The organism is Streptomyces sp. NPDC029014, from assembly GCF_055564695.1.
The window spans coordinates 1-56199 of the sequence record NZ_JBVHVT010000045.1 but is presented as its reverse complement, the minus strand read 5'-3'; the positions used below and the strand labels follow the sequence as shown (position 1 = coordinate 56199).

Below are 56199 nucleotides of genomic sequence, written 5' to 3'. Positions count from 1 at the left end.
GTCGAGCAGCGCGTCGACGAGCAGCTCGGACTCCAGGCGGGCGAGCATGGCCCCGGGGCAGAAGTGGGGGCCGTACCCGAAGGAGACGTGCGGGTTGGGGCTGCGGTCCAGCTGCAGCTCGTGGGGGTCGGGGAAGACGTCCGGGTCGCGGTTGGCTGCCAGGTAGGAGACGTAGACGGCCTCGCCGGCCCGGATGCGGTGGCCGGCGACGGTGACGTCCTCCAGGGCGATCCGGGAGAGCCCCACCGCGTTGCGGTGGGGGATGTAGCGCAACAGCTCGTTCAGGCCGGCGGGGCGCAGGGAGGGGTCGTCGCGGAGCTTCTGCATCAGGTCCGGCCGGGTGAGCAGGATGTAGACCATGTTGCCCACGTTGTTGGTGACGGCCTCGCCGCCGATCTGGATGAGCAGGCCCAGGCCGGTGGCCTCCTCCAGCGTGACCTCGCCGTCGCGGACGGCCTTGTCGAGGAGTCCGATGACGCTGTCGTCGTGCGGCACCTCCCCGGAGCCCAACCGGGCGGCCAGGTAGGCCAGCGCCTCGTCCTTCGCCCGCTCGCTGCGCTCGGCGCCCTGGGCGGAGGAGAGGATGAGCGTGGTCCATTCGTGGACCATGGGCCGGTCCTCCTCGGGGACGCCCATCAGCTCGCACACGACGGCGAGCGGGAAGGGGGCGAGGAGGCGCTCGGTGAGGTCGGCGGGCGGCCCGTCGGCCAGGATCCGCCCGACGATGACGTCGAGCATCTCCTGGGCGCGGCGGCGGAGCCGCTCGACCCCGGTGGTGGTGAACGCGGCCGCGACGGTGCGCCGCAGTCGGGTGTGGTCGGGCGGGTCCTCGAAGCCGACCGCGCCCGGTGCGGGGATGAAGTGGGGGGCCAGCCGGGTGACGTCGTGCTCGGCGACCAGCTTGCGGCTGAACCGGGGATCGTTGGCCACCATCCGCACGTCGTCGTACCGGCAGACGAGCCAGGCCCAGCCGGACCCGTTGGGGAGGCGGATCCGGGTGACCGGCCCCGCCTCCATCAGGCCGGCGAGGACGGGGTCGAAGTCGACCCCGTCCAGGGCCGGGGTGGGCCAGTGCGTGATGGGTGGCCGTGCGGTTGCGGGGCCGTCCTTCAGCATGCTTCGGATTCCTCCCTCACCCGGTTCCTCATTGCGAGGTCCAGCTGCCCAGTGAGATCTCTGCGGTGATGCCCGGGCCGAATCCGGCCAGCAGGCCCTTCGCGGCGTCGGCCGTGCGGTTCTCGTCGAAGAGTCGACGCAGTGCGTCGAGGACGACGGCGCTGGCGATGTTGCCGTACTCGGTCAGTGTGGCCCGACTGAAGCGGAATGCTTCGGGTGCCACACCGAGGTACTTGCTGAGGTCGTCCAGGATGCGCGGACCGCCCGCGTGGATGATGTAGAAGTCCAGGGCGGCGGCGTCCCAGCCATGGGCTTTGGCCAGCTCCTTGAGGGACGGGGCGAGCGGTTCCATGGTGCCGGGAACTCGCCGGTCCAGCTTGAAGTGGAACCCGGTGGACTTGACGTCGTACATGATCCAGTCCTCGGTCCTGGGGATGATGTACGAGCTGTTGCGGTGGATCTCCATGCCCGTTCCGCCGCGGCCGCGGACCACTGCGGCGCCCACGCCGTCGCCGAACAGGCCGTTGGAGAGCAGGTTGCCGACCTCCAGGTCACTCGGCTGGTAGCACAGCGAGCAGAGCTCGCAGGAGACGATCAGGGCGTTCGCCTCGGGGTACGCGGTGCAGAAGTCGTGGGCCCGGTTGACCGCCGCCCCGCCCGCCGCGCAGCCCAGCTGGGCGATGGGCAGCTGCCGCGTGTCCGTCCGGAAACCCATCTCGTTGATCATCCACGCGGTGAGCGAGGGCATCATGAAGCCCGTGCACGACACGTAGATGATCATGTCGATGTCCTTGGCGCGCAGCTGCGCGTCCTCCAGCGCCTGCCGCACCACCGCGGGAACCCGGGCCTTGGCCTCGGATTCGTACACGGCGTTGCGCGATTCGAAGCCGGGGTGCTTGAGGGTCTCCTCGATGGGCTGCACGATGTGCCGCTTCGCTACGCCGGTGTTCCGGATCAGACGCAGCGCCAGTTCGAGCTGAGGATGGTCCGCGTGGACGGACCGGCACAGGTCGAGGGTCTGCTCCATCGTGATCACGTGCTCGGGTACGGACACCGTTGGCCTGCACAGAGTCGCCATGGGTGGCTCTCCTTTCGTGTCTGACACAGCCTCACGGACCCCGGGCCGATGCGCGCGCGGGACTACGGCGTTGGGGGACATGGGCCAATCCGGTGACGCTGCCGGAGGAAGGCAGCGGTGCGCGGGGCGAGCGGGAAGGGATGGGCTGGTCGATATGTCCGCGGAAGTTCCTTTTCCGCGGGATCGAGCCGCGGGGGGTGCCATCCACGCAGGGAGATGTGAACGATGACGTCAGACCCGCACACGGCCGTGGAGCCCGGCAAGGACCCGGCCACGGACGAGACGGTGCACTGCTGGAGCCTGGACGACTTCGAGGCCCTCGAGTTCGACCCGTTCCTGCACGACCGCCTGAAGGAGAAACGGGCCGCCCGGATCCAGCTGCCGTTCGGCCAGGGCAGCGCGTGGCTGATGTCCCGCTACAGCGACGTCAAGGCGGCCACGACCGACCCCCGCTTCAGCAGGGAGGAACTGGTCGGCCGTTCGGTGACGGCCTCCTCCCCGCACGCGATCGCCTCGCAGAAGGCGTCGCTCAACTACGCGGACCCGCCCCGTCTGAACAACATGCGCCGGGTGGTGGCGCGGGCCTTCACCGGCAAGGCGATGAACCGGCTGCGCCCGACGGTGCAGCAGACCCTCGACGGCCTCCTGGACGCGATGGAGCGGCACGGATCGCCCGCGGACCTGGTCGAGCACCTGCACGGTCCGCTCCCGCTCGCGGCCGTGGCCGACCTGCTGGGCATGCCGCAGGAGATGCGGGCGGACATGACCTCCTGGGCGAACGTGGCCATGACGCCGGGCCCGGCCCCCGCCCAGAGCGTCGACGCCCTGAAGACGGTCCGCGAGACGATCGTGGCCCTGCTCGACATGCGCCGCAAGAAGCACGGCGACGACCTGGCCGGAGTGCTCACCGCCGCCGCCGCGGCCGGCGAGATCACCGACGACGAAGCCGTCTCCCTGGCCACCGCCATCCTGGTGAGCGGGGCGCACGCGGTCCGCAACAACAGCGCCAACATGGTCTACGCCCTGCTCACCCATCCGCAGCACCTCGAACGGCTGCGCGCCGAGCGGCACCTGATCCCCCAGGCCGTCGACGAACTGCTGCGCTTCATCCCGCACCGCAGCGGAGTGGGCCTGCCGCGGATCGCGATGCGGGACGTCGAGATCGCCGGGGTCACCATCAAGGCCGGTGAGGCGGTCTACTCCTCGTACCTGGCCGCCAACCGCGACCCCGAGGTCTTCCCCGACCCCGACACCCTCGACTTCGACCGCGGCCCGATCGCCCACATGGCCTTCGGCAACGGCCCCCACCACTGCGTCGGCTCGATGCTGGCCCGGATGGAGTCCGAGCTCATGCTGGCCACGTTGCTCGACCGCTACCCGCGCCTCGCCCTGGCCGTCCCGCCGGAGCAGGTCGAATGGCAGACCGGCGGGCTGATCCGCGGACCCCAGTCCCTCCCGGTGTCCTGGTGATACGCCGGCACCGGATCCGGGTGGTGCGGGGCCGCCCCGACCACATAGAACTGGCGGCCCTCACGGCCGCCCTGATGATGTTGGCCCGTACGGGCGCGCTGGCAGTGCCGCACCACTCGACCCGGCGTCACCGCGCCCACTGGGACCGCAACCTGCCGTCCCTGGTCGAGCATCCCGTGCACTCCTGGCGCGCCCGTCCGCGCCCCCCGTTCACCCACTGAGGGTGGCGGGGGCGGACGGCGCCCCCGCCGGGGCCGGCGGCGTCTACGCGGAAGCGGGCGCCGCCGGAGCCGCGGGGGTGGCGGGGGCGGCCGGAGCCGCGGGGGCGGCAGGAACGGCGGGCGCGGCAGGAGCGGCCGGAGCCGCGGGGGCCGTGGGGGCCGCCGGGGTCTGCGGGTCGCAGGTCACCTCGTCGCGCGGGATGTAGTGGGTGTGGTACGTCTCCCGCTTGACCTCCTGCCCGCCCCGCAGGAAGAGCCGGTCGACGGCCACGTCGAAGCCCTCCAGCGGCGTCTGCACCTCGCACTTCGGACCCGAGTCCTCGATCTTCTTCGGCGGGGTGACGTTGGTCCGGGGGCCCTTGACGGCGCGGATCTCGTCGTACGCCTTCGTGCCGAGCAGGGTGACGGTCAGCGAGGAGTCCGTGGACTTCGCCCGGACGTAGACCGCGCTGCCGGAGTCGTTCTTCCAGCGCAGGTCGAGGGTGCCCCAGGCGACGGTGGCCTCGCGGCCCTCGGGGTAGCGCTCGATGTAGAAGGAGTGCGCCCCGTGCTCCAGCGGCTTCAGGCCGGCGAAGAACATGGCGTTGTACATCGTCGTCGCGACCGCCGAGACGCCGCCGCCGGGCGACTTCACGAACCGGCCGTCGTTGATCATGATCCCGTCGACGAAGCCGTTCGCCTCGGTCCGCTCGCCGACCGTCTTGTTGAAGCTCCAGGTCTCGCCCGGCCGGACGACCGAGCCGTTGATCAGCTCCACCGCCCGCCCGATGTTGGTGGTGCGGTACGGGGCGGCCGGGAAGTTGACCGTGAAGGTCGACAGCTGCTCCTTGATGCCGAGCTGCCGGGCCTCCTGCGCGGTGAGCCGCGGCGGGACGGCCGTCGTGGCGAGTTCCGCCGTACGGGCGTCGCCCGTCCGGGTCAGCAGCGGCAGGACGGCGTCCCCGAGGTCCTTCGCGGTGACCTTCACGCCGTTGCGCGCGTCCCGGGTGACCACGGCCCGACCGGCGGCGTCCGCGTCGAAGGCGACCGTGCGCGGGGCCTTGGTGATCGCGGCCACCTGCCGGGCGACGGCCTTCTCCGCGAGCAGCCCCGCGGAGTCGAGCTTCGGGACGAGCCGGCCCGCGGCGTCGGCCTTGAGCGTCAGGTGACGGCCGAGGACCTCCGGGGTCAGGACGATCCGCTTCCCGGCAGCGGTGAGGGTGACGGGCCCGGACATCGCGGGCTCGGCGAACTCCTTCATGGCCCGCGCGGTCTCCTGCGCGCCGACCGCCGGGTCAGTGAGCACCACCGGCAGGCTCGCGGGCCCGGCCTGGGGGCTCAGGTAGGCGGCGCGGACGACCTGGGCCGCCTGGTCGGCCCGTACGGTCACCCCCTGGGCGGGGGCGACGGACCGGGCCTCGCCGTCGCTGAAGGTGACGGAGCCGTCGCGGGGCGCGCTCCCGGCGGAGTCGGCGAGCGCCTCGGCCGCCCGGGCCGGGCCGGCGGGGCCGTCGACGACGCGGACGACCGGCTCGACGGCGCGGTTCTCCGCCGGCGCGACCAGCCGCCCGATCACGGTGACCGGGTCGGAGCCGGACTGCGCGGCGCGGTCGACGGTGGCCTCGGTGTCGAGGGAGAGGCCGAAGGAGGCGGGCACGGCCTGCGCGGTGCGGCCGCCTTCGAGCTGCAGCGTGATCGGTGCGGCGGCCGCCGGGCCGAGGCTCCGTTCGAGGGCGGTCAGGGCCTCCGCGCGGCTCATGCCGCCGATGTCGACGCCGCGGACGCTCGTGCCGTCGGCGATGACGTCGCCCGCCGCGAGGCCGGCGAGGTACAGGCCGCCGAAACCGAGTACGACGGCTCCGCCCGCGAGGGGCAGGGCCGTACGCCAGTCGTTCAGCAGGCGGTGTGCGCGTCGCATGTCTCTCCCGTGGCGGCGGTGTGCCGTATCGCAGTGGTGGCTGTGGCGGCCGGCGACCCACCGAGACACGAACCGTGCGCCGGACCGCTCACCAGGATTCACCAATTCGGACGAAAACGACCAAAAATGTGCGTGTTCTCACGTCCGCTCCCATCTCGGACAGCCGCACGGAACATAAGTAGGGCCACTTACCCGGAATTGGCCCTGTGCGGACGCGAAGCGCATGCCACACCGTGTGGAACGACGGTCTTTGGCTCGCACGAAAGGCACCACCCGTGTCCACCGCCGCACCCTCCGCACGCCCCGCGGGGCGCCTCCCCCGCCGGCTCCTCCAGCTCTACGCCGGCCTCGCCCTCTACGGCGCGAGCTCGGCGCTCCTGGTCCGGGCGGGGCTCGGGCTGGGCCCCTGGGACGTCTTCCACCAGGGCCTCGCCGAGCACACCGGGTGGACCATCGGCACCGTGTCCGTGGCCGTCGGGGCGCTGGTGCTGCTGCTGTGGTGGCCGCTGCGACAGCGGCCCGGCCTGGGCACCGTGTCCAACGTGTTCGCGGTCGGACTGTCCATGGACGCCACGCTGGCGGTGGTGCCCGACGTGCACGGCGTCGCGGCCCGGGTGGCCGTGCTGGTCGCGGGCGTCCTCCTCAACGGCGTCGCCACCGGCCTGTACATCGCAGCCGCCTTCGGGCCGGGCCCGCGCGACGGCCTCATGACGGCGCTGCACCGGCTCACCGGGCGGTCCCTGCGGCTGGTGCGCACCGGGATCGAGCTCGCCGTGCTCGCCGCCGGCTTCCTCCTCGGCGGCAGCGTCGGCTTCGGCACCATCGCGTACGCGCTGGCCATCGGCCCGCTCGCCCAGTTCTTCCTGCGGGTCTTCGCGCTGCCCGACTCCGCCGGCCGGGGTCAGCCGTCGCCCTTGCGCAGCACGTCGTCGACGGCCCGCCCCTCGGCCTCGGTGAGCCCGGCCGGTCCGAGCGGGACGCCGAGCGCCTCGGCCAGGGCCCGGTGATGCAGGTCGAGCACCGACTCGACCAGCGTGGCGAACTCCTCCAGCGCGGCCCGGGCACGGGACCGGCCCGCCGCGGCGACGCAGCCGCCGACGGCCAGAGCCGGCCACCACCACACCCCCACGACCAGGTACAGGCAGCCCCACCCGGCCAGGGTCACCGCCTCCGCGAACCCGGCGCGGGCGGCCACCACCGGCTGGCGCACCTCGTCCGCGAGCATCAGCCACACCCGCGGCCAGGCCGCCCCGGCGTCGAACCAGTACTGCGCCCTGATCCGGGCCTCCAGCAGCCCGACCCGGTCGCTCATCCACGTGTGCCGCCGCGGCAGGTAGGCCTCCACCGCCCCGGTGCCCCGCCGCTCGGCCTCCCGCAGCGCCCGGCGCCGTCGCCGCCCGGCCCCCCACACCCCCGGGTGCAGCCAGAACCGTTCGAGGGCGCGTCCGAGGACGCCCGCTGCCGTGCCGGCCAGCCCCGCGGCGAGCAGGAGCACGGCGGTGTCCACCGCCGCCCGGGCGGGCCGGCCCTGCCAGCGACGGGCGACGGCGTCCGCCCAGGCGGCCAGGGAACCGGTGTCGAGGGCGTGGCCGTGGCCGAGGTGCCGGCCCGCCGCGGCCACGAGCACCAGCAGCAGGCCGGGCAGCAGGACGGCCCGGAACCAGCGGCTGCTGACGTGCCTGCCGACCTCGGAGAGGAGGCCGGTGATCACGTGGACCCGGCCGAGGGCCCGGCGGTCGGCCCGACCGGGGGCCCTGCCGGGGGCCCCGCCGGGGCGGCGACGGGCCGCATGGCCGTGCCGTAGGCGTGGCAGGCCGGTACGTGACCCTGCGCGTCCCGGCCGGCGGTCCGCTCGCAGCGGTCGCTCGGGCAGCCGTAGCGGCCGGCGCCGGCCGACGGCGTACGCGGGGCGCCGGGGAAGCCGGCCATCGCACCGGCCCCGCGGTCCGACCAGCTGCGGACCGGCCCGTCCGGTCCGCCCGAACCGCCGTCCTCGTGCAGCCACTTGCGTACGGCGCGGCGGGCGGAGCCGCCCTGCCGGACCCGGGCCGCGTCACGCTCCAGGCGCTCGCCGACCCCGGTCACCCGCGCCTGCTCGCGCAGCCCGGCGAGGCCGGCGCACCACTGCGCCAGCGCCGCCGCCTCCGCCTCGGCCGCCCCCGCCCCGGCCGTCTCCTCCACCGCCATGCACGCCCACCCCTTCCGTCCCCGCCGGCCGCCCCGCCCGCCGCACGGGCGAGGCTACCTACTGGCACCCTCACGTGACACAGGGCTACGGTAACGAGGGGGCGACAGAAGGGCCGGGGGGCATGTGGCGGCGTCGGCGCGGCGGTGAGCAGAGCCGGATCGAACGGGCGGTCCGGGAGTACGTGGACACCGGGCGCACCGAACCCCTGCACGATCCACGGCTCGACGCCGAAGCGGAGCGGCTGCTCGCGGCCGCGGACGGGCAGCCCGCAGGGTCGGATCCCCGCCGCGAGGCGCTGCTCCGGGTCGGACGGTTGCGGGTGGTCCGCTGGGACGGCTACGACCGCAGGGGCGGACTGCCCGACCTCGCCACCACCGTGCACCTCCTCGGTCTCCGGCACGACACGACGCCGGGGTCGGTCGAGCCCCGACTGTGGGAACTCGCGGTCGAGTTCGGCGCCGATCCGCAGAGCCGCGCCCGGGCGGCGAACGTCCTGGTGGACACCGCGCGCCGGCAGGGCGTGGACGAACTGCCCGGCCTCGTCGCCCTCCACCACGCCGTGTCCGACCTGCCCGAGGACGATCCGCACTGCGGCGCGTTCCGCCTGGTGCTCGCCGCGGGCTGGCTCGACCGGTTCGCGCGGACGGCCGAGGACCGGGACCTCGACGCGGCCGTGGCGTGGGCGCGGGCGGCGCTGGCCCTGGCGCCGGCGGCCGGCCCGGGGCGCGATGCGTTCCTCCAGGTGCCCACGGCCGTGATGACGCGCGAGCTCGCCCGACACGACACCCCGGAGAACGCGGCGGTCACCGTGGAGGTGTGTCGCAAGCTGCTGGCGGTCCGCCCGGACCCGGGGCCCGAACGCACCGACGCGCTCGCCCAGTTGGGCGGTGGCCTGCACGCCCGGTACCGGCACACGCAGCGGATCGGGGACCTCGACGAGGCGGTTGCCGTCCTGCGCTCCGCGGTCGCACCGGGCACGGCGCCACCGCACCGGGCGTCCCGCGGCGGGACCCTCAAGAGCCTCGCCTCGGCCCTGCACCACCGGTACGAGGACACCGGCGACCCTGCGGACCTCGACGCGGCGATCCGCGCCGTGGAGGCGGCCGTCGCACCCGGGGTCCTCGCGGACCGGGCCGAGGCGGCGCAGTGGCAGGGGTTGCTGCCGGGGCTGCGCCGGGAGCTCGCCGCCCTCCCGCGCCGGACGCGGCCGCGCCCCCCGGAGCCCGCGCCGACGCCCCACCAGCGGGCCGAGGAGGGCAGGTTGCTGCTGCTGCGGGGCGGCGGGATCGCGGCGGACAGCCGTCCGCTGCTCCGCGACCTGGCCATCGAACTGATCGGCCCGGCCCTGCGCGAGTTGCCCGAGGACTTCGCCGACCGGGGCCTGTACAGCGCGCACCTGAGCGAGGCCCTGCTGGGCCGCTACCGGACCGGGACCGGGGACCCGGCCGACCTGGAGGCGGCCGTGTGGTTCGCCCGCGAGGCCGTACGGCTGCGGCACGTGGGGGACCCCGGGAACCAGGTCGCCTACCTGCTGGCGCTGGCCCAGGCCACCGAGTCCCGGTACGAGCGCACCGGCGACGCGCAGGACCTCGATGCCGCGATCGCCCTCCACCGCGAACTCGTGGGCCTGCACCCGCCCCGGCCGGACCAGCGCTGGCACTGCCTGCACAGCCTCGGCAAGGACCTCCTGTGGCGGTGGCAGCGGCGCACGGCCGCCGGCGGGGCGGCCGGCGCGGTGCCCGAGCCGGGGGCGGCGGCCGACATGGACGAGGGGATCGACGCGCTGCGCCAGGCGCTGGTCCTCGTACGCCCGCCGCAGGAGCAGTACGTCGTCAACGCCCTGAACCTCGGTCTCGCCCTCGCCCAGCGGCAGGAACGCACGGGCGGCGCGCACGACCTGGAGCAGGCGCGGGCCTGCCTGTCCGCGCTCGTCGCCGCCGTCCCCGCCGGCGACGCGCGACTGGAGCGCGCCCATGCCCTCCTGGCGACGGTCGAGCGCCGGCTGCACGCACAGGGCGCGCTGCGCGAGGAGGCGTCGTCCCGGCTGAAGGGCGCCCGGTTCGTCTCGCCGCGCGAGGAGCCCGGGACCCCGCCGGAGGAGGCGGGCCGGCCGGGAGCCGACCCGGAGGCCGTCGTCCGGTACGCCCACCGCCTCGCCGGCCTGCTCAAGCACTACGACCGCACCGGCGACCCGGCCCTGCTCGCACGGGGCCTGGACGAGGGCGAGCGCGTCCTGTCCGGCATGCCGGGCGGACACCCCGGCCGCCCGGAGCTGGAGGCCCGGGTCGGGGCACTGCTGCTGCGCCGCTTCGAGCAGGACGGGGGCCCCGCCGACCTCGACCGGGCCATCGGGCTGCTGCGCAGCGGCGCCTACGGCCCGGGTCCCAACATCCGGCGTCTGCGGGCGGCGCTCGGCATGCCGGAGGCCGACCTGGACGCGCTCCGCCGCGTCGTCGGCAGCCAGGTGGACGCGCTGTTGGACATGGAGCCGGACCCGGGCCCGGAGCTGTCGGCGCTGGCCGCCGCCTGCGTACGCCGCTTCGAGCGCGACGGGGCGCGCGCCGACCTGGACGAGGCGGTGGCCGCCGCCCAACGCGCCGTCGAGGTGGACGACGGGTTCGACCGGCCCATGACCTGCGTACGGCTGATGACGTGGGGCACGACCCTGGCCCTGCGGCAGCGGTACACCGGTGACGCGGCCGACCTGGACCGGTCGATCGACCTGGGGCGCCGGGTGCTGGAGGTGGCCGGGCTGATGTCGGGGGCGTCCGCGGCCGAGGTGCTCGGCGCGGCGCTGCCCAACCTCTCCAGCCGGCTGCGCTCCCGCTACCTGGCGCGGGGCACGCCGGAGGACCTCGACGAGGCGGTCGACCTCGCCCGGCGGGCCCTGGCCCTGGACGCGGACACCGGGACGGACCCGGCAGCGGGCGGAGGGACTGCGGCAGGGGAGCATCCGGCGGACACCGCGCGGGGCAACCTCGCCCTGGCCCTGTGGGACCGGGCCCTGCTGCGGGAGGACCTCGGCGACCTGGACGCGGCCGTGGCCCAGGCGCGGGCGGCGGCCCACGGGCTGCACCCCCTCTCGCCGCGGCGCGCCCATGCCCTCCGGTCGCTGGCGGCGATGCTCGCCGACCGCAGCGCCCTGCAGGAGCGGGTGACGGACGGCGGGCACGGCACGGACGGCGCCGCTGCCGCCGAGCGGGACGCCGCGGAGGCGCTGGACACGTATGCGGAGGCGGCGCAGTGCCTCACCTCGCCGCCCCACGAGCGGCTGGACGCCGCGGTGGCCCGGGGCCGGTTCGCCGCCGGGCGGGCCGCCGCGGGGAAGGCCGGCTGGGAGGCCGCGGCGGACGGTTTCGCGGAGGCCGTCGACCTGCTGCCGCTGACCGCCTGGCGCGGTCTGGGCCGCGGTGACCGGGAGCGGCTGCTGGCCCCCCGTTCGCACGTGGCGACCGAGGCCGCGGCCTGCGCCGTCGCCTGCGGCCGGCTGGAGCAGGCCGTGGAACTCCTCGACCAGGGCCGCTCGGTGCTGTGGGGGCAGGCCCTGGACGCCCGTACCGACCTGTCGGACCTGGCGCGGGCGTACCCGGAGGACGCCCGGCGGCTCGGCCTGCTGCGGGCTGCCCTGGAACAGGATCTGGTCGTGGCCGGTCCGGGGCCGGGGCCGACGGACGGGGCGCAGCGGCAGCGGCGGTCGGCCCGGGAGTGGGACGCGCTGGTGACGGAGATCCGGACCCGGCCGGGCTTCGCGTACTTCATGCTGCCTCTGCCGTTCGCCGCGTTGTCGCAGGCCACCGCGGGCGGGCCGCTGGTCCTGGTCAACGTGAGCCGGTACCGCTGCGACGCCCTGGTCGTCACGCCGGGGCGGGTCCGGCTGGTCCCCCTGCCGGACCTGGACGCGCAGGAGGCGCAGGAGCGGACGCAGCGCTACCTGGCCGCGGTGGCCCGCGTAGGCCGGCCGGGCGCGGCCGTCGGGCCCGTGCAGCAGACCGTGCTGGACACCCTGGAGTGGCTGTGGGACACGGTCGCCGCGCCCGTGCTGGACTCCCCCGGCGCTGCCGCCTGGCGGGGGCGGCGGGTGTGGTGGTGCGCCACGGGTCCGCTGGCCCTGCTCCCCGTCCACGCGGCCGGCTACCACGACCCCGACGACGAACGGCCGGACGACGCGGTGGCGGAGCGCGTGGTGTCCTCCTACATGCCGACCCTGCGCGCCCTGGCCCGGGCGCGGGACCGCCGGGACGGGTCGGTGCCGCGCGGGGGCCGCCGGCTCCTGACCGCGGCGGTGTCCGGGCGGCCGGGGTACGCGCCCGCGCTGGAGCCGCTGCCGGGTGTCCGCCGGGAGGCCGAGGCGCTGCGCCGGCGCTTCCCCGAGCGGCACACCGTCCTGGCGGAGGCGGACGCCACCCGCGGCCGGGTGCTCGACCTGCTGGCCTCGCACCCCTGCGTCCACTTCGCCTGCCACGGCGGCCAGGACCTGGCCGACCCCGCGCAGGGCGCCCTGTACCTGCACGACGGCCCGTTGACGGTGACGGACCTGGCCCGGCTGGAGCTGGAGTCGGCGGAGCTGGCGGTGCTGTCCGCCTGCCAGACTGCGGTCGGCGGGGCGGAGTTGCCGAACGAGGCGATCCACCTGGCCGGGGCGCTGCTGCTGGGGAACTTCCGGCAGGTGGTCTCCACGCTGTGGACGGTGGGCGACGACACCTCCCGGCGGGTGATGGACACGCTGTACGGGATCCTCGCCGACCGGGACCCGGACCCGGCCGGCACCTCCGGCCCGTCGGGCACCTCGGGCGCGTCCGGCCCGTCGGGCACCTCGGGCGCGTCGGGCACTGCCGGTTTCCCCGACGGGGCCCCGGCCATCGACCCGGCCCGGGCCGCGCACGCCTTGCACGAGGCGGTCGTCCGGATCCGCCGGGAGGACCCGTACCGCCCGCTGGCCTGGGCCTCGTACGTCCACTTCGGCCCCTGAGCGGGCCGGGGCCGCACGCGTGGGGCCCGGCAGGGCCCGGGCCCGAAGCCGGGCCTTCCGAAGTCCCGGACGTCGCACACCCGTCCGGGCTACGGTGATCACGTCGTCGGGCGGGGGCCGGGTGGCCGGGCCGGAGGGGGCGGGAGCATGCCGGAACGAGGGCAGGAGCCGGGGCGCGGCCGGCTCGGGCGCTGGGGCGGACGCCTGCCACGGGCCGGGTTGTTGGCGGCGCTCGGGGTGGTCGTGGCGGCCGCCGCCGTGGCCGCCGCCGTCTTCGCGCCGGGCGAGGTGCTGCCCTGGGCGGGCGGGGTCGCCACGGCGGCCCTGGCCGGCTACCTGGGGCAGGTGGCTCCCGCCCAGCTCGGGACGGCCGTCGGCCGCCGCCGCACCGGGCCGGATGCGGAACCGGCCGGGAGCGCGGCTCCGTTCACCTTCGCGGTGGGGATCCGGAACCAGGACCTCGTCTCGTTCGACCTCGGCGACCGGGTCGTCGACGTCCCCGCCGCCGGCCACACCGTACGGCTCGTGGTGACGGGCACCGGGCCGCGGCCCGTGGTGCTGACGGGGCTGCGCGCCGAAGTGCTCGGCCGCGGCGAACGGTACGGGGAGCTGGCCCGGCACGCCGCGGCCATCCCGCCGCGGACGTTCGCCGTGGCGCTGGACGGGAACCCACCGGTGGTGCGCCCGCTCGGGGACACGGATTTCCCGTACGGGCTCGCCGCCGACGAGACCGAGGTGTTCGACCTGCGCGCCGACCTCGGGCACGGCCATGCGGAGTGGGTGCTGTGGCTGGACTGGACCACCGCCGACCGGGGCGGCACCACCCGGATCGACCTCGACGGCCGGCCCTTCCGCACCGCCGCCCGCGGAGCCTGCGCATGACCCGGCCGCCGCGCCGGTCCGCGGTCATCCGGTACGGACTGCCGCTCGCGGCCGGCAGCGCCGCGCTCGCCGCCGCCGGGATCCGGTCCTGGCTGCCCTGGGCGGCGGTCGTCGCCGTGGCCCTGCTCGCCGGCCGCCGCCGACCGGGAGTCCGTACCGCGGCCGCAGGTCCGGCCGGGGGTCGGGCCGGGGGTCCGGCCGCGGCTCCCGCCGGGGGACCGGCCGGGCCGGCGGCCGTGGTCGAGGCACGGCGGACACCGCGGGCCGGGGCCGCTGACGGGCCGGGCACGGTGGCCCTCTACGAGCTGCACCTCCCCGTGCGGCCGGTGCCCGTGCACGACCTGCCCGCCGACGCCCCCTTCGCGGTCCGGCTGTCGGTGCACAGCCAGATCGTGCACCTCGCCTCCCCTGAGCTCACCGGCGAGCCGGAGACCGTACGGATCCCGCTGACCGGCCACAACCTGCTGCTCGAACTCATCTCCACCGGGCCGGCGCTCACCCTGCGCGCGCTCACCGCGCAGACGGTCCGCACCACCCCGTTCGTCCGGGACGGCACCGCCTCCGCCCAGGACCGGATGCCCGACCTCGCGTACGGCGCCGACCTCGTCGAGTCCTTCCTGCGGGCCGTCGCCTCCTACCGGCCGCTGCGCCCGCCCGCGTACGGGTTCCGGCTCGACGCCCCCGGCCCCGTCGGCCCGGACCCCGTCGGGGAGGGGGCCCGGCCGCTGCCGCTGGCGGTTCCGGCGGGCGGGAGCCGCACGCTCGTCTGCGCCCCGCTGACCGGCTCCACCGACCAGGTGCACTGGCGGCTGTCCGCCGAGATCGAGTGCGCGGGGCGGATCCTGCACCCCCACTGGGACCTGCGGATCACCGCCAACACCGGGACGGCCGCGTACTCCCCGGACGGCGCCACCGAGAGCCTGCCCGTCCGGGCACTGCACCCGGACCACTGGGACCCGGACGCCCCGCCCCCGCAGCCGGGGCCGGAACGCACGCGCCCGTTCATGGTCGTCGGACACGCGCCGGCCGGGGCGGCGGGGCTCACCGGGACGCCCGAGCGCGCCCGCCCGGCCCCCGACTCGCCCCTCGCCGCCCGACTGATCGCCGAGGGCGACCGGCTCCGGGCGGCACGGCGGCCGGGGGCGGCGGCCGGGGCGTACCGGACCGCCGCCGGGGACGGCAGCGCCCGGGCGGCGTACATGCTGGCCCTGGTGCTCCAGGACGCGGGCCGGTTCGACGAGGCCGAGGGCTGGTACCGGACGGCCGCGGACCGCGGGGCCAACTCCGCCTACTACGCGCTCGGCACGCTCGCCCTGCGGCGGAACGACCTGGCAGCGGCCGACGGCTGGTACCGCCGGGCCATGGACGAGGGCGACTGGAACGCGGTCGTCGGGATGGGGGCCGTCCTGCGGCGGCGCGGGGAGACGGCGCTGGCGGAGTCCGTGCTGGGGCTGGCCGTCCCGCACGGGATCCCGGAGGCCCGCCACGGCCTCGCCGCGCTGCTGGAGGAGCAGGGCCGCACGCAGGAAGCGGCCCGGGTCCGTGCGCAGGAACCGCCCTCGCCCTGACGGCGTCTCCCCACCGCGGGCGGGGGTCACGGACAGCGGCCCGGGCGAACGGGGTGAAAGGGGTGAACGCGGTGAACGGTGAGGGCAGTGGCAACGGGACAGTGGTGACGGGACGGCGGAGCGGCCGGACCGGGCGCCGCGGCTTCCTCGCCCTGCTCGGCGGGGCCGTGCTCCTCCCCCTCGCCGGGACGGCCGGCTGCGCGGAGCTGGAGCCGAACGAGGGCCACCTGCGCGTACGGACGGAGGTCGAGCCGCTGCGCAAGCGGTTCCCGGCGCTGGGCGACCTGTCCGACGCTCACTGGCTCGGGTACGACCTCGACGGGGCGGGCGGGCGGCAGACCGTCCCGGGACCGGACGCACGCATCCGGTTGGTCGGGGTGGCCCGGCTGGCCCGCGGCGCGGTGACCGCCGCGCTCGGGGCCGCCCCCGCTGCGGAGCGCTTCGAGACGCTGCCCCTCCCCGCCGACGTCCCCGGGCCGCTGGCGGAGCACGTGCCCGACCGGTCCGGCTGGCGGGCGAGCCCCGCGTACGACGCCCGCGTCCTCGCCGGGGACCCGTCGCAGTCCGCGTCGTCCGGTGACCGGGCGGACGGCCGCTTCTTCCTGCACGAGGCGGACGACCGGGTCTGGTTCGACACGGTCTTCCTCTACACCTGACGGTCCGGGTCGGCGAAGACCCCGGCGCGGGCGGCCGCCGCGGCCGCGCGGGCGGCGCGTTCGGCCGCGGCCGCATCGGGCGGTGTGCCGGTCGTCAGCAGCCGGTAGTACAGGGGGGCCGAGACGAGCCGGATGACCTCCTCCGCGTCCGTGCCCCCGGGCAGTTCGCCGCGGTCCACCGCCTGCCGTACGCACGGCGCCCATTCCGCCACACGTACGGCGTAGAAGCGGTGCAGGGCCTCGGCGGCCCTGGGGTCGGTGCCGGCGGCCGCGATCACGGCGCGGAACAGGGGGCCCTGGCGCGGGTCGGACAGGGTGCGGCGGACGAGGTCGGCGTTGGCCAGCAGGTCTCCGTCGAGCGAGCCCGTCTCGGTGCGGGGCACGGACTGCTCGGCCATGTCGCCCAGCAGGTCCGCGACGAGTCCGGACGGTGTACCCCACCGCCGGTAGACCGTGGTCTTGCCCACCTCGGCGCGGCGGGCCACCTCCGCCAGGTCCAGCCGGTCGAATCCGGCTTCGGCCAGCAGGTCACCGGCCGCGCGCAGGACCGCGGCCCGCACCCGGGCCGTGCGGCCGCCGGGCCGGAGCGTGCCGGGCTCCGCGCCACCCTCATCCGTCATAACGGTTCTCCAGTTCCATTAATTCACTCCTGGCGTTACAGTGACAGCAGCTTAAGGGGTCTACAGTTTCGTTAACCCGTTTCGAGGAGGCTCGTCATGGAGTACAGGCAGCTCGGCGCTTCCGGTCCCACCGTTCCCGTCCTGAGTTTCGGCGCCGGCACGTTCGGCGGATCGGGCCCGCTCTTCGGGGCCTGGGGCACCACCGACATCCGCGGGGCGCGCCGCCTCGTCGACATCTGCATCGATGCCGGGATCACGCTCTTCGACACCGCCGACGTCTACTCCGAGGGCGCCTCGGAGTCCGTCCTCGGAGCGGCCGTGCGGGGCCGCCGCGACCGCGTCCTGCTGTCCACCAAGGCCGGCCTCCCCACGGGGGACGGGCCCGGCGACGCCGGCACCTCCCGCCCGCGCCTCATCAAGGCCACCGAGGACGCCCTGCGGCGACTGGACACCGACCACATCGACCTGTTCCAGCTGCACGCCTTCGACGCGGCCACCCCGGTCGAGGAGGTGCTGTCCGCCCTCGACCAGCTCGTGCGCGCCGGGAAGATCCGCTACGTCGGGGTGTCCAACTTCGCGGGCTGGCAGCTGATGAAGTCCCTGGCCGCGGCCGACCGCCACGACTTCCCCCGGTACGTCGCCCACCAGGTGTACTACTCCCTCATCGGCCGCGACTACGAGTGGGAGCTGATGCCGCTCGGCCGCGACCAGGGCGTCGGCGCCCTTGTGTGGAGCCCGCTGGGCTGGGGCCGGCTGACCGGGAAGGTGCGCCGGGACCGCCCGCTGCCGGCCGGGAGCCGGCTGCACGCGACCGCGGACTACGGCCCGCCGGTCGACGACGCCCTGCTCCACGACGTCGTCGACGTGCTCGACGGGATCGCGCAGGAGACGGGCCGGACCGTGCCGCAGGTCGCCCTGAACTGGCTGCTGGGCCGCCCCACCGTGGCCTCCGTGATCATCGGCGCCCGCAACGAGGAACAGCTGCGCCAGAACATCGGGGCCGTGGGGTGGAGCCTGACGCCGGAGCAGAGCGCGCGCCTCGACGCGGTCAGCCACCGCCCGGCGCCCTACCCCTATTTCCCGTACGAGCGCCAGGAGGGGTTCGCCCGGCTCAACCCCCCGCTGACGGGCCCCGTCCCGGGCCGGGCCGCTTAGGTCCGTCGGGCCGCGCAAGGCCTCCGGGCCGCGCAAGGCCTCCGGGCCGCGCAAGGCCTCCGGGCCGCGCAAGGCCTCCGGGCCGCGCAAGGCCTCCGGGCGGCCGCCGCGCCGGCTGCCGCCCGGGCGGCCGGCCGTCACCCCGCGGCCGCCAGGCGGTCGCGCCACCAGTCCACGGTCTCCTCGACCTGCCGGTCGAGGGGGGTGGCCCGGAGGGCGAACGCGGCCTCGTAGGCGGTGGAGTCCACGACGAACGGGCGGTCGAACTGGTAGCGGACCTCCTTCAGTTCGCGGAGCAGCGGCGAGAACAGCGAGGCCGCACCCAGCACGGCCGCCGGGATCCTGCGCACCGCGACCGGCGCCGTCCCCGCCCGCTCGGCGAGGCGGCCGACCATCTCCCGGACGGACAGCGCGGGCTCCGTCGGCACGTGCCAGGGCCTTCCCCAGGCCCGCTCCTCGCCCGCGGCCTCGACCAGGGCCCCGGCCACGTCCGGGAGGTAGGTCCAGCTGTGCGGGGCGTCGGGGTCGCCGAGGGTGGAGACCGGCTTGCCGCGCAGCACCGCCGGCACGACCCGGGCCGCGAGGTGCCCGCCGTCGGTCACGCCGGGCCCGAAGAAGTCGCAGGCCCGCACCTCGACGGCCCTGATGCGGCCCTGCTCGTGCAGTTCCCGCGCCCGCTCCCACGCGGCGGCGCGGACCCGGCCCTTGGTGCCGGTCGCCGCGAGCGGCAGCCGCTCCGTCATGGGGCCGTCCACGGGTCCGTAGCCGTAGAGGTTGCCCAGCAGGGCCAGGACGGCCCCGCTCGCCTCGGCGGCGGCGCAGAGCGACGCGGACAGCGCCGGCCATGCGGCCGCCCAGCGGTGGTACGGGGGTGCGGCGCAGCCGTAGAGGGCGGTCGCGCCCTTCGCGACGTCGGCCAGCCGTTCGCCGGCCCGCGCGTCCAGCGCCACGTGCTCGATGCCGGGCTCCGGGCTGCGGCCCGACGCGGTGACGACCCGTACCGCGTGGCCCTGCGCGGCCAGCAGACGGGCGGTGGCGGCCCCGGCGGGCCCGAATCCTACGACGACATGAAGGTTCACCGTACGCACCCTAGCGCGCGGGCGTTTTGACCCTAGGTCAGATATCGTGCCCCGGCGCACCGGGGCTGCCGGACGCGGGAAGTGGCCGAACTCCGCCGGAATCCGGCTGCCGTTCGCCTGGCGTATCCCCCGCGGCCACGCCAGGCTCCCTCTCCGGTCCCCCGGGCCCGCTGTGCTGGGGGCGCTCCACACCCCTCAACCGCAGAGGTCATCCGCCATGGCAGAACTCAACCGCCGCCGGTTCCTGCAGCTCACCGGTGGCGCCGCCGCCCTGAGCATGCTGGGCGAGAGCATCGCGCGCGCCGCCTCCATCCCCGCGCAGGGGACCACCGGCACCATCGCCGACGTCGAGCACGTCGTGGTCCTGATGCAGGAGAACCGTTCCTTCGACCACTACTTCGGCACACTGCGCGGCGTGCGCGGCTTCGGCGACCCGCGCCCGGTGACGCTGCCCAGTGGCAAGTCCGTCTGGCACCAGAGCGACAACGCGGGCAAGGAGACCCTGCCGTTCAGGCCGCCGTCGGACGACCTCGGCATGGAGTTCCTCCAGGGCCTCAACCACGACTGGGCGGGCGGACAGAGCGCCTTCAACAAGGGCAAGTACGATAATTGGGTGCCCGCGAAGACGCCCGCCACCATGGCGTACCTGACGCGCGACGACATCCCCTTCCACTACGCCCTCGCCGACGCGTTCACCCTCTGCGACGCGTACCACTGCTCGTTCATCGGCTCCACCGACCCCAACCGCTACTACCTGTGGTCGGGCCACACCGGCAACGACGGTACGGGCGGCGGCCCGGTCCTCAACAACGCCGAGGCCGGCTACGGCTGGACCACCTACCCGGAGCGCCTGGAGGCGGCCGGCATCTCCTGGAAGGTCTACCAGGACATCGGCGACGGCCTCGACGCGGCCGGCTCCTGGGGTTGGATCAACGACGCCTACCGCGGCAACTACGGCGACAACTCGCTGCTCTACTTCAACAACTACCGCAACGCCCAGCCGGGCAACCCGCTGTACGACAAGGCGCGCACCGGCACCGACGCCAAGGCCGGCGAGGGCTACTTCGACCGGCTGCGCGCGGACGTCCAGGCCGGCAAGCTGCCCCAGGTCTCCTGGATCGCCGCCCCCGAGGCGTTCAGCGAGCACTCCAACTGGCCGTCCAACTACGGCGCCTGGTACATCGCGCAGGTGCTGGACGCGCTCACCTCGAACCCGGACGTGTGGGCCCGTACCGCCCTGTTCATCACCTACGACGAGAACGACGGCTTCTTCGACCACGTCGTCCCGCCGTACGCCCCGGCCAACGCCGACCAGGGCCTGTCGACCACGCCCACCGCGCTGGACGTCTTCGGCGGCACGGCCGGCTACGTCGCCGGCCCGTACGGCCTGGGCCCGCGCGTGCCGATGCTGGTGGTCTCCCCGTGGAGCACCGGCGGCTACTCCTGCTCCGAGACCTTCGACCACACCTCGGTCATCCGCTTCATGGAGAAGCGTTTCGGCGTGCAGGAGCCCAACATCTCGCCCTGGCGCCGTGCCGTCTGCGGTGACCTGACCTCCGCCTTCGACTTCGCCCGCAAGGACACCGGCGAGGTCCGACTGCCGGACACCGGTGCCTGGCAGCCGCAGGACCGCGAGCGCCACCCCGACTTCCGCGCCGTCCCGCCGGCGGTCGGCAGCATGCCGCGCCAGGAGAAGGGCCTGCGCCCCACCCGTGCGCTCGGGTACGCCCCGTACGTGGACGGCACGGCCCTGACCGGCGAGGGCAGGTTCCGGTTGACCTTCAGCGGCGGCCCGGACCTGGGCGCGCAGTTCTACGTCACCTCCGGCAACCGCACCGACGCCCCCTGGACGTACACGACCGGGGCCGGCAAGTCGATCGCGGACACCTGGAACACCCGCTACTCGGCCGGGGTCACCGACCTGACCGTGCACGGCCCGAACGGCTTCCTGCGCCGCTTCCGCAACCCCGGCACCACCCCGGGCCCGGAGGTCACCGCCCGCCACAACGCCACCACCGGCAACCTGGACCTCACCTGCACCAACGCCGGCGGTTCGACGGCCACCCTCACGGTGACCAACGCCTACGGCGGCGGCCCGAAGCGCTTCACGGTCCCCAAGGGCGCCACGGTCACGCACAGCGTCTCGCTGAAGAACAGCCGCCGCTGGTACGACGTGACGGTCACCGCGTCCGGCGCGCCGGACTTCGCCCGCCGCTTCGCGGGCAAGGTGGAGACCGGCGCGGCCGGCCACTCCGACCCGGCGATCCTGACCGAGCAGTCCTCCTGACCCGCGACGGGTCCGCACGGGCCAGGGGTCGTTCCGGCTGCCCCGGGACGGCCCCCCGGCCCGTTTCCCGTCGCTCGCGGGCCCCTGCTCACGCCTCGCGGGCAGCATCGCTGCGGCCGAGCGGTACGGGGCTCTCGCAGCGGGCGAGTTCGCGCAGGTCGAGCGGCCGCCGCCAGGCGTTGCGGCGGTGGGCCGCCGCGTACTGCGCCTGGAGCGGGGACGGGGGCACGGTCAGCACGGGGCAGGCGGCGTGCGCGAGGCAGTAGCGGGCCACCGAGGGGCGGAGCAGCCGGAGCAGCGGGCCGTACGAGCCCGCTCCCACCACGAGGAGGTCCTCGGGGTCGCGGGCGGTGTCGACGAGCGCGGCTCCCGGGGTGGCCCGTACCGTCAGGCCCTCGACGGTGACGCCGGGCCGCGCGGTTGCGAAGGCGGCGTCCAGGACCTCGCGCAGTCGCTGCGCGGCCGCCTCCCGCCACTGCGCCGGGGCCGGGACGGCGCAGGAGCTACGGCCTCCCGGTCCCCCGCCCGGTGGCTGCCACGCCAGGACGGCGCACAGTTCCGCCCGCCGTGCCCGCGCTTCGGCGGCAGCCCGGTGGAGTGCCGCCAGACTGCCCAGGCTTCCGCTGACCCCGACCACTACCTTCGGCACGGGCCCCTCCCTCGCTGCTCCGTTCGAGCCACCATCCAAGGGCAGGAACGGCGCGCGGGGCGGGTCCGCTGACGGCCTTCTGACGCGGCGGAACGGTTTCCTGTCGGGTTCCTTGCGCGACGGGAGTCAGCCGGCGTGGACGTGGGGGCGGCGGGACCGGTCCGGTTCGGCCTCCCGGACCACCTCACGGGTGACCGGGGCGACCTCGCCCTGCCCGAAGAGGAAGAACCGCAGGAAGTTGGCGAGGGGGTTGCCTTCGGTCCACTCGAAGTAGATGTGCGGGCGCTGCCCGGTCTCGTCGCGCACGTGCAGGAGCAGGGCGGCGAGCGCGTTGGGCACGGACGAGGACTCCAGGGTCAGGACGCGGTAGCGGTCGTGCATGACCTCGCCCTTGACCGTCAGGCCGGCTTCGAACTCGGACGGGTCCAGGACGTTGACCTCGACGAAGAGGAAGTCGTCGCCGGTCGGGATGTCGTTGTCGGCCCGGATCTGGTCGATCTTGTCCCGGTACTCGGCCTTGTCGCGGTTGTCGGGCTCGTTGGCGATGAATCGGATGGTGCGGGTGGCCGTGTCCCTGACGAAACGTTCCGCCATGTCGTCGAACTCGACGTGGGTGACGCGCAGCTCGAAGACGCGGGCCAGGCGGGACATCAGGGACAGGGCCATGATGCCGGCGATGAAGCAGGCGCCGATCTTCACGCCGTCCGGGCGTTCGACCACGTTCACGCCCGTGGTGTAGATGAAGACGGCGGAAATGATCCCGAAGGCGATGGTCCAGCCGCGCTCGCGGGCCCGACGGGCCGCGATGGTCACCGCGACGGCCGCCGAGGTGATCAGGACCAGCACACCGGTGGCGTACGCGCCGCCCTGGGCGTCGACGTCGGCGTTGAAGATCCAGGTCACCAGGAACGCGATCAGCGTGAACACGATCACCATGGGCCGCAGGGCCCGGGCCCAGTGCGGGGCCATACCGTAACGGGGCAGGTAGCGCGGCATCAGGTTGAGCAGCCCCGCCATCGCCGAGGCGCCGGCGAACCACAGGATCAGGATCGTCGACACGTCGTACACGGTGCCGAACGCCGATCCGAGGTACTCGTGGGCCAGGTAGGCCAGGGCGCGGCCGTTGGCCTCTCCACCCGACTTGAACGCGTCCGCCGGGATCAGCAGCGTGGTGATGAAGCTGGAGCAGATCAGGAACACGCTCATGATCACCGCAGCGGTGGTCAACAGCTTCCGCGTCCCACGGATCCGACCGGCCGGCCTCCCCGGATCATCGCCGGCCTCGCCCTTGACGTGCGGCATCACCGCGACACCGGTCTCGAACCCGGACAGGCCCAGCGCCAGTTTGGGGAACACCACCAGCGCAATCGCGATCATCATGACCGGATTGCCGTAATCGGTGGTCAACGCGTTCGTCCAGTTGGTGATCACGTCCGGGTGGGTGGCCACCTGCCACATCCCGACCCCGACGACGACCGCGTTGAGCAGCAGGTACGACACGACGAGACCGACGGCGAGACCGATGGCCTCGCTGAAGCCCTTGAGGAACACCGCACCCAGCAGGGCGACCAGGATCAGGGTGATGAGCACCTCGTGCCCGTGCAGGGTGCTGGTGAGGTGCGGGTTCTCCACCATGTGCGCGGTCGCGTCGGCGGCCGACAGGGTGATGGTGATCAGGAAGTCGGTCGCGGCGAACCCGAGCAGCGTCAGGACGAACAGCTTGCCCTTCCAGAACGACAGCAGCCGCTCCAGCATCGCGATCGAGCCCTCGCCGTGCGGGCTCTCCTTCGCGACCCGCCGGTAGACGGGCAGCGCGCCGAACAGGGTGAGCAGCACCAGCACGATCGTCGCCAACGGCGACAGCAGCCCGGCCGCGAGCGCCGCGATGCCGGGCTGGTAGCCGAGGGTGGAGAAGTAGTCGAGGCCGGTCAGGCACATCACCCGGTACCAGGGCTTGCCCTCGTGCGCGGTGTCGGGGTGCTGCTGCTGTTTGTGGCGCTGGTCGGTCAAGCCTTCCAGCATCCACGCGCGCAAGCGCGAGGAGCGGGCAGGGGTGGCCATCGTAGGGGCGCTCCTGTCGTACGGCACGGATTCAGCCATCGACCTCGACGGCGGAGCCAGCGTACGCACCGGAAACCCGGCCAGTACGTCTATATCCTCGTCCGACGAAATCCTGACGCGCCCTTAACGCGCTGTCCTCCCGGTGGCGTAGCGAGGGGCCACCAGATGCCGGGAACGTGCGCACGACCAGGAGATCGACGGGGCCGGAGGGACCGCCTGCGCACCGGGGCACCGGGGAAACGGGCGCCGGGGCCCGGTGGTGCAAGACACTGGAGAACAGTGGAAAAGAGAATGACAGCGGATGGACGGCGAGAACGCGGTCGGGCTGATCGTCGCGCTCTGCCTGCTCGGCTACCTGGTCACAGCGCTGGTCAGGCCCGAGAAGTTCTGATCGGAAACCCCCGTCCGTACGGGAGGCATGTCATGTCCGGGTACCGGCTCCACGACCGCGTCGCCCTGCTCGCGGCGCTCGCGGTCCCCTTCGCGGTGGCACTCGCCCTGGTGCCCTTCCGCACCGGCCTCTCCGCGACGAACGAGGCCCTGATCATGGTCGTGGCGGTGGTGGCCGTCGCGGCCCTGGGCACCCGGACGGCCGGGGCCATGGCCGCGCTCTCGGCGGCGGCCTGGTTCGACTTCTTCCTCACCGAGCCCTACCAGGCCTTCACCATCAACGACCGCCAGGACATCGAGACCGCCGTCCTCCTGCTGGTCGTCGGTCTGATCGTCTCGCAGCTGTCCGTACGAGCACGCCGTCTCCAGGCGGTGGTCGTCACCGACACCGCGCACCTGGCCCGCCTGGAGGCGGCCGCCCGCCTGGCCGAGGACGGCGGTCCGCCCGAGGCCGTGGTCGAGCACGTGCGCCGCGAGCTCATCGGCCTGCTCGGACTGCGCGGCTGCCGCTTCGAGTACGGCAGCCTGATGGGGCAGCGGCCCAGGCTGGAGCACGACGGCGCGGTCTGGCTCCGCCAGTCCGGCCGGATCATCGAGTACGACACCTGGCCCGACGGGGAGACCGAGCTGCGCGCCATCGGCGGCGGCCACTACTACGGCCGCTTCCTCCTCGACCCGAACCCGGGTCCGCTTCCGGCGGAGGACAGCCGCCTCGTGGCCGTGGCCCTCGCCTCCCAGGCCGGAGCGGCCCTCGACACCGCGGGTCTGGCCCGGCAGAACTGACGGGCCGGCCGACACACCCGAACTTCCCGCACACACGGCCCAGCTGACGCGGCGCCGCGCCCGGCCTGGCAGGATCACGACCACAGACCAGCACCCAGATCCGAGGACCGCATGGCAACGACCCTCTACCTCGCCCTGCCGGTCGGCGCAGTGGCACTCCTGCTCGCCGCGTCCGGCACCGCCACGCTCGTCCGGGGCTGGATACCGCCCTGGCAGCGCCGGTACATCGCCCGCCCCCGACTGTTCGGCTGGGCCCAGCTGTTCGTCGCCGCCGGGCTCGGCATCCAGCTGGTCGGCCTGCTGGCGGTCGACGCCGCCTACCGCCCGGTGATCACGATGCCGGGCGTCGTGGTCCTGCTCCTGGCCCTGGGCCTGACCACCCTGGCCCAACGTCCGCCGCACCCCACGCGCTGACGCGCCCCGGACGCACGAAAGGCCGTCTTCCCATTCCTGAGAAAACGGCCTCCGACCTGCGTTTCCGCATGGTCGGGACGACAGGATTTGAACCTGCGACCCCTTGACCCCCAGTCAAGTGCGCTACCAAGCTGCGCCACGTCCCGATGCCCGCTGACCTGGGGTTTCCCCCGGCCGTACGCGCACGAGAACAATACCGCACTTCCCGGGGTGGTCGCGCGCAGGTTTCGGTCGCGGGGCGTGGGGGTCGGCGGTTGACCTCGACCGCGGTTGAGGTTGCAGGATCGCTGCATGACACAAGGAACAGCGGACACGGAGTTCCGCCACCAGGACCTGGGCCGTCTCATGGCGCTCATGACCGGCGCCGAGAAGCACGGGCCCGCCGCCACGTCCACGCTCGACGTGCTGTGGGTGCTCTACGACCGGGTGCTGCGGGTCGGGCCGGAGACCGCCGAGGACCCGGCGCGGGACCGCTTCCTGCTGTCCAAGGGGCACGGGCCGATGGCGTACTACGCCGTGCTCGCCGCCAAGGGGTTCTTCCCCGTGGACTGGCTGAGCGGCTTCGGCTCGTACGACTCCCCGCTCGGCCACCACCCCGACCGGGTGCTGGTCCCCGGCGTGGAGATCGCCAGCGGCTCGCTCGGGCACGGGCTGCCGCTCGCCGTCGGCAGCACCCTCGGGCTGCGGGCCCAGGGGCTGGCCGGCCCCGCGGTGTGGGTGCTGATCGGCGACGCCGAGCTCGACGAGGGCAGCAACCACGAGGCCCTCGCCTACGCGGGGTCGGCCGGGCTGGAGCGGCTGCACACGGTGGTGATCGACAACGATTCGGCGACCCACGGCTGGCGGGGCGGGATCGCCTCCCGCTTCGAGGCGGCCGGCTGGTCGGCGGTGACCGTGGACGGCCGGGACCACGAGGCCCTGTACGCCGCGTTCACCGCACCGCATCCGGGACGTCCGCACGCCGTGGTCGCCCGCGTCGAGAAGAAGGCCTGAGGGGAGAAGCCATGGACAACATGCGGGAGCGGTTCATCGCGGTCACGTCGCGGCTGCTCGACGAGGACCCCCGGCTGGCGCTGGTGCTGGCCGAGATCAGCATGGACGGGTTCCGGCCCGCCCGGGAGCGCCATCCGGACCGGGTGATCAACGTCGGCATCCGGGAGCAGCTGCTGGTCGGGGTGGGCGGCGGGCTGGCCCTGACCGGCATGCGACCGGTCATGCACACCTTCGCGAGCTTCCTGGTCGAGCGGCCGTTCGAGCAGCTCAAGCTGGACTTCGGGCACCAGGGAACGGGCGGGGTCCTGGTGAGCGCGGCGGCCAGCTACGACTGGCCGGCCGGCGGCTTCACGCACATGTCACCGGGTGACGTGGCGCTGATGGACACCCTGGACGGCTGGACGGTCCACGTGCCCGGCCACCCCGACGAGGCCGAGGCGCTGCTGCGGCACGCCTACGCCGCGGGCGACGACAGGGTCTACGTCCGGCTCTCGCTCCAGTCGAACGCGGGCCCGCGCCCGGTGGACGCTCTGCGGACGGAGACCGTACGGGAGGGTGGCCGCGGGGTGGTCGTCGCCGTAGGCCCGCTGCTGGACGAGGTCCTGGCGGCGACCGAGGGGCTCGACGTGACGGTGCTGTACGCCGCCACCGTACGGCCCTTCGACGGGGCGGCGCTGCGCGCGGCCGTCGGCCGGGCCGCGGCCGACGTGGTCCTCGTCGAGCCGTACCTGGCCGGCACCTCCACGGCGGCCGCCGCTCAGGCGCTCGTCGACGTGCCGCACCGGGTGCTCGGGCTGGGCGTCGGCCGGGCGGAGCTGCGCCGCTACGGCACGATCGAGCAGCACACCGCGGCCCACGGGCTGGACGCCCGGTCCCTGCGGGAACGGATCACCGCGTTCCTGCGGTGATCCCGCCCCGCCGGGCACCGTCACTCCCCTGCCAGTTCGGGGTGGGCCTCGGCCAGGCGTGCGGGGGCCGCCTGCCTCCAGGAGTCGACGAGGATCGCCCGCAGCTCGGCCGGGTCCTCCAGCGCCCCCAGGCGGACCCGGAGCCAGGAGTAGTTGTCGTCGTGGCCGGTCCGGACGAAGAACTTGTCCGGCTCGGCGGCGATCAGCTCCGCCCGGTCCTCCTTGGGGCACTTGACACCCATGGTGGTGTCGTCGTCGCCGAGGGCCGCGAACATCCTGCCGCCCACCCGGAACGTGGGCATGCCCCAGGAGAGCTTCTCGCTGCTGTCGGGGAGCGACAGCGCGGTCGTACGGACGTCCTCGGCGGTCACGGCCATTCCAGGGCTCCTCTCCGGTCGGATCCACGGATCCACGGGTTCGCCGGTCAGCGGGTCCGCGGTCCGCGGGTCCACGTCAGTGACCGTAGCGTCCGGCATTGACAACCGCCGCCCCGTCAGCCCGCCCGCGCCGCGTCCTCCCGCGTCCGGACCAGGTCCGCGAGCTCCGCCGCCAGGGACTTCACGGTCGCCACGCCCTCCGTCCCCCACCGGCGGGGCTCCACGTCGACCGCGCAGACCGTGCCCAGGACCATCCCCTGGCGGTCGGTCAGCGGCGCGCCCGCGTACGACCGCACGCCGCTCTCGTCGACGACGGCGTTCCCGGCGAACCGCGCGAAGTCCCGTACGTCCTCAAGCACCAGGGCCCGCCGGCGCACGACCACGTGCGGGCAGTAGCCGTGGTCCCGCGGCAGCACCCGCGCCGGATAGCCGCTGGCGGGCGCGTGCGGCGCATGGTGCAGGCCGGCGAAGAACTGCCGCTCCTCGCCGACGAAGTTGACCCCCGCGTACGGCGCCTGCAGCACCTCGGCGACGCGCCGCGCGAAGGCGTCCAGCTCGGTGTCCGCCCGCTGCCCCAGGCCCAGTTCGCGCAGCCGGACGGCGCGCGCGGGTGCCTCCCGGTCCACCGGCGTGAGCAGCAGGTGTCCGGTCGACTCGTAGTACGTCATGACGGTTCCCCCCTAGACGAATACCGACCCGGCCGCTGTCGTGCGGCCAGGGACAGCAGATGGTGCACGAGGACCGCCAGCACCCCCGTCCCGGAGCCCGGCAGTCGCGCGTCGCACCGTACGACGGGCACGTCGGGCGCGAGGCCCACCGCCTCGCGGACCTCCTGCGCGGTGTAGCGGTGTCCGTCGTCGAACTCGTTGACGGCGACGACGAAGCCGATGCCGCGCCGTTCGAAGAAGTCCACGGCCGGAAAGCAGTCGGCGAGGCGGCGCGTGTCGGCGATCACGACCGCGCCGAGCGCGCCGATGCACAGTTCCTCCCACAGGAACCAGAACCGCTGCTGGCCGGGCGTGCCGAAGAGGTAGAGGACGTGCCGCTCGTCCAGGGTGATCCGGCCGAAGTCGAGGGCGACGGTCGTGGTCGTCTTCGTCTCGACGCCGTCCAGCGGGTCGGTGGCCCCGCCGATGCCGCTGAGCAGTTCCTCCGTGCAGAGCGGCTCGATCTCGCTGACCGCGCCGACGAAGGTCGTCTTGCCCGCCCCGAACCCGCCCGCGACGAGGACCTTCAGCGTCGCGGGCAGCGCGGCGGTGGCGGCCGCGCGGGGGTCGGTGCGGGTGTCACAGTCGTCGGCGTAGGCCATCGAGCACCGCCCGGAGCAGGGTCTGGTCGTCGGCTGCGGCGGACGGTCCGCCGCCCGGGAACCGTGGCGCCTGCGCCGTGACGGCCCCGGATTCCATCAGGTCGGACAGCAGCACCTTCACCACCACCGCCGGGAGCCGCAGTTGCCCGGCCACCTCGGCGACGGTGACGGCCGCCGCGCCCGCGCACAGGCGCAGCGCGAGGACGTGCTCGGCCCCGAGGGCGCTGCGCGGCCGCACCCCGGTCGCGGTGACCAGGGACAGCAGGTCGAGGGCGACGGCCGGCCGGGTCCGCCCGCCGCTGGCCGTGTACGGGCGCATCACCCGCCCGGCCGAGTCGTCGAGCCAGGGCGCCGGCTCGCGCGGGGCTCCCCTGCCGTGCACGGCCCGGGCCCGCATCACTCCCGGCCCGCGGCCGGTCGGCGCGGCGGGGCCGTCAGGTACGGGCGGACGCTCTTGACCAGCATGGCCATCTCGTAGCCGAGGACGCCCGCGTCGGCCTCCCGGTCGGCGAGGACGGCCAGGCAGGTGCCGGATCCGGCGGCCGAGACGAAGACCAGCGCGCTGTCGAGTTCGACGACCACCTGCCGGACCTCCGCGCCCTCGCCGAAGCGGGACCCGGCGCTGCGGCCGAGGGAGTACAGGCCGGACGCCAGCGCCGCCAGGTGGTCGGCGCTGTCGGCGTCGAGGCCGTGCAGGCAGGTGACGAGGCCGTCGGCGGTCAGGAGCACCGCGCTGCGGGTGTACGGGACCCGCTGGACGAGGCCGCTGAGCAGCCAGTCCAGATCGGAGAGCCGGCCGCCTGCCGGTTCCGGTTCCGCCGACGCCGTCGTCGCCGCTGTCGCTGTCGCTGTCGGGGCCGTCGTGGTGGACGATTCGCCGCCCATGGTGGTGCGCTCCTTGCCGGGGTGGGGGTTCGGGGTCATGCGTCGTCCTCCGACTGGGCGCGACCGAAGCCGCGCCGGAAGGCCGCCATCAGGCCCGGGTCGTGAACGGGCGGGTCGTAGGCGTGGGCCCGCCGCGGGGCGGGGGCGTCCCGCAGTTCGGGGGCCAGGTGGGCCTGGGCCCGCCGCCGGGGCAGGGGCGGGCGGTCCGGGGCGGTCCGGGCTGCGGGTACGGACGCGGCAGCCGGTCCCGCCCCCGGCGGTGCCGGGACCCCGGGCAAGGTACCCGGCGGCCGTGCCCCGGCCACGGGCCAGGGCTCCGCCGGGTGCGTGCCGAGCCGCGGATCCGGCCCGCGGGCGGGGGCGGGGGTCGCCCGGCCCGCGGCGGTCGCCCCTGCGGCCGGCGCCGCCCGGGACTCGGCCGCGTACGGTACCCGCGGCTGCGACGGCTCCCCCGTCGCCGCAGCCCGGGCTCGGACCGGAGTCGACGCCGGCGCCGACGCCGGGACAGCAGCCGGGGCCGCGGCCGGGCCAGCAGCCGGGGCCGGAGGCGAGGCCACCGGTCCCGTCGGCCCCGTCGGCCCTGTACGGCCGGCCCGTGGGCCCGGGGCGGGCGCCGCCCAGGCCGGTGCCGCCGGCCGTGCCGCAACCGGCTCCGGCCGGGGCACGGACACCCGGGCGGGCTCCAGCGGCGGCCCCCAGGGCCCCGGCGCGTACTCGGAACCGGACCCCGCAGCCCCGACTCCGGAGCCGTAACCGGACCCGGAGCTGTGACCGACCCCGACCTCCGGACCGGTCGCGGGCCCCTGCCCGGTCGCCCACGAGGTGGGCCGGGAGCCGCTGAGGGCGTCCGCCGCGCCGGGGGCCTCCGCACCGAGGAGGTCCTGGGGCAGGACGAGCACGGCGAGCACCCCGCCGTAGATGTTGGACTTGAGCTCGACGGCGATGCCGTGCCGCCGGGCCAGCGCAGAGACCACGTAGAGGCCGATCCGACCGTCCGCCAGCAGGTGCCGCACGCTGACCTGGTCGGGATCGACGAGGAGCGCGTTCATCCGGTGCTGCTCCGCTGCCGGCAGGCCGAGCCCCCGGTCCTCGACCTCCACCGCGATGCCCGCGGTGACCCGCTCGGCGCGCACCACCACGTCGGTGTCCGGGGCGGAGAACACCGTGGCGTTCTCGATCAGTTCGGCGAGCAGGTGCACCACGTCGGCGACGGCGTGGCCGCGTACGGTGCCCCCGGCCGGCGGCACCACCTTGACCCGCGTGTACTGCTCGACCTCCGCGACGGACGACCTCAGCACCTCGCTGAGGTCGATGGGGCGGGTCCACTGGCGGCGGGATCCGGCGCCGCCGAGCACGGCGAGGTTCTCGGCGTGCCGGCGGATCCGGGTGGCCAGGTGGTCGACGTGGAAGAGCTCCTTCAGCAGGTCGGGGTCCTCGACGGTGTCCTCCAGCCCGTCGAGCAGCGAGATCTCGCGGTGCACGAGGGACTGGAGGCGCCGGGCGAGGTTGGCGAAGACCTCGACCTTCCGGTCGCTGTCGGAGGGCGCGGCGGGCCCGGCGATCCGCACGAGGGCGGTGTGCGCCTGCTCGCGGGCGCCGCGCAGCTCCTGCGAGAGCAGCCAGAACTCGTCGACCTGCCCGGGGTCGGCGCCGGGCGGCGGCTCGGTCGGGCCGCCGCGGACCGGGCGGGCCGGCTGCTCGCCGCGTTCCAACCGTTCCGCGGCGGTCCGCAGCTCCTGGCGGCCGCGCACGCTGGAACGGCGCAGGGCCTCGCAGCGGTCCCGGACGGCCTTGGCGCTGCGCTGGGCGCCGAGCAGGGCCGCGGCGAGCGCGCCGACGACGAGCAGGGCGCAGCCGAAGAGGACGGGCCACAGTCGGACGTCCCGGTGGCCGTAGCCGCCGCCGAGCTGCAGGGTGAAGATCACCGCGGCTGTTCCGCTGAGACCGGCGGCGAGGGTGGGCAGTACGGCGGCGCGCAGCATCTGGGGCCGTATCTGCCGCTCCGGACCGGTGGCGGCGTGTCTCGACGGGGCGTGGCGGGCGGCGCGGGGTCCGGACATCGGCGTCCTCAGGCGTCCTCTTACGTGGGCCCGGCCCCCAGGGGTTCCGGGGCCGGTGTTGATCACCGGATACCCACGCTAGACCGCAGGATCCCGCCGTTGACAGCCAGTTGGGGAACTTCACCGGGGTGCTTCCCGCTCCCGAGGGGGCGCTCGTACGGCAGCCCGAATCCGCCGGGAGCGGTTGTTCGGGCCGGGCGGTCGGGCCGGCCGGCCCGCGCCCGCCCCTCACCCCGCCCGCCCGCGCGGCGGCAGCGGCACGGTCACCGCGCACCGGACCGACCCGCCGCGCGACGGGGCCGGGCCAGGAGGCCACGCCGGGAGCCCACGCCGGGAGCCCACGCCGGAGCCCAACGCCGGGAGACCGCGTCACCGCGCCGGGCAGGCCCCTCCGTCAGGACCGCCCGGCGGCACCGTCACCGCTCGCCGGCGAGGTCCAGGTCGCGGTCGGCCGGCGGGACCGCGTCGGCAGTCGCCCCGGACGCCGCCGCGGGACGCCGCCACGGGTGGTCGAGGGGCCGGGCCACCGGGCGCCACCAGGGGTCGGTGGGGAGGACGCCGGCCGGCTCGAACGGCTCGCCCGGCCGGGGGACGGCCACGGGCTGCTCCGCTTCGGTCCCGGCGTCGAGGGTCCACTCGCCCGGCTCCGCCCACGGGTGGAAGGCGAGGTTGAAGGTGCCCCAGTGGATCGGCAGGAGCACCCCGTGCGGGGTGGAGCCCTGGAGGTCCAGGTGGGCGCGGACGCCCTCCTCGGGGGTCATGTGGATGTCCGGCCAGTACTCGGAGTAGGCGCCGATCTGGATCATCGTGGCGTCGAAGGGGCCGTGTTCGGCGCCGATGTCCTTGAATCCGGGGAAGTAGCCCGTGTCACCGCTGTGGAAGATCCGGTGCTCGCCGCCGGCGACGACCCACGAGGCCCACAGGGCGTGCTGCTCGTTGCGCAGCCCGCGCCCGCAGAAGTGCCGGGCCGGGGTGGCGGTCAGCGACAGCCCGGCGATCTCGGTGGTCTCGTTCCAGTCGAGCTCGCGGATCCGGTCGGCCGGGACGCCCCAGTGCTCCAGGTGGGCGCCGACGCCGAGCGGGACGGCGAAGACCGTGTCCGTGCCGGCCAGCTGCTTGACGGTCGGCAGGTCGAGGTGGTCGTAGTGGTCGTGGGAGATCACGATGGCGTCGACCGGACCCAGGGCGGCCAGCGGCACCGGCACGGGGTGGAGCCGCTTGGGCCCGGCGAAGGGGAAGGGGGAGCAGCGCTCGCCCCACACCGGATCGAAGAGGACCCGGCGCCCGTCGATCTCGGCGAGGACGCTCGAATGCCCCATCCACGTCAGGCGCAGCCCGCTGGCCGGCGGCTTCGCCAGGTCGGCGAGGGTCGTCGGGTGGACGGGGATGGCCGCAGCCGGGCTGCGCCGGATCCGCTGCTCCTTGTGGAAGTAGACCTTCGTGAACTCCAGCATCGAGGCGGAGGGCCTGGTCCGGGCACCGACCGGGTTCCGGAAGGAGCCGTCGGCGAAGTTCGGCGAGCGCCGGATCCGCTCCAGCCGTGCGCCGGACGGATCCGCGCCGAAGGCTTCGGGGCGCAGGGCGCGCAGCCGCGGACGCAGGGGTGGGGAGCCGGTCAAAACGCCTCCTGGGCGATGGGGCGGGCGGCCGCGGGCCAGGGCCGGCGGTCTGCTTCCTACTGGTCTACCACCACCAACGCAGGGCGGCCCCGGAGGATTCCGGTAGGCACACCCGCACCACACCTGTGACCATCCCGCAACCGACCACCGCCCTCCGGGCGCCCCGATGGCCGACCGCCGCCGCCGACCTACAGCGGCAGCAGGTCCGGCCGCTTCGCCTCGACGTGGTCCCCGGAGGACTCCCCGCGCAGCCGACGGCCGATCCACGGCACCAGGTGCTCGCGGGCCCACTGGATGTTGTCGCGGGTCACGTCCACCGAGCCGCGCGGCTGCTGCGGCGGCCACGGCTGGTCGGGGTCGGCCGGCACGTCGAGCCCGAGCACCTGGGCGGCGCGCAGCGCGACCCGGGTGTGCCCCTCGGGCGAGAGGTGCAGCCGGTCGTGGTCCCAAGCCCGGCGGTCCTGTACGGACTTCAGCGACCAGAGGTCGAGTACGGGGCAGTCGTAGCGGTCCGCGATGGCGCGCACGTGCGCGCTGTACGTGGCGACCTTGCCGCGCAGGTGCTTGAGGACGGGCACGCCGCGGGTGTCGAACCCGGTGGTGATCATGACCTGGCCGACGGAGGCGGTGAGGTCGGCGACGGCGGCCTCGAACCGCTCGGCGACGGCGTCCGGGTCGCTGCCGGGGCGGATGATGTCGTTGCCGCCGGCGCAGAAGCTCACCAGGTCGGGGGCGAGTTCCTTGGCCCGGGGGACCTGCTCGGCCACGATCTGGTCGAGCAGCCGTCCGCGCACGGCGAGGTTCGCGTACCGGAAGTCGCCCTCCGGGCGCTGGTCGGCCAGGAGCACGGCGAACCGGTCGGCCCAGCCGAGGAAGAGCCCGTCGGGCCCCGGGTCCCCCACACCCTCGGTGAAGCTGTCCCCGAGTGCCGCGTACGAGCCGATGGTCCGGTACGTCTGTTCTGTCGTCGCTGTCATCGTCGTCGCTGCCACGGGACCATATCCTTCACCGCGGGACGTGACCTACGCCACCGTAGGAAGGGGTTGACGGACCGTGATCTATACCACCTGGTCGGTGCGGAATAACAGCGCGTGAGGCCGGGACCCCCCTCGGGTCCCGGCCTCACGCGCGTCCGTCACCGCCGGCGGTGCGTGCCGTCAGATGGTCACGCCCTTGGATCGCAGGTAGGCGATCGGGTCGATGTCCGAGCCGTACGAGGGACCGGTGCGGATCTCGAAGTGCAGGTGCGGGCCGGTGGAGTTGCCGGTGGAGCCGGAGAGGCCGACGGTCTGGCCGCCGCTGACGCTCTGACCGACGGAGACGGAGAGCTGGGAGAGGTGGCCGTACTGGGAGTACTTGCCGTCCGCGTGCCGGATGACGACCTCGTTGCCGTACGCGCCCGCCCAGCCGGCGGAGACGACGGTGCCCGCGCCGACCGCCTTGACGGTGGTGCCGGAGCTCGCGATGAAGTCGATGCCCGTGTGGTAGCCGCTGGACCACATGGCGCCGGGGGTCTTGTACTCGGTGGAGATGCCGCCGGAGACGGGTGCCGTGAAGCCTGCCGCGGTGACCGCACCGGAGGCGGCCGCGGCGGCGGAGGCGCCCGCCGTGGACGCGCCCGCCGTGGTCGTGCCGGCGGCCGCGCTCTTCCTGGCCGGCGCGGGGGCGGCGGCCGTCGGGGAACTGGTGGCCGGGGCCTTCTTCTTCGGCTTCGGGGCGGGGGCGGGCCGCTCGGCCGGGGCCTGCACGGGGGCACGGTCGCCGGGGGCGCCGAGGGTCAGCCGCAGGCCGGGGTGGATCAGGGAGGGGTTGTCGCCGACGGCCTCGCGGTTGTCGGCGTAGAGCCGCTGCCAGCCACCCTGGAGGTCGTGGTCGGCGGCGATGACGGAGAGGCAGTCGCCCGTCCGGACCGTGTACACGGCCGGAGAGGCGGAAGCGGGGACGGCGGGGGCGGCGGTGTCGGCCTGCGGGGCCGCCGCCGGGAGCGCGGTGGTCGCCGCGGCCGGGGCGGGGGCGGCCGCGTGGGCGCCGCCGGCGCCGATCAGCGGCAGGGCCAGAGCGGCTCCGCCGGTCCCCGCGACGGCGGCGACGAGACCACGGGCTCTGGTACGGGACTTCGGTCGGCGGTGCTTACCCTTTGCCGGCATGGCGAATTCCTCTCCGGCGCCTGCGAGGTGAGCTGTCGGGTTCGGATTGGAGATGTCCGGCCGTCCGTGGACGTGCAACGCACCCGTGCACGGGAAGTGAACGGAAGACGTACGGCTTCACCCCTAGCCGCCCCGGAGCACAACTCCGGCGCAGCGGCCTACCTGGTTCCCCCGCTCCTGCCGCGCGAGTTCGGTCGAGTTCTTATTCCGGACGGCGGCAGGATTGGGCGGTCCATCCGGATCGATCGCGAAGGTAATCGAGCGGGACCGCACGGAACAAGCCGTGAATTTCCTGACGCATTCACAGGGACGGGACTTCGGGGGAATTCCGGTCACCCTGCGTCCATTCCGCACCGCCAACAACCGTTCCGGCCGGGCCATTCGCTTTTGACGATCAGGCACGCACCGTCACCGTATGATCTGGCTCACGAGGCCTCGCCCGATCTCAACGCCGGCACCGGCAAGTTGGCTCCAAGCGGAGCAATTCGGACACTCGATGACGATGTGGAGGATTTCCCTTGACCCAGCAGATACCGCCCTCCCCGCCGAACGCCCCGCTCCCCGAGCCCGAACTGTCCGGTGTGCGCAACTTCCGCGACGTGGGGGGACTGCCGACCACGGACGGGCGAAGGGTCAGGACGGGACGACTCTTCCGAAGCGGACATCTGGCACATGCCACCGAAACCGATGCAGAGTTCCTCGCATCGCTCGGACTGCACACCGTCTTCGACTTCCGGAACACGGCCGACCAGGCCCTTGAGGGTCCCGACGTCGAGCTCCCCGGGGTGCGCAACGTCAACATCCCGCTGTCCGATCCGGCCGCCGGCAAGGAATTCTGGACCATGGTCCGCGACGGGGATCTGGAGCAGCTCCGCGGGCTCCTCGGCGACGGCCGGGCCTTCGCCCGGATGGTGGACTCGTACCGCTCGATGGTCGTGGACCGCACCGCCGAGCACGGCCGGGTCCTGCACGCCCTCGCCGAGGACAGCCTCCCGGCGCTCATGCACTGCGCCGCCGGCAAGGACCGGGCCGGCCTGTCGATCGCCGTCACCCTGCTCGCCCTGGGCGTGGAGCGCGAGGCGATCGTCGCGGACTACCTGGAGTCGAACGCCCCGCACCGCCGCTACCGGGTCCGCCGCGGCGGCGACGCTCCCCGGCCCCGCTCCCCCGAGGTGACGGAGCTGCTCGCCCCGCTCTTCGACGCCCGCGCCGCGTACCTGACCGCGGCCTTCGACACCATCGACGAGCACTGGGGCGGCGTCGACCGCTACCTGACCGAGGGCCTGGGACTGACCTCCGGGACCCTCGGCCGGCTGCGCGAGCGGCTGCTCGACTAGCTGCTGCCACCCGACCGCCGGCGGGGCTGCCGGCCGCCGGGGCTGCCGGCCGGCGGGGACGGGGGCCGACGGGACGGGGGCGTCAGCCGCCCGCGACGGCCTGCTTGACCAGGGTCCGCCCGAAGTCCCACAGGAGCCCGCCGCCGGCGTGCGCCTCGTCCATGACCGCGCGGAAGGCGGCGACGAACCGGTCGACGTCCGCCTCGTCCACGACCAGCGGCGGGATCAGCTTGATGACCTCCAGGTGGTCCCCGGACACCTGCGTCAGGATCCGGTGCCGTTGGAGCAGCGGCACCACCACCATCTGCGCGAACAGCCCCTTGCGGGCCGCCTGGAGCATGGTCCAGCGGCTGCGCAGTCGCAGCGAGGAGGGCCGGCCGAACTCGATGCCGATCATCAGGCCGCGGCCCCGGACCTCGTGCAGCAGCTCGTACGCGTCCACGAGCGCCGCGAGGCGCCCGCGCAGCAGGTCGCCCATGGCGCGGGCGTTCGCGACGACCGATTCGTCCTCCATGACGGAGAGCACCGCCAGCCCGGCCGCCATCGCCTGGGCGTTGGACCCGAAGCTGGCGGAGTGCACCAGGACCCGGTCCATGGACGAGTAGACCTTCTTGAAGATCCAGTCGCGGCCCAGGGTGGCGCCGACCGGGACGTAGCCGCCCGAGAGTGCCTTGGCCACGCACACCAGGTCCGGCTCCACGCCCGGCTCGTGCTGGTACGCGTAGAAGTCACCGGTCCGTCCGAGGCCGGTCTGCACCTCGTCGGCGATCAGCAGCGCCTTGTGCCGGCGCAGCAGCTCCTGTGCGGCGGGCAGGAAGCCGGGCGGGGCCGCGTGCACGCCCTTGCCCTGGATCGGTTCGACGACGAAGGCGGCGACGTCGCCGCGCTCCAGCTCCCGCTCCAGGGCGGCCAGGTCGCCGAGCGCGATCCGGGTGTCGGGCAGCAGGGGTGCGAAGCCGTCCCGGAAGCCCGCCTCGCCGTTCACGGACAGCGAGCCGGTGGTCAGCCCGTGGAAGGCGTGGTCGCAGTAGAGGACCCTGGTCCGGCCGGTGGCGTACCGGGCGAACTTCAGGGCGGTCTCCACGGCCTCGGTGCCGCTGTTGCCGAAGAAGACCCGGTCCAGGTGCGGGCTGTACGCCAGCAGCTTCTCGGCCAGCAGCCCGGGCAGCGGCTGGCAGTCGAAGCGGGTGAGGTCGGCGAGCTGCGCGTCGAGCACGTCGTGCAGGGCGCGGCGGACGACCGGGTGGTGCCGGCCCAGGCCCATCACCCCGAACCCGGACAGCATGTCCAGGTAGTCGTTGCCGTCGGCGTCCCAGAAGTGGGCGCCCTCGGCCCGCTCGTAGACCTTGTCGAAGCCGATGGTGTGCAGCATGCGCGGCAGCTGCGGGTTCAGGTGCCGGGCGTGCAGCTCGTACCGCTCTCCGCCGCGTTCGGCCAGCAGGGCCTTGAGGTCGAAGCCTCCCGGCGCCGGGTTCATGCCGATCCGCCCCGGTTGCCGCCGATGGTGTCCCGGGCCGCGCGCAGGGACTCCTTGAGGGAGCCCATGGTGGCGAGGACGGCGGTGGGCTCGTACCCGCAGTGCGCCATGCAGTTCGCGCAGCGCGGGTCCTTGCCGCGGCCGTACTTGCTCCAGTCGGTCTCCTCGATGAGTTCGCGGTACGTCGGCACGTACCCGTCGCTCATCAGGTAGCAGGGGCGCTGCCAGCCGAAGAGGGAGTAATTCGGAATGGCCCAGGCGGTGCAGGGGAAGTCGGCCTTTCCTTCCAGGAAGTCCAGGAAGAGCGGGGAATGGTTGAGCCGCCAGCGCCGCCGGTTGCCGCCCGCGAAGGCCTTCCGGAAGAGTTCCCGGGTCTGTGCGACGCCGAGGAAGTGCTCCTGGTCGGGTGCCTTTTCGTAGGCGTAGGCGGGCGAGATCATCATTTCGTCGACCTTGAGGTCGTCATTGAGGTAGTTGAGGACCTCGATGACGGTCTGCGGGGTGTCGGTGTTGAAGAAGGTGGAGTTCGTGGTCACGCGGAATCCGCGCTCCTTCGCCTCCTTGATGGCGGCGACCGCCTCGTCGAACACGCCTTCCTTGGCCACCGATTCGTCGTGGCGTTCGCGCAGTCCGTCGATGTGGACGGCGAAGGCGAAATAGGGCGAGGGGGTGAACTTCCCGATCTTCTTGCGCAGCAGCAGGGCGTTGGTGCACAGGAACACGTACTTCCGCCTCGCCACCAGCTGGCGGACGATCTCGTCGATCTGCGGGTGCATCAGGGGCTCGCCGCCCGCGATGGACACCATCGGGGCACCGGACTCCAGGACGGCGCCGACCGCCTGGGCGACCGGCATGCGCTGCTTGAGCACCCCGGCGGGGTGCTGGATCTTCCCACAGCCCTCGCAGGCCAGGTTGCAGGCGTAGAGCGGTTCCAGCTCGACGATCAGGGGGAACTTCTCGCGCTTGCGGAGCTTCTGTTCGAGCAGGTAGGTCCCGACCCTGATGGACTGTCGCAGCGGCATGGCCATCTGACTCACCTCCTGGGGAGCGGCAAAGAACGGTGCCAGTCATAGAACGCGGGCAGTACGGCACGCAGTACGCGGAAGGCCGATATTCCACCGCGGACCGTGCCGATGCGGACGAGCTCGTGCTCCGGGGCGTCCACGACCACCCGGACGGCGGCAACCGGGCGGTGCTCGCCGGGCGCGGGGGCGCGGGCGGCGGTCCACAGGGTGGCCGCCGATTCCATGTCGACGCCGATGGCGCCGGTGGCGCGCAGCCGGGCGCGCTCCTGGCCCCGTACGACCCGGTCGGATCCGGTCAGCGCGCCGGTGTGCACGGTCCGGCCGGGGGCGGCCCGGGCCAGTGCCTCGACCAGCAGGGACGTTCCGGCACAGGTGACGGTGCCGCGCGGGTCGCGGGTCTCCTCGGCGACGACCAGGTCGCCGGGGTGCATGCCGGGGACGAGCCCCGCGCAGAACCCGGTGGCGAGGACGGCGGCCCGCTCCAGACCCGGTGCTGCGAGGACGCGGGTGACGGCCCGCTCGGCGGCGCGCGGCCCCATGCCGGTGCGCAGGACCGTGTACCCGAGGGGGGCCCCGCGGTCGACGCCGCTGCGCAGGGCGGCCCGCTCGATGCGCAGGGCGCATGCGACGAGCAGCGGTCGGGGCTCGGGGCCGCCGGCCCGGGCGGCGGGCATCAGGGCGTCCCGGGCGCGAAGGGGTCCCCGTACAGGTAGCGGCCGAGGGCGGTGAGCGGGAACACCTGCCGGTACAGGTGGTAGTTGATGGAGAAGTCCCAGGGGAAGCCGGTGCCGGTGAAGTGCGGCTCGTCCCAGCTGCCGTCCGCCCGCTGGGTCCCGGTCAGGTAGGCCACGCCCCGTTCGACGGCCCTGCCGTCGCGCTCCCCCGCCGCGAGGAGGGCCATCAGCGCCCATGCGGTCTGCGAGGCGGTGGAGTCACCGCGTCCCGCCCAGGTGGTCGGGTCCCGGTAGGAGCGCTGGTCCTCGCCCCAGCCGCCGTCGTCGTTCTGTACGGATTCCAGCCAGGCCACGGCCCGGCGGACCGCGGGGTGGCCGGGGGCGATGCCCGCGGCCACCAGGGCGGGCACCACCGACCCGGTCCCGTAGACGTAGTTGGTGCCCCAGCGGCCGAACCAGCTTCCGTTCGGCTCCTGTTCGGCGAGGAGCCAGGAGGTGCCGCGTCGGGCCCTCGGGTCGGCGGCGCGGCCCTCGACGGCGAGCATCTCCACCACGTGGGCGGTGACGTCGGCCGAGGGCGGGTCGACGACCTCGCCGAAGTCGCAGAACGGCAGCCGGTTGGGCAGGGAGCTGGTGTTGTCGGCGTCGAAGGCGCCCCAGCCGCCGTTCCTCGACTGCATGCCGAGGGTCCAGGACACGGCCCGGGCGATGGCGGCCTCGGCCCGGGCCGGGTCGGAGTGCCGGATCCGGCGCAGGGCGAGGACGACCTCGGCGGTGTCGTCGATGTCGGGGTAGGTGTCGTTGTGGAACTCGAACGCCCAGCCGCCGGGGGCGAGTCCGGGCCGGCGCACCGCCCAGTCGCCGCTGCGGGTGATCTCCTCGTCCAGCATCCAGTCGGCCGCCTTGACCAGGGCCGGGTGGTCGGGCGGCAGCCCCGCGTCGGCCAGCGCGATGGCGGCGAGGCAGGTGTCCCAGACCGGCGACTGGCAGGCTTCGACCATCCGGACGGGCCCGGGCTCGCCGGGCCGGCCGTCGGGGGCGGGGCCGGGGGCGGTGTCCTCGCGCCAGACGGCGAAGCGGTCCAGGGAGTCCAGGCCGGCCCGCATCACGGGGTGGCCCAGGTCGTAGCCGAGCAGGTGCAGGGCGATGAGGGAGTACACGGCGGGCGGCTGGATCCCGCCCCAGCAGCCGTCGTTCTCCTGCCGCTCGACGATCCAACGGGCGGCGGTGGCCATGGCGGCCCTGCGCAGCGGGCGGGGGGCGAACCGGCGGTAGACGTGCAGAGCCCGGTCCATGCGCTGGAAGATCCCGTCCCAGCTGGAGAGCGGGGCGAGCCGTACGGCGGGGACGGGCCGGCGGGCGTCGGTGTGCAGCTCGTCCAGGGCGAAGGGGGCGGGGCGGACCGGCCGGTGCGCGGAGACCACGGTCAGCGGGACGACGGTCTGGCGGGCCCAGCAGCCGAAGTCGTAGATGTTCAGCGGCACCCAGGGCGGCAGGAGGACCAGCTCGGGCGGGAGCTCGGGGAGGTGGTCCCAGCTCCACCAGCCGAAGAGCGCGAGCCAGATCCGGGTGAAGACGCGGGCGGCGGCGATCCCGCCGTGGGCGCGGATCCAGGCCGAGGCGCGGGCCATGTGCGGGGCGTCGGGGGCGTCTCCGGCCAGGCGCAGGGCGACGTACGCCTCGATGGTGGCGGAGAGTTCGGACGGGCCGCCGTGGAAGGTGGCCCAGGTGCCGTCGGAGCGCTGTTCCCGGCGGATGTGCCGGGCCGCTGCCCGAGTGGTGGCCTCGTCCCGGATGCCGAGGAACTGGCGCAGCAGCAGGTCCTCGGCGTCCATGGTGACGTTGGTCTCCAGGTCGCCCTTCCACCAGCCGGCCGGGTCCTGCTGCCGCAGCAGGTGCCGCGTGGCGCGCTCGACGGCCTCGCGGACACCGGGCGGTGCCGCGTCCGTGGTCCCGGCCGTGGTCCCGGCCGTGCTCCTGGCCGTGCCGTTGATGGTGCTGCTGGCGGTGCTGCCGGCCGTACTGCCGGTGGTGCTGTCATCCGGATCGGCGCCGCGGGGACCGGCGCCGTCGGTCGTCGCTGTCATGGCTTCCCCTTAACGTGCAGTGGCTTGTGCTTCTGCTGTGCTGGGGTCTGCCGTCGGCCGGCGCTACGGGCTGGTGGCGCCGGCCGGCGACTCGCGCGTCATATCCGTACCCGGGTGACGAGGGTGGCGATCACCTCTTGCGTACGACGACGAAGTCGGCGAGGGCGACGAGCTGTTCGCGCACCCGCTGGGGCATGTCGACGTCGTCGAGGGCACGGACGGCGATCGCGTGCTGGCGGCGGGCCTCCTCGGCGGTCCACTCGCGGCCTCCCGCCTCCTCGATGAGGGCGGCGCGGGCGGCGAACTCCTCCTCCGAGAAGTTCTCGAAGTCGTTGCTCTTGGCGTCGGCGGCGAGGAGCTTGCCGAGCTTCTCGGCGGCGGGGCCGCCGGCGGCGAGGGCGGCGACGACCGGCAGGGACTTCTTGCGCTGGCGCAGGTCGCTCCAGGTCTGCTTGCCGGTGGACTCGGGGTCGCCCCAGATGCCGAGGAGGTCGTCGACGGCCTGGAAGGCGAGGCCGAGGTGGTAGCCGTACTCCTCCAGCTTGTCGGCCGTGCGGTCGTCCGCGCCGCCGAGGACGGCGCCGATGGAGATGGCGCAGGCGAGCAGGGCGCCGGTCTTGTTGCCCTCCATCTCCAGGCACTCCTCGACGCTGACGCTCTCGCGGTGCTCGTAGGAGATGTCCTGGGCCTGGCCGTCGATGAGCTTGCGGCTGGCGGTGGTCAGGCGGCGGGTGGCGCGGCCGGCCTCGACGGTGCCGAGCTCCAGGAGCACCTCGTTGGCGAGGGCGAACAGCGCGTCGCCGACGAGGATGGCCTGGGCCGGGCCGTGGACCTTCCACACGGTGTCGCGGTGGCGGCGCTGCTCGTCGCCGTCCATCAGGTCGTCGTGCAGGAGGGAGAAGTTGTGGACGAGCTCGACGGCGACCGCGCCGGGGATGCCCACCTCGGCGGGGGCTCCGGCGGCCTCGGCGGACAGCAGTGCGAGGGCGGGGCGGACGGCCTTGCCGCCGTCGCCGTCGGCGGGGTTGCCCTGGGCGTCGATCCAGCCGAAGTGGTAGGCGGCGACGGTGTCCATGGGCGCGGCGAGCCGTTCCACCGCGGCACGCAGTGCGGGAGTGGACAGGGTGCGGCCGCGTTCGAGGAGGGCGAGGGTGTCCGCGACCTCCGTCGGCGCCGCTTCCGCCGCTCTGTTACCGGCTTCGGTGTTCTCGACGGCCGGGTTCCCCGGGTTCACTGGCTCTCCTCTGTTCTCCGTGCGTGCGGTGCCGGTGGTGTTGGTGATCGTCATGCCGCCTCCTGCAAGGGATGGGCCCGGTGGCGGCCGAGTGCGGCGAGCGCGGCGTGCGCCGCGCTCAGGCCGCTCCGGACGGCACTCTCCATGGTCGCGGGCCAGCCGGTGGCGGTCCACGCACCGGCGAGATAGAGACCCGGCGTGTCGGTGCACGCCCCGGGGCGCAGCCGGCCGACGCCGGGGGTGGGGGCGAACGTGGCGGTGCGCTCCCGGGTGACGAAGAAGTCGCGTACCTTGGCGCCGCGCGCGGCGGGCAGCAGCCGTTCCAGCTCGGGGAGGTATCTGCGGCGCAGGACGGTCACCGGTTCGTCGATGTCGTTCTGGGCGACGGACTGGGACAGGGCCAGGTACTGGCCGCCGTCGGGCAGCCCGGAGGACTCGGTGCGGTCGAAGACCCACTGGACGGGGGTGCCGAGCGCGGCGAAGAAGGGACGGCGCAGCACCTTGCGGTCGTAGACGACGTGGACGTTGAGGATGGGCGCGGTGCCGATGTCCAGGAGCCGGTCGGGGTCGGCGAGCGCGCCGGCCGGGAGCAGCCCGTGGGCCTCGCGCTGCGGGACGGCGAGCACGACGGTGTCGGCGTCGAGGGTCTCGGCCTCGGTGGCGACGCGCCAGTTGCCGTCCGGCGTGCGGGAGACGGAGGTGACCCGGGTGCGCAGTTCGGTCCGTACGCCCGCGGCGTCGAGCGCCGTGCGGGCGAGGGTGTCGTGGAGGTCGCCGAGGGGGACCCGGGCCCAGCCGATGTCGGCGGCGCCGTTCTCGGAGAGCAGGCCGGTCTTGAAGACCATGGCGGCCAGTGCGAGCGAGGAGTGCTCGGCGGTGGCGTTGAGGGTGGCGATGCCGATGAGGTTCCACAGGGCCTCGACGGTGCGCGGGCTCTGGCCGTGGCGGCCGAGCCAGGTCGCGAAGTCCAGCCCGTCGAGGGCGGGGTCGGCGGGGTCCAGGCCGCGCAGGGCGAGGGCGGCGCGCCCGACGGCGGCCCGCTCGGCGAGCGAGAGGTGCGGGTAGCGGGCCAGCGATCCGGCCAGGTGCAGCGGGACGGGCAGGGCGCTGCGGCGCAGCCGGCCCAGGCGCGGCCCGCGGGGGTGGCCGACGTCGAGGACGGGTACGTCGAGCCGGTCCTGCAGCGGGGCGAGGGCGGCGCCGTCGATGCGGTCGAGGAACCACCGGTAGGCGGTGCAGCAGCGCAGGTAGACGTGCTGGCCGTTGTCGACGGTGAGGTCGCCGCGCTTGAAGGAGAAGGCGAGCCCGCCGAGCCGGGGGCGGCCCTCCAGGAGGGTGACGCGCACGCCGGCGTCGGCGAGTTCCAGGGCGGTGGTGACGCCGGCGAGGCCGCCGCCGACGACCACGGCGTGGTGCGCGGTCGCGGTCACGCGGTCCTCCTGGTGCGCTGGCGCGAGACGGTCCGGGCGTCGAGGCCGGACAGGCCGCGCACGGCGACGTACGCCTTCTCGTGCGGGGGCAGGGAGACCCGGCCGCGGAGCACCGCCTCGGGTTCGCGTTCGATGCGGTCGAGGAGGCGGCGGTAGATGCCGGCCATGGCCGCGACGCAGGCGCCGCTGCGCCGGTCGAGCATGGGCAGCAGCCGGTAGCCCTCGGCGAACAGGGCGCGGGCGCGCCGGACTTCGTGGTGGACGAGGCCGGCGAAGTCGGCTCCGGCGGGGAGCCGGCCGTCGGCGAAGCCCCCCTCGCAGCCGAACTTGGCGAGGTCCTCGGCGGGCAGGTAGGTGCGCCCGTTGCCGGCGTCCTCGCGGACGTCGCGCAGGATGTTGGTGAGCTGTAGGGCGAGGCCGAGGGTGTCGGCGTACTCGCTCGCGCGCTCGGCACCGGCCGCGCCGGCCGCGGTACCGAACACGCCGAGGGAGAGCCGTCCGATGGCCCCGGCGACGCAGCGGCAGTAGAGCTCCAGGTCCTCCCAGGTCGCGTACGTTTCGCCGCGGACGTCCATCAGTACGCCGTCGATGAGCTCGTCGAGGCCGCCGAGCGGGATGGGGAAGCGGCGCGCGGCGTGGGTGAGGGCGACGGCGACGGGGTCGGTGTCGTCCTCGTCGACCTCGCCGTCGCGGATCCGGCCGAGCAGGGCCCGGGTCTCCTCCAGGCGGGCCAGCTTGGCCCCGGCGGGGAGCGTGCCGTCGCCGATGTCGTCGACGCGTCGGGAGAAGGCGTACAGGGCGGACATGGCCTGGCGCTTGTCGGTGGGCAGCAGCCGGATGCCGTACGCGAAGTTGCGCGCCTGCGCCCCGGTGACGGCCTCGCAGTAGCTGTAGGCCGCCAGGATCGGCGCGGACGGCGCGGTGGTGTGTGCGGAACCCTCCACGGTCGGGCTCACCCCTTTCTCGGCGCGGTGCGCAGGACGGCGGTCACCTCGCGGAGCAGGCCGCTCCGGGTGGGCCGCGGAGGGCCGGGGAGTACGTCGAAGCCGGCGCCGGCGACGGCGCGCAGGGCGGCGCGGCCGCCGCCGACGAACCCGGCGAGCAGCAGCCGGAGCCGGCCGTGGACGCTGCCCACGAGCGGGGTGCCCTCGTCCAGCAGGTCCCGGGCGCGGGCGGCCTCGTAGGCGACGAGGGAGCGGACGGAGGCGCCGGCGGTGGGGGCCTTGAGGTCGGTTTCGGCCACGTGGAAACGGCGCAGGTCCTCGGCGGGGAGGTAGATCCGGTTCCGGTCGAGGTCCTCGGCGACGTCCTGGACGTGTTCGACGATCTGCAGGGCGGTGCAGACCGCGTCGGAGCGGCGGATCCGTTCGGGCGTGGCGGTGCCGGTGAGGGCGAGGACGAGGCGGCCCACGGGGTTGGCGGAGAGCTCGCAGTAGGCGAGCAGGTCGCCGTACGTCTCGTAGCGGGTGACGTGCTGGTCCTGGCGGTTGGCGGCGATCAGCCCGAGGAACGGCTCGGGGGTGAGGGCGTGGGCGCGGACCACGGGCTGCAGGGCCTGGAGGAGGGGGTGGCGCGGGGTGCCTCCGCCGGATCCGAAGACCCGCCCCAGGTCGGCCTCGAGGGCGTCGAGCATCGCGGGCCGGTCGTCGGCGGCGGCGGGTTCGAGGCCGAGGAGGACGGCGTCGCGGCCGCCGGGGGCGAGGTCGCCGTCGCCGATGTCGTCGACGAGGCGGGCATAGCCGTACACGGCCATCAGCCCGTCGCGCCAGGCGCGGGGCAGGAAGGCGGGGGCGACGGGGAAGTTCTCCGTCCGGGCCTTGCCGAGGGTGGCGTTCGCGTGGGCGTCGGGGGCCGGGGTCTGCCGGGGACGGATGCCGTGCGCCGGGGTCACCGCCCGCCGCCCGCGGCGCGGACGGCCGTAATGCCTGGGGGCCGGAGAATTCCCGTAGCCATTGCCGTCACATCTCCCGTTCTACACTGCCGACGCAATACATCCTATTTCGGACACGCCGCCGGACTTTCCCCGGGCTGTCCCAGGCCGTTCACCTGCGGGGAATCGTCCCCTCTTGCCGCGGTTCAGGGCCGCTCCAGCTTACGCTGTACAACGCCGCGGAACCTTCCGGGGTATTCGCAGCGCTACCGAATGTCGGCCCGAATTGCCCCGGACGCGCCCCGGGGGACACGCCGTGGACACGCCGGCGACACACCCGGCCCGCGCCGGGGACACGCCGAGGCCCCCGACCGCTCGGGGCGGCGGGGGCCTGCGGCGGCGGCGGTCAGTGCCCGGTGGCCTTCTCGTAGGCCGAGACGACCTCTTCGGTGGGCCCGTCCATCAGCAGCTCGCCCTTCTCCAGCCACAGGACGCGGCTGCAGGTGTCGCGGATGGACTTGTTGTTGTGGCTCACCAGGAAGACGGTGCCGGCCTGCTTGCGCAGCTCGCGGATGCGGTCCTCGGAGCGCACCTGGAACTTGCGGTCACCGGTGGCCAGCGCCTCGTCGATCATGAGCACGTCGTGGTCCTTGGCCGCGGCGATGGAGAAGCGCAGGCGCGCGGCCATGCCGGAGGAGTACGTGCGCATCGGAAGGGAGATGAAGTCGCCCTTCTCGTTGATCCCGGAGAAGTCGACGATGTCCTGGTAGCGCTCGCGGATCTGCTCGCGGCTCATGCCCATGGCCAGGCCGCCGAGGACCACGTTGCGCTCGCCCGTGAGGTCGTTCATCAGCGCCGCGTTGACGCCCAGCAGCGAGGGCTGGCCGTCGGTGTACACCTTGCCGGCCTCGCAGGGCAGCAGGCCGGCGATGGCGCGCAGCAGGGTGGACTTGCCGGAGCCGTTGGAGCCGATCAGGCCGATGGCCTCGCCGCGGTAGGCGGTGAAGGAGACGCCGCGCACGGCGTGGACCCGGCGGACGCCCGGAGCGTCGCCCTTGCCCCTGCGCATTATCTTGCTCAGCGCCGCGGTGGCGCTGCCCTTGCCGGAGCTGCCGGTGTTGACGCGGTAGACGATGTGGACGTCGTCGGCGATGACGGTGGGGACGAGACCCCTGTTGTTCTCAGCCACGGCCGTAACGCTCCTCAGCCTTCCAGAAGTACACGAAACCGCCGACGCCGATCACGACGGCCCAGCCCAGGGCGACGGCCCAGACGTGGGGCGGCAGGTTCTCCGGGCCGTACTTGTCGATCAGGGCGAAGCGGATCAGGTCCATGTAGATCGCCGCCGGGTTCCACTGGAGCAGGTCCGCGACCAACGCGGACCTCTCCTTGAGCATCTCGTTGATCGAGAACATGACGCCGGAGGCGTACATCCAGGTGCGCGTCAGGAACGGCATCAGCTGCGCGAGGTCCGGGGTCTTGGCACCCATGCGCGCGAAGACCAGCGCGAGACCGGTGTTGAAGACGAACTGCAGCACCAGCACCGGCACCACGAGCAGCCAGGACAGCCGCGGCATGTTGCCGAACGCCACCACGGTGACGAACACCACGATCATCGAGTACAGCAGCTGCTGGAGCTGCTGCATCGAGAAGGAGATCGGCAGGGAGGCGCGCGGGAAGTGCAGGGCGCGGACCAGTCCGAGGTTGGACGGGATCGCGCGCACGCCGGCCATCACCGAGCTCTGGGTGAAGGTGAAGACGAAGATGCCGATCACCAGGAAGGGGATGTAGACGTCCTTCCCCATCCCGCGGCCCGCGTCCATGATCAGGCCGAAGATCAGGTAGTAGACCAGCGCGTTGAGCAGCGGCGTCGCCACCTGCCAGATCTGGCCGAGCTTGGCCTGGCTGTACTGAGCGACCAGCTTGGCCCGGGAGAACGCCAGGATGAAGTGGCGCCGGTCCCACAGCTGCCGCACGTACCCGGCGAGGCCGGGCCGGGCGCCGCTGACGGACAGGCCGTACTTCCGGGCGAGCTCGGCGGGGGACAGCCCCGCGTCTTCGGACGGCGGCTTGCTCGTGGCGAGGGCGCCGTCCTGGGTTGTGTCACTCACAAGTTGAAACTTTCCGTCTTCAAGATGCGGCAGTAGGTGGCATCGGACCTGGGCGTACGGACCGTGACCGCGCCATGTTCTCAGACGCCGGAGCGTCAGATGACAGGCGGTCGTCCCAGCCGGGTCAGCCGCCAGACCGTGCGCCACCTCATGGGGCGCCGGGGACCACAGGGGGTGGTCCAGCCCTCCTTGAAACCGCCGAACCAGGCCTTGAGGGCCGGGACCGAGGGCCTGCGCAGGAGCGTCAGCAGCAGCCAGACGCCCACGTAGACCGGCACCAGCGGCGCGGGCAGGTTGCGGCGGGCGAGCCACACCCGGTTACGGGCCACCATACGGTGGTAGACCGCGTGCCGGGAGGGGGCGGTTTTCGGGTGCAGCAGCACCATGTCCGCCCGGTAGTCGATCGACCACCCTGCGTCGAGGGCCCGCCAGGCCAGGTCGGTCTCCTCGTGCGCGTAGAAGAACTCCGCGGGCAGGCCCCCGACCTGCGCGAGCACCGAGGTGCGCACGGCGTTGGCGCCGCCCAGGAAGGTCGTCACGCGGGAGGAGCGCATCGGGTCGGCGGCCCGCAGCCGTGGCACGTGCCGGCGCTGGGTCTCACCCGTCTCCGGGTCGGCGATCCGGAAGCTGATGATCCCGAGCCGGGGGTCCTCGGTGAAGGCCTGCCGGCACAGCTCGGCGGTGTCGGTGCGCTCCAGCAGCCCGTCGTCGTCGAGGAAGAGCAGTACGTCCACGTCGCCGCCGCCGGGGCCGAAGGCCTCGATGCCGACGTTGCGGCCGCCGGGGATGCCCAGGTTGTCGGGCAGCGTGACGGTGCGCACGTCGTCGGGGAGCCCGGTGACCTCGACGCCCTGGCCCACGACGACGACCTCGACGGGGCCGCCCTCCTGGCGGGCCACGGAGTCGATCAGCGCCTTCAGCTCGTCGGGGCGGTTGCCCATGGTGATGATCACCGCGCCGACGCGCAGCGGGGCGCTCACCGCAGCCTGCTGGAGACGAGGACGGAGACCAGGTGCAGCACCGTCTGCAGCAGCGCGATGCCGGCGAGGACGGCGACACCGAGCCGGGTGTAGAACAGGTCGCCGCGCATCTGGTCGACGACGGCCAGCACCAGCACGAGCAGCGAGGCCTCGATGCCGAGGATCAGCCGGTGGAACTTGAGCGCGGACGCCGCCCGGCGGGCGAACGCCATGCCGGACGAGCGCGGCTCGGCCGCGGCCTCCTTGACCGGGGCCATGCCGGCCTGGTGACGGGCGACCCCGACCAGGTCGGTCTCGGCCTTGACCAGGATCGCGCCGAGCGCCGCGAGGGTGCCCAGGAAGGCCCACAGCCAGTCGATCCGGCCACCGCCCCACAGGTCCGCGGCGCGCAGGCCGAGGCCGACGAGCACGGCCGCGTCGCACAGGTACGCGCCGACGCGGTCCAGGTACACGCCGGAGAGCGAGTACTGCTTCTTCCAGCGGGCGACCTCGCCGTCCACGCAGTCGAGCAGCAGGTACAGCTGGACCATGACCACGCCGAGGACGGCGCCCCAGACGCCCGGCACCAGCAGGGCCGGGGCGGCGAGCACGCCGCACAGCGTCATCAGGTAGGTCAGCTGGTTGGGCGTGACCTTGGTGCCCACCAGGACGCGGGTGATGCGCAGCGAGACCTCGCGCATGTAGAGGCGGCCGCCCCAGTGCTCGCCGCTGCGCCGGTCCTTGACGCCCGCCGGGTGCACGACGGGCCGGAGTTCAGCTACGGATGGTCTTGGCATAGTCGGCGTACGCGTCCCTGATATCGGCTTCGGACAGGTTGAGGTGCTCCAGCACGGTGAAGCGTCCCGGGCGGGTCTGCGGGGCGTACTCGACGGCCGCGACGAACTCGTCCACGCTGAACCCGATCTCCTCGGGCAGCACGGGCAGCCCGTGGCGGCGCAACACCTCGACGAACAGCCCGGACTGCTCGGCCGCCCCCCGCAGGTGCATCGCGAAGGCCGCGCCGAGGCCCACCTGCTCGCCGTGGAGCGCGGAGCGCCCCGGGTAGAGCAGGTCGAAGGCGTGACTGATCTCGTGGCAGGCGCCGGACGAGGGCCGGGTGTCCCCGCTGATCGACATGGCGATGCCGGAGAGGACCAGGGCCTCGGAGAGCACCGTGAGGAACTCGTCGTCCCCGCAGCCGCCGGGGTGGCGCAGCACCGACTCGCCGGCACTGCGCGCCATGGCGGCGGCGAGGCCGTCGACGGCCTCACCGGTGATCTTGTGCGAGAGCTCCCAGTCGGCGATCGCCGAGATGTTGGAGATGGCGTCCCCGATGCCGGCCCGGATGAACCGGGAGGGGGCCTCCCGGATCACGTCGAGGTCGATCACCATGGCGATCGGTGTGGGGACGCCGTAGGAGCCGCGCCCGTTGTCGTTGTCCAGGATGGACACCGGGGAGCAGATCCCGTCGTGCGAGAGGTTGGTGGCGATCGCCACCATCGGCAGCCCGACCCGCGCCGCGGCGTACTTCGCCACGTCGATGATCTTGCCGCCGCCCAGCCCCACCACGGCGTCGTAGCGGCGGCCCTTTATGTCGTCGGCGAGCTTGACCGCCGAGTCGATGGTGCCGTCCGCGACCGGGAACCAGTCGGCGTACGGCAGGACCGGCGCCAGCCGGGCGCGCAGCGCCCGGCCGGAGCCACCGCTGATCGCGATCGCCAGCTTGCCGGACGAGGAGATCCGCTGGTCGGCGAGGATGCCGTCCAGCTTGTCCATCGCCCCGTTGCTGATGTCGACGACGACCGGGGAGGGAATGAGCCTCGTCAGTACTGGCATGCGATCGTCCGGCCCTTGGCGAGGTCGTCGTGGTTGTCGATCTCGACCCACCTGACGTCGCCGATGGGGGCCACGTCGACGGTGAAGCCGCGGTTGACCAGCTCCTGGTAGCCGTCCTCGTAGTAGAGGTCGGGGTCGCGCTCGAAGGTCGCCTTGAGGGCGTCCGCCAGCTCCTCGGCCGCCTCGGGCTCGATCAGGGTGACGCCGATGTACTCGCCGGTCGCGGTGGCCGGGTCCATCAGCTTGGTGATCTTCCGGACGCCCTGGCCGTCGGTGGTGATGACCTTCATCTCCTCGTCGGCCAGCTGCTTGACCGTGTCGAGGGCGAGGATGATCTTCTGGCCGTTGCCGCGGGCGGCGAGCAGGGTCTGCTCGACGGAGACCGGGTGGACGGTGTCGCCGTTGGCGAGGATCACGCCCTGCTTCAGGACCTCACGGGCGCACCACAGGGAGTAGGCGTTGTTCCACTCCTCGGCCTTGTCGTTGTCGATCAGCGTGATCTTCAGCCCGTACTTGGCCTCCAGCGCGGCCTGGCGCGCGTAGACGGCCTCCTTGCGGTAGCCGACGACGACGGCGACCTCGGTGAGGCCCACCGCGGCGAAGTTGCCGAGGGTCAGGTCGAGGACCGTCAGGCTCTCCTCGTCGCCTTCGGGGCCGACGGGCACGAGGGCCTTGGGCAGGGTGTCGGTGTAGGGACGCAGGCGGCGTCCGGCACCGGCAGCGAGGACAAGGCCGATCATGCTGGTTCTCCTTCGTCATGTACGGCGGGTGCCCCGGAGGAGACCCAGAAGCGGATGCTCTCCACGAGCACCACGAGTGCCACGAACACGGCGAGGACCGTGAGCGCGACGGGGAACGCGTCCCGGGCGAGGACCGCGGCCAGGACCACGGTCAGCAGGACCCGGCCGTCATGGCCGCCGATGGTCCACACCAGCCACCGGGGGGGTGCGCCGGAGCCTCCGCGGATGCGGTAGACCGTGTCGTAGTGATGGTAGGCGACCGCCGCGACCAGTCCGAATGCGGCCGGAAGGGCTCCGGGGACGTCCGCCTTGGCGGCGAGCACCAGGACGGTGGTGTATTCGGCGAACCGGAACAGCGGCGGGACCAGCCAGTCCAGGGGGCCCTTGAGCCGGCGGGAGACGGCCGCCCCGGAGAAGATCACGTACGCGGCGGCGGTGCCGATCAGCCACAGATCGCCGAACGCCTGCCGCGCAGCTCCCCCGACGATCAGCGCGGAGCCGACGACGGCCAGCCCCACCGAGGCACTGGCGGCCAGGGCCCTGTCGGGCGGCGAGGCCAGGACGGAGGCGAGCGGCCCGCTGTCGGCGAGGTCGGCCAGCGCCTGCGCGGCCCGGTCGGTCCGCTTCGCCTTGCGGGTCAGGGAACGCAGCACCCGGCCGGCGGTGGTGTAGAGGGCGCCGAAGGCGCAGCCGACGAGCAGGGCGTAGAACACGATCCGCGGGGTGGTGAACGCGGTCAGTACCGCGATCATCGCCCAGCGCTCGCCGATCGGCAGGATGATCATGCGCCGGACCCAGACCGTCCAGCCGACGCTGTCGAGCCGGTCGGAGAGGGCGGCGGTGGGGCTCGTGTTGGCCGTGGCGTCGTGGTTGGCCTCGTTGAAGGAGAAGTCCACCACGTGCCGGCAGGTCATCAGGATCATCGCGCCGAGGGCGAGGCCCCAGACGTCGTCCCCGGTGCGGGCGGCGCCGAGGGCGAGGCCCGCGTAGAAGGAGTACTCCTTCGCCCGGTCGAAGGTCGCGTCGAGCCAGGCGCCCATCGTCGAGTACTGCAGGGAGTAGCGGGCGAGCTGCCCGTCGGTGCAGTCCAGGACGAAGGAGACCAGCAGCAGCACGCCCGCGGTGACGTAACCCCAGCGCTCGCCGGTGGCGGCGCAGCCGGCCGCTATGAGCGCGGTGACGAGCGAGGCGGTGGTGACCTGGTTCGGGGTCAGGCCGCGGCGGGCGCACCAGCGGGCGATGTAGCGCGAGTACGGGCTGATGAAGAAGGTGGTGAAGAACCCGTCGCGGGACTTCACGGCGGAGCGCAGCCGGACGGCCTCGTCGTCCACGGCGGCGACCGCGGCGGCGGCCGCCTCGCGCTCGGCCCCGTCGGCGGCGACGGCGGCGACGAGGCTGCCGAGCTCGGGCCGCTGGACGGCGGTCCCGCCGGCCTCGACGGCGGCGGCGAGCCGGTCGGCGTACGGGCCGCTGCCGTCCACCGGGAGCGCGACGGCCTCGTCCAGGGCCGCGCGGGCGGCGGGCTGGACGGTGAAGGCGCCGGTCACGGCGCAGGCGTCGAAGCGGGGGTCGGTCAGCGCGAGCCGCAGTGCGTGGACGTGCCCGACGAAGCCGCTGTCCACCACGGCCACCCGCTGCCCGGCGGGTACGCCCGCCAGCACCGCGGCGGCCTCGGCGGGCCCGGTGGCGGGGCGGACGTCGAAGCCGAGGGAGCGCAGATCGTCGTTAAGCGGTGATCCGGGGACCGGCAGGCCGGTGAGGATGACGGTCGACAGACGAACTCACTCCTTGCAGCGAACACGGCAGCGGGCGCCGCACGGGGGCGGCGGCACGTCGGCAGAGGCTATCGGATGAACGGAAGCCGGGGTTCACCACCCGTTTGCCGCCCGATAGGCCGAAGATTCCGAGCCTCGGAGGCCCGGTGGGATCATCATCGGTGATCGCGTCGAGGTCCGACAAACCCTCCGGGTGTTAAAGTGGGGCGGCTCACGCGAATTGCGTGTGATATGAGCGGCACGAGTGATCTGAGTGACAGGAGGTGGGTTGATGACCGTCGCAGCGGTCGCTGCCGAGCGCAGCGCACTCCGGTTCGTCCCCGCCTTCCACCGGGCTGCCGGCCGGGCCTGATCACCGCGATCCGGTCCGTCGGCCGGTGCCCTCTCACCAAGGGTTCACAGTGACCGACCACTCCGGTTCCACCGCAGCTTCCCCCTCCGGTTCCGTCTCCCCCGCCGACCTCTCCGCCGCGTTCTTCGCCCTGCACAGCGGCCTGCCCCGGCAGGCGCCGGGCTCCGACGCGACCACCCGGCACCTGCTCTCGCTGTGCGGGCCGCTGCCCGAGCGGCCGCGCGCCCTCGACCTCGGCTGCGGCCCCGGCCGCAGCGCCCTGCTGCTCGCCGCCGAGGCCGGTGCGCACGGCGCCGAGGTGACCGCCGTCGACCTGCACGAGGACTTCCTCGACGAGCTGCGGGCCGCGGCCGCCGACCGCGGGCTCGACGGCCGCGTCCACCCCGTCCACGCCGACATGGGCGCGCTCCCCCACCCCGAGGGGTCCTTCGACCTCGTCTGGGCGGAGGGTTCCGCCTACCTCCTGGGCTTCGACACCGCGCTGGCCCGGTGGAAGCACCTGCTCGCACCGGGCGGCACCCTCGTGCTCACCGAGTGCGAGTGGACGGTCGACGAGCCGTCCGCCGACGCCCGCGCCTTCTGGGACCCGCACGGCGGCCTGCGCTCCACCGCCCGCAACATCGCCGCCGCCCAGGCGGCCGGCTACCGGGTGCTGGGCGTCCACCGCCTGCCCGACTCCGACTGGGCCGCGTACTACGGTCCGCTCGCGGCCCGGGCCGACGAGGTCGCGGCCGCCGCCGGGTCCACCCCGGATCGGGCGACGGCCGCCGCGCTGGCCGGCGCCCGGGAGGAGATCGCCGTACGGGCCCGGCACGGCCACGAGTACGGGTACACGGGCTACGTCCTGCGCCCGGTGACCGCCGGCGACGGCGGCGCCTGGCCGGCCCGGCCGGAGACGGCCGCCGACCGGGCCGCAGTGCGGGCCGTTCACCTCGCGGCCTTCGACACGCCCCTCGAAGCGGACCTCGTGGACGCCCTGCGCGCCGACCCCGCCTGGATGGCGGGCCTGTCGTACGTGGCCGAGGGCCCCGACGGCTCGGTCGTGGCGCACGCCCTGCTGACCCGCTGCGAGGTCGACGGCGTGCCGGCGCTCGCGCTCGCCCCGGTGGCCGCCGACCCGGCGGTCCAGCGCTCGGGCGCGGGCAGCTCCGTCGTCCGGGCGCTGCTGGCGGCCGCGAAGGAGCAGGGCGCGGCGCTGGTCCTCGTCCTCGGGCACCCGGACTACTATCCGCGGTTCGGCTTCGTGCGGGCCTCCCGGTTCGGGATCCGGGCGCCCTTCGAGGTCCCGGACGAGGCACTGATGGCACTGGTGCTCGACGGTTCCGTTTCCGTTCCGCGGGGAACGATCACGTATCCGGCCCCCTTCGGGGTCTGATCCCGCAGGTGGTCCGCGTGCGCACCGCACGCGGACCACCCCCCTCCGGCGCTTATTCCCCCCTCGGGGGACGAAACTCGCCGATCCTCCAAATTGGGACAAAAACCCCCTGTCCGGAGATCCGAAAAACACACGT

The 56199-nt window shown here is 74.1% G+C and carries 49 protein-coding genes, 1 tRNA gene and 1 riboswitch (1 of these 51 only partly in view); of the genes, 16 read left to right on the top strand and 34 right to left on the bottom strand.

The window, feature by feature from the left end; translation table 11 throughout:
• Together ACZ4VL_RS24330 and ACZ4VL_RS24325 are read right to left on the bottom strand one after the other, a co-directional pair.
• Positions 1-1116, bottom strand: partial view of a cytochrome P450 gene (locus ACZ4VL_RS24330; RefSeq protein WP_468203691.1) — the 5' portion only. It extends 102 nt beyond the left edge of the window; 1116 of the gene's 1218 nt are visible here — the first part of the coding sequence; its start codon is at positions 1114-1116; its stop codon lies off the left edge, out of view.
• Between the two features lie 28 nt (positions 1117-1144).
• On the bottom strand, positions 1145-2194 hold the full coding sequence (locus ACZ4VL_RS24325; protein ID WP_404234953.1) for a type III polyketide synthase: 1050 nt from the start codon (positions 2192-2194) through the stop codon (positions 1145-1147).
• Between the two features lie 225 nt (positions 2195-2419).
• Between ACZ4VL_RS24325 and ACZ4VL_RS24320 the strand changes: the two genes are divergently transcribed.
• Positions 2420-3664: a cytochrome P450 gene (locus tag ACZ4VL_RS24320; protein ID WP_468203686.1), complete on the top strand. Its 1245-nt coding sequence runs from the start codon at positions 2420-2422 to the stop codon at positions 3662-3664.
• Positions 3661-3885 carry an acyl-CoA carboxylase epsilon subunit gene (locus ACZ4VL_RS24315; protein WP_468203683.1) on the top strand — a complete coding sequence of 75 codons (225 nt, stop codon included), beginning with the start codon at positions 3661-3663 and terminating at the stop codon, positions 3883-3885. The genes ACZ4VL_RS24320 and ACZ4VL_RS24315 overlap by 4 nt, the downstream gene beginning before the upstream one ends.
• 43 nt (positions 3886-3928) lie before the next feature.
• On the opposite strand, the gene ACZ4VL_RS24310 is transcribed toward ACZ4VL_RS24315, so the two are convergent.
• Positions 3929-5782, bottom strand: coding sequence for a VanW family protein (locus tag ACZ4VL_RS24310; RefSeq protein WP_468203680.1), 1854 nt, complete (start codon positions 5780-5782; stop codon positions 3929-3931).
• 275 nt (positions 5783-6057) lie between these two features.
• Here ACZ4VL_RS24310 and yczE point away from each other — a divergent pair, with 275 nt between their 5' ends.
• On the top strand, positions 6058-6789 hold the full coding sequence (gene yczE / locus ACZ4VL_RS24305; protein WP_468203677.1) for a membrane protein YczE: 732 nt from the start codon (positions 6058-6060) through the stop codon (positions 6787-6789).
• Here yczE and ACZ4VL_RS24300 read toward each other — a convergent pair.
• Together ACZ4VL_RS24300 and ACZ4VL_RS24295 are read right to left on the bottom strand one after the other, a co-directional pair.
• Positions 6684-7493, bottom strand: coding sequence for a hypothetical protein (locus ACZ4VL_RS24300; protein ID WP_468203670.1), 810 nt, complete (start codon positions 7491-7493; stop codon positions 6684-6686). The two genes, yczE and ACZ4VL_RS24300, sit on opposite strands and share 106 nt — an antisense overlap.
• Positions 7490-7969 carry a hypothetical protein gene (locus ACZ4VL_RS24295; protein ID WP_468203667.1) on the bottom strand — a complete coding sequence of 160 codons (480 nt, stop codon included), beginning with the start codon at positions 7967-7969 and terminating at the stop codon, positions 7490-7492. The genes ACZ4VL_RS24300 and ACZ4VL_RS24295 overlap by 4 nt, the downstream gene beginning before the upstream one ends.
• Before the next feature lie 122 nt (positions 7970-8091).
• Between ACZ4VL_RS24295 and ACZ4VL_RS24290 the strand changes: the two genes are divergently transcribed.
• The 4 genes from ACZ4VL_RS24290 (at position 8092) to ACZ4VL_RS24275 (ending at position 16045) form a co-directional block, all read left to right on the top strand.
• On the top strand, positions 8092-12939 hold the full coding sequence (locus tag ACZ4VL_RS24290; RefSeq protein ID WP_468203660.1) for a CHAT domain-containing protein: 4848 nt from the start codon (positions 8092-8094) through the stop codon (positions 12937-12939).
• Between the two features lie 147 nt (positions 12940-13086).
• The gene (locus tag ACZ4VL_RS24285; RefSeq protein WP_468203656.1) at positions 13087-13821 is read left to right on the top strand and encodes a hypothetical protein; all 735 of its coding nucleotides are present in this window, start codon (positions 13087-13089) and stop codon (positions 13819-13821) included.
• Entirely contained in the window at positions 13818-15389 is a 1572-nt protein-coding gene (locus ACZ4VL_RS24280) for a tetratricopeptide repeat protein (RefSeq protein ID WP_468203652.1), read from the top strand. The genes ACZ4VL_RS24285 and ACZ4VL_RS24280 overlap by 4 nt, the downstream gene beginning before the upstream one ends.
• A gap of 62 nt (positions 15390-15451) precedes the next feature.
• Positions 15452-16045 carry a hypothetical protein gene (locus ACZ4VL_RS24275; RefSeq protein ID WP_468203649.1) on the top strand — a complete coding sequence of 198 codons (594 nt, stop codon included), beginning with the start codon at positions 15452-15454 and terminating at the stop codon, positions 16043-16045.
• Here ACZ4VL_RS24275 and ACZ4VL_RS24270 read toward each other — a convergent pair.
• Entirely contained in the window at positions 16036-16665 is a 630-nt protein-coding gene (locus ACZ4VL_RS24270) for a TetR/AcrR family transcriptional regulator (protein ID WP_468203647.1), read from the bottom strand. The genes ACZ4VL_RS24275 and ACZ4VL_RS24270 overlap by 10 nt on opposite strands.
• A gap of 96 nt (positions 16666-16761) precedes the next feature.
• On the opposite strand from ACZ4VL_RS24270, the gene ACZ4VL_RS24265 reads away from it, so the two are divergent.
• Entirely contained in the window at positions 16762-17820 is a 1059-nt protein-coding gene (locus ACZ4VL_RS24265) for an aldo/keto reductase (protein ID WP_468203643.1), read from the top strand.
• Between the two features lie 137 nt (positions 17821-17957).
• Here the strand turns inward: ACZ4VL_RS24265 and ACZ4VL_RS24260 are convergent, their stop codons facing one another.
• The gene (locus ACZ4VL_RS24260; RefSeq protein ID WP_468203638.1) at positions 17958-18899 is read right to left on the bottom strand and encodes an NAD-dependent epimerase/dehydratase family protein; all 942 of its coding nucleotides are present in this window, start codon (positions 18897-18899) and stop codon (positions 17958-17960) included.
• 217 nt (positions 18900-19116) lie between these two features.
• Here ACZ4VL_RS24260 and ACZ4VL_RS24255 point away from each other — a divergent pair, with 217 nt between their 5' ends.
• Positions 19117-21186, top strand: coding sequence for a phosphocholine-specific phospholipase C (locus tag ACZ4VL_RS24255; RefSeq protein WP_468203635.1), 2070 nt, complete (start codon positions 19117-19119; stop codon positions 21184-21186).
• Between the two features lie 88 nt (positions 21187-21274).
• Here the strand turns inward: ACZ4VL_RS24255 and ACZ4VL_RS24250 are convergent, their stop codons facing one another.
• Complete coding sequence (locus ACZ4VL_RS24250; RefSeq protein ID WP_468203632.1) at positions 21275-21835, bottom strand: universal stress protein; 561 nt, start codon at positions 21833-21835, stop codon at positions 21275-21277.
• A 126-nt stretch (positions 21836-21961) separates the two neighbouring features.
• Positions 21962-23896, bottom strand: a complete 1935-nt coding sequence (locus ACZ4VL_RS24245) for an APC family permease (protein WP_468203630.1) — start codon at positions 23894-23896, stop codon at positions 21962-21964.
• A gap of 301 nt (positions 23897-24197) precedes the next feature.
• Here ACZ4VL_RS24245 and kdpF point away from each other — a divergent pair, with 301 nt between their 5' ends.
• From kdpF to ACZ4VL_RS24230, 3 genes are all read left to right on the top strand, one after another.
• Positions 24198-24287 carry a K(+)-transporting ATPase subunit F gene (kdpF, locus tag ACZ4VL_RS24240; RefSeq protein WP_468203627.1) on the top strand — a complete coding sequence of 30 codons (90 nt, stop codon included), beginning with the start codon at positions 24198-24200 and terminating at the stop codon, positions 24285-24287.
• Between the two features lie 32 nt (positions 24288-24319).
• Positions 24320-25069 carry a DUF4118 domain-containing protein gene (locus ACZ4VL_RS24235; RefSeq protein ID WP_468203625.1) on the top strand — a complete coding sequence of 250 codons (750 nt, stop codon included), beginning with the start codon at positions 24320-24322 and terminating at the stop codon, positions 25067-25069.
• Positions 25070-25180: 111 nt separating this feature from the next.
• On the top strand, positions 25181-25483 hold the full coding sequence (locus tag ACZ4VL_RS24230) for a hypothetical protein (RefSeq protein WP_468203622.1): 303 nt from the start codon (positions 25181-25183) through the stop codon (positions 25481-25483).
• Between the two features lie 69 nt (positions 25484-25552).
• Here the strand turns inward: ACZ4VL_RS24230 and ACZ4VL_RS24225 are convergent.
• Positions 25553-25629, bottom strand: a tRNA-Pro gene (locus ACZ4VL_RS24225).
• Positions 25630-25774: 145 nt separating this feature from the next.
• Between ACZ4VL_RS24225 and ACZ4VL_RS24220 the strand changes: the two genes are divergently transcribed.
• Both ACZ4VL_RS24220 and ACZ4VL_RS24215 read left to right on the top strand, forming a co-directional pair.
• The gene (locus ACZ4VL_RS24220) at positions 25775-26476 is read left to right on the top strand and encodes a transketolase (protein ID WP_468203619.1); all 702 of its coding nucleotides are present in this window, start codon (positions 25775-25777) and stop codon (positions 26474-26476) included.
• An 11-nt stretch (positions 26477-26487) separates the two neighbouring features.
• Positions 26488-27384, top strand: coding sequence for a transketolase family protein (locus tag ACZ4VL_RS24215; RefSeq protein ID WP_468203616.1), 897 nt, complete (start codon positions 26488-26490; stop codon positions 27382-27384).
• Positions 27385-27404: 20 nt separating this feature from the next.
• Here ACZ4VL_RS24215 and ACZ4VL_RS24210 read toward each other — a convergent pair whose 3' ends face one another.
• The 9 genes from ACZ4VL_RS24210 to ACZ4VL_RS24170 form a co-directional block, all read right to left on the bottom strand.
• On the bottom strand, positions 27405-27761 hold the full coding sequence (locus ACZ4VL_RS24210; RefSeq protein ID WP_468203613.1) for an MmcQ/YjbR family DNA-binding protein: 357 nt from the start codon (positions 27759-27761) through the stop codon (positions 27405-27407).
• 116 nt (positions 27762-27877) lie between these two features.
• Positions 27878-28429: a GAF domain-containing protein gene (locus tag ACZ4VL_RS24205; RefSeq protein ID WP_468203611.1), complete on the bottom strand. Its 552-nt coding sequence runs from the start codon at positions 28427-28429 to the stop codon at positions 27878-27880.
• The gene (locus ACZ4VL_RS24200; RefSeq protein ID WP_468203608.1) at positions 28426-29070 is read right to left on the bottom strand and encodes a GTP-binding protein; all 645 of its coding nucleotides are present in this window, start codon (positions 29068-29070) and stop codon (positions 28426-28428) included. The genes ACZ4VL_RS24205 and ACZ4VL_RS24200 overlap by 4 nt, the downstream gene beginning before the upstream one ends.
• Positions 29048-29467 (bottom strand): DUF742 domain-containing protein, encoded by a 420-nt coding sequence (locus ACZ4VL_RS24195; protein ID WP_468203605.1) that lies wholly within the window; start codon positions 29465-29467, stop codon positions 29048-29050. The genes ACZ4VL_RS24200 and ACZ4VL_RS24195 overlap by 23 nt, the downstream gene beginning before the upstream one ends.
• Entirely contained in the window at positions 29467-29853 is a 387-nt protein-coding gene (locus ACZ4VL_RS24190) for a roadblock/LC7 domain-containing protein (protein WP_468203733.1), read from the bottom strand. The genes ACZ4VL_RS24195 and ACZ4VL_RS24190 overlap by 1 nt, the downstream gene beginning before the upstream one ends.
• 137 nt (positions 29854-29990) lie before the next feature.
• The gene (locus ACZ4VL_RS24185) at positions 29991-32015 is read right to left on the bottom strand and encodes a sensor histidine kinase (protein ID WP_468203603.1); all 2025 of its coding nucleotides are present in this window, start codon (positions 32013-32015) and stop codon (positions 29991-29993) included.
• A gap of 416 nt (positions 32016-32431) precedes the next feature.
• Complete coding sequence (locus ACZ4VL_RS24180) at positions 32432-33634, bottom strand: MBL fold metallo-hydrolase (protein WP_468203599.1); 1203 nt, start codon at positions 33632-33634, stop codon at positions 32432-32434.
• A 188-nt stretch (positions 33635-33822) separates the two neighbouring features.
• Positions 33823-34611 carry an SGNH/GDSL hydrolase family protein gene (locus ACZ4VL_RS24175; RefSeq protein WP_468203731.1) on the bottom strand — a complete coding sequence of 263 codons (789 nt, stop codon included), beginning with the start codon at positions 34609-34611 and terminating at the stop codon, positions 33823-33825.
• A 180-nt stretch (positions 34612-34791) separates the two neighbouring features.
• Positions 34792-35781: a M23 family metallopeptidase gene (locus ACZ4VL_RS24170; RefSeq protein WP_468203597.1), complete on the bottom strand. Its 990-nt coding sequence runs from the start codon at positions 35779-35781 to the stop codon at positions 34792-34794.
• Between the two features lie 2 nt (positions 35782-35783).
• A riboswitch (cyclic di-AMP (ydaO/yuaA leader) is annotated at positions 35784-35988 on the bottom strand.
• Positions 35989-36299: 311 nt separating this feature from the next.
• Between ACZ4VL_RS24170 and ACZ4VL_RS24165 the strand changes: the two genes are divergently transcribed.
• Positions 36300-37118 carry a tyrosine-protein phosphatase gene (locus ACZ4VL_RS24165; RefSeq protein WP_468203595.1) on the top strand — a complete coding sequence of 273 codons (819 nt, stop codon included), beginning with the start codon at positions 36300-36302 and terminating at the stop codon, positions 37116-37118.
• Between the two features lie 82 nt (positions 37119-37200).
• Here ACZ4VL_RS24165 and ACZ4VL_RS24160 read toward each other — a convergent pair whose 3' ends face one another.
• The 15 genes from ACZ4VL_RS24160 to ACZ4VL_RS24090 all read right to left on the bottom strand — a co-directional run bounded on the left by ACZ4VL_RS24160 (position 37201) and on the right by ACZ4VL_RS24090 (position 54336).
• A complete protein-coding gene (locus ACZ4VL_RS24160; protein ID WP_468203592.1) occupies positions 37201-38595 on the bottom strand; it encodes an aspartate aminotransferase family protein in 1395 nt (464 codons plus the stop codon).
• A complete protein-coding gene (gene hpnH, locus ACZ4VL_RS24155; protein ID WP_468203589.1) occupies positions 38592-39623 on the bottom strand; it encodes an adenosyl-hopene transferase HpnH in 1032 nt (343 codons plus the stop codon). The genes ACZ4VL_RS24160 and hpnH overlap by 4 nt, the downstream gene beginning before the upstream one ends.
• A 5-nt stretch (positions 39624-39628) precedes the next feature.
• Entirely contained in the window at positions 39629-40294 is a 666-nt protein-coding gene (locus tag ACZ4VL_RS24150; protein WP_468203585.1) for a 5'-methylthioadenosine/S-adenosylhomocysteine nucleosidase family protein, read from the bottom strand.
• Positions 40294-42381: a squalene--hopene cyclase gene (shc, locus tag ACZ4VL_RS24145; RefSeq protein ID WP_468203583.1), complete on the bottom strand. Its 2088-nt coding sequence runs from the start codon at positions 42379-42381 to the stop codon at positions 40294-40296. The genes ACZ4VL_RS24150 and shc overlap by 1 nt, the downstream gene beginning before the upstream one ends.
• A gap of 130 nt (positions 42382-42511) precedes the next feature.
• Positions 42512-43615, bottom strand: coding sequence for a polyprenyl synthetase family protein (locus tag ACZ4VL_RS24140; RefSeq protein ID WP_468203726.1), 1104 nt, complete (start codon positions 43613-43615; stop codon positions 42512-42514).
• A 50-nt stretch (positions 43616-43665) separates the two neighbouring features.
• A complete protein-coding gene (gene hpnE, locus ACZ4VL_RS24135) occupies positions 43666-45045 on the bottom strand; it encodes a hydroxysqualene dehydroxylase HpnE (RefSeq protein ID WP_468203580.1) in 1380 nt (459 codons plus the stop codon).
• The gene (hpnD, locus tag ACZ4VL_RS24130) at positions 45042-46001 is read right to left on the bottom strand and encodes a presqualene diphosphate synthase HpnD (RefSeq protein WP_468203577.1); all 960 of its coding nucleotides are present in this window, start codon (positions 45999-46001) and stop codon (positions 45042-45044) included. The genes hpnE and hpnD overlap by 4 nt, the downstream gene beginning before the upstream one ends.
• Positions 45998-46936, bottom strand: a complete 939-nt coding sequence (gene hpnC, locus ACZ4VL_RS24125; protein ID WP_468203575.1) for a squalene synthase HpnC — start codon at positions 46934-46936, stop codon at positions 45998-46000. Before hpnC ends, hpnD begins: the two co-directional genes overlap by 4 nt.
• A 385-nt stretch (positions 46937-47321) precedes the next feature.
• Positions 47322-48104: an ABC transporter ATP-binding protein gene (locus tag ACZ4VL_RS24120; RefSeq protein WP_468203572.1), complete on the bottom strand. Its 783-nt coding sequence runs from the start codon at positions 48102-48104 to the stop codon at positions 47322-47324.
• Positions 48097-49026 carry an ABC transporter permease gene (locus tag ACZ4VL_RS24115; RefSeq protein ID WP_468203569.1) on the bottom strand — a complete coding sequence of 310 codons (930 nt, stop codon included), beginning with the start codon at positions 49024-49026 and terminating at the stop codon, positions 48097-48099. Before ACZ4VL_RS24115 ends, ACZ4VL_RS24120 begins: the two co-directional genes overlap by 8 nt.
• 95 nt (positions 49027-49121) lie before the next feature.
• Positions 49122-49967: a glycosyltransferase family 2 protein gene (locus tag ACZ4VL_RS24110; protein WP_468203724.1), complete on the bottom strand. Its 846-nt coding sequence runs from the start codon at positions 49965-49967 to the stop codon at positions 49122-49124.
• 35 nt (positions 49968-50002) lie between these two features.
• Positions 50003-50782: a CDP-alcohol phosphatidyltransferase family protein gene (locus ACZ4VL_RS24105; RefSeq protein ID WP_468203565.1), complete on the bottom strand. Its 780-nt coding sequence runs from the start codon at positions 50780-50782 to the stop codon at positions 50003-50005.
• Positions 50760-51821 (bottom strand): iron-containing alcohol dehydrogenase family protein, encoded by a 1062-nt coding sequence (locus ACZ4VL_RS24100; RefSeq protein WP_404235067.1) that lies wholly within the window; start codon positions 51819-51821, stop codon positions 50760-50762. The genes ACZ4VL_RS24105 and ACZ4VL_RS24100 overlap by 23 nt, the downstream gene beginning before the upstream one ends.
• On the bottom strand, positions 51809-52561 hold the full coding sequence (locus tag ACZ4VL_RS24095) for a phosphocholine cytidylyltransferase family protein (protein ID WP_468203560.1): 753 nt from the start codon (positions 52559-52561) through the stop codon (positions 51809-51811). Before ACZ4VL_RS24095 ends, ACZ4VL_RS24100 begins: the two co-directional genes overlap by 13 nt.
• Positions 52558-54336 carry a DUF5941 domain-containing protein gene (locus ACZ4VL_RS24090; protein ID WP_468203722.1) on the bottom strand — a complete coding sequence of 593 codons (1779 nt, stop codon included), beginning with the start codon at positions 54334-54336 and terminating at the stop codon, positions 52558-52560. The genes ACZ4VL_RS24095 and ACZ4VL_RS24090 overlap by 4 nt, the downstream gene beginning before the upstream one ends.
• A 482-nt stretch (positions 54337-54818) precedes the next feature.
• On the opposite strand from ACZ4VL_RS24090, the gene ACZ4VL_RS24085 reads away from it, so the two are divergent.
• Entirely contained in the window at positions 54819-56063 is a 1245-nt protein-coding gene (locus ACZ4VL_RS24085) for a GNAT family N-acetyltransferase (RefSeq protein ID WP_468203720.1), read from the top strand.
• Positions 56064-56199 lie beyond the last annotated feature (136 nt).

Excerpts from the sequence above, each read along its gene's own strand:
- ACZ4VL_RS24325 (WP_404234953.1), bottom strand. The coding sequence starts at position 2,194 with ATGGCGACTCTGTGCAGGCCAACGGTGTCCGTACCCGAGCACGTGATC.
- ACZ4VL_RS24320 (WP_468203686.1), top strand. The coding sequence starts at position 2,420 with ATGACGTCAGACCCGCACACGGCCGTGGAGCCCGGCAAGGACCCGGCC.
- ACZ4VL_RS24310 (WP_468203680.1), bottom strand. The coding sequence starts at position 5,782 with ATGCGACGCGCACACCGCCTGCTGAACGACTGGCGTACGGCCCTGCCC.
- ACZ4VL_RS24295 (WP_468203667.1), bottom strand. The coding sequence starts at position 7,969 with ATGGCGGTGGAGGAGACGGCCGGGGCGGGGGCGGCCGAGGCGGAGGCG.
- ACZ4VL_RS24290 (WP_468203660.1), top strand. The coding sequence starts at position 8,092 with ATGTGGCGGCGTCGGCGCGGCGGTGAGCAGAGCCGGATCGAACGGGCG.
- ACZ4VL_RS24285 (WP_468203656.1), top strand. The coding sequence starts at position 13,087 with ATGCCGGAACGAGGGCAGGAGCCGGGGCGCGGCCGGCTCGGGCGCTGG.
- ACZ4VL_RS24280 (WP_468203652.1), top strand. The coding sequence starts at position 13,818 with ATGACCCGGCCGCCGCGCCGGTCCGCGGTCATCCGGTACGGACTGCCG.
- ACZ4VL_RS24270 (WP_468203647.1), bottom strand. The coding sequence starts at position 16,665 with ATGACGGATGAGGGTGGCGCGGAGCCCGGCACGCTCCGGCCCGGCGGC.
- ACZ4VL_RS24265 (WP_468203643.1), top strand. The coding sequence starts at position 16,762 with ATGGAGTACAGGCAGCTCGGCGCTTCCGGTCCCACCGTTCCCGTCCTG.
- ACZ4VL_RS24255 (WP_468203635.1), top strand. The coding sequence starts at position 19,117 with ATGGCAGAACTCAACCGCCGCCGGTTCCTGCAGCTCACCGGTGGCGCC.
- ACZ4VL_RS24245 (WP_468203630.1), bottom strand. The coding sequence starts at position 23,896 with ATGGCCACCCCTGCCCGCTCCTCGCGCTTGCGCGCGTGGATGCTGGAA.
- kdpF (WP_468203627.1), top strand. The coding sequence starts at position 24,198 with ATGGACGGCGAGAACGCGGTCGGGCTGATCGTCGCGCTCTGCCTGCTC.
- ACZ4VL_RS24235 (WP_468203625.1), top strand. The coding sequence starts at position 24,320 with ATGTCCGGGTACCGGCTCCACGACCGCGTCGCCCTGCTCGCGGCGCTC.
- ACZ4VL_RS24230 (WP_468203622.1), top strand. The coding sequence starts at position 25,181 with ATGGCAACGACCCTCTACCTCGCCCTGCCGGTCGGCGCAGTGGCACTC.
- ACZ4VL_RS24220 (WP_468203619.1), top strand. The coding sequence starts at position 25,775 with ATGACACAAGGAACAGCGGACACGGAGTTCCGCCACCAGGACCTGGGC.
- ACZ4VL_RS24215 (WP_468203616.1), top strand. The coding sequence starts at position 26,488 with ATGGACAACATGCGGGAGCGGTTCATCGCGGTCACGTCGCGGCTGCTC.
- ACZ4VL_RS24210 (WP_468203613.1), bottom strand. The coding sequence starts at position 27,761 with ATGGCCGTGACCGCCGAGGACGTCCGTACGACCGCGCTGTCGCTCCCC.
- ACZ4VL_RS24205 (WP_468203611.1), bottom strand. The coding sequence starts at position 28,429 with ATGACGTACTACGAGTCGACCGGACACCTGCTGCTCACGCCGGTGGAC.
- ACZ4VL_RS24200 (WP_468203608.1), bottom strand. The coding sequence starts at position 29,070 with ATGGCCTACGCCGACGACTGTGACACCCGCACCGACCCCCGCGCGGCC.
- ACZ4VL_RS24195 (WP_468203605.1), bottom strand. The coding sequence starts at position 29,467 with ATGCGGGCCCGGGCCGTGCACGGCAGGGGAGCCCCGCGCGAGCCGGCG.
- ACZ4VL_RS24185 (WP_468203603.1), bottom strand. The coding sequence starts at position 32,015 with ATGTCCGGACCCCGCGCCGCCCGCCACGCCCCGTCGAGACACGCCGCC.
- ACZ4VL_RS24175 (WP_468203731.1), bottom strand. The coding sequence starts at position 34,611 with ATGACAGCGACGACAGAACAGACGTACCGGACCATCGGCTCGTACGCG.
- ACZ4VL_RS24170 (WP_468203597.1), bottom strand. The coding sequence starts at position 35,781 with ATGCCGGCAAAGGGTAAGCACCGCCGACCGAAGTCCCGTACCAGAGCC.
- ACZ4VL_RS24160 (WP_468203592.1), bottom strand. The coding sequence starts at position 38,595 with ATGAACCCGGCGCCGGGAGGCTTCGACCTCAAGGCCCTGCTGGCCGAA.
- hpnH (WP_468203589.1), bottom strand. The coding sequence starts at position 39,623 with ATGGCCATGCCGCTGCGACAGTCCATCAGGGTCGGGACCTACCTGCTC.
- ACZ4VL_RS24150 (WP_468203585.1), bottom strand. The coding sequence starts at position 40,294 with ATGCCCGCCGCCCGGGCCGGCGGCCCCGAGCCCCGACCGCTGCTCGTC.
- shc (WP_468203583.1), bottom strand. The coding sequence starts at position 42,381 with ATGACAGCGACGACCGACGGCGCCGGTCCCCGCGGCGCCGATCCGGAT.
- ACZ4VL_RS24110 (WP_468203724.1), bottom strand. The coding sequence starts at position 49,967 with ATGGGCAACCGCCCCGACGAGCTGAAGGCGCTGATCGACTCCGTGGCC.
- ACZ4VL_RS24105 (WP_468203565.1), bottom strand. The coding sequence starts at position 50,782 with ATGCCAAGACCATCCGTAGCTGAACTCCGGCCCGTCGTGCACCCGGCG.
- ACZ4VL_RS24100 (WP_404235067.1), bottom strand. The coding sequence starts at position 51,821 with ATGCCAGTACTGACGAGGCTCATTCCCTCCCCGGTCGTCGTCGACATC.
- ACZ4VL_RS24095 (WP_468203560.1), bottom strand. The coding sequence starts at position 52,561 with ATGATCGGCCTTGTCCTCGCTGCCGGTGCCGGACGCCGCCTGCGTCCC.